50 protein-coding genes, 2 tRNA genes and 1 riboswitch (1 of these 53 running past the window's edge) are annotated in these 57,671 nt (G+C 61.0%); of the genes, 10 read left to right on the top strand and 42 right to left on the bottom strand.

From position 1 onward, the window contains the following. Positions 1-2,664 carry the 5' portion of a chromosome segregation protein SMC gene (gene smc, locus BMX62_RS08255; RefSeq protein WP_090207203.1) on the bottom strand. It extends 846 nt beyond the left edge of the window, so 2,664 of the gene's 3,510 nt are visible here — the first part of the coding sequence; the start codon lies at positions 2,662-2,664; its stop codon lies off the left edge, out of view. A gap of 107 nt (positions 2,665-2,771) precedes the next feature. Here smc and queF point away from each other — a divergent pair, with 107 nt between their 5' ends. Continuing rightward, positions 2,772-3,161, top strand: coding sequence for a preQ(1) synthase (gene queF / locus BMX62_RS08250; RefSeq protein ID WP_090207198.1), 390 nt, complete (start codon positions 2,772-2,774; stop codon positions 3,159-3,161). 9 nt (positions 3,162-3,170) lie between these two features. On the opposite strand, the gene BMX62_RS08245 is transcribed toward queF, so the two are convergent. Continuing rightward, entirely contained in the window at positions 3,171-4,958 is a 1,788-nt protein-coding gene (locus tag BMX62_RS08245) for an ABCB family ABC transporter ATP-binding protein/permease (protein WP_090207195.1), read from the bottom strand. A gap of 547 nt (positions 4,959-5,505) precedes the next feature. On the opposite strand from BMX62_RS08245, the gene pckA reads away from it, so the two are divergent. After that, complete coding sequence (gene pckA, locus BMX62_RS08240; RefSeq protein ID WP_090207192.1) at positions 5,506-7,089, top strand: phosphoenolpyruvate carboxykinase (ATP); 1,584 nt, start codon at positions 5,506-5,508, stop codon at positions 7,087-7,089. Between the two features lie 120 nt (positions 7,090-7,209). Here the strand turns inward: pckA and lysS are convergent, their stop codons facing one another. The 15 genes from lysS to BMX62_RS08165 form a co-directional block, all read right to left on the bottom strand. Beyond that, positions 7,210-8,706 carry a lysine--tRNA ligase gene (gene lysS / locus BMX62_RS08235; protein WP_090207188.1) on the bottom strand — a complete coding sequence of 499 codons (1,497 nt, stop codon included), beginning with the start codon at positions 8,704-8,706 and terminating at the stop codon, positions 7,210-7,212. A 46-nt stretch (positions 8,707-8,752) separates the two neighbouring features. Continuing rightward, positions 8,753-9,851 (bottom strand): peptide chain release factor 2 gene (gene prfB / locus BMX62_RS08230; protein ID WP_143339707.1). Its coding sequence is split into 2 segments (ribosomal slippage): positions 8,753-9,775 and positions 9,777-9,851, totalling 1,098 coding nucleotides; the frame shifts between segments, so codons are not numbered across the junction. Between the two features lie 155 nt (positions 9,852-10,006). Then, positions 10,007-11,275, bottom strand: a complete 1,269-nt coding sequence (gene flgL, locus BMX62_RS08225; protein WP_090207182.1) for a flagellar hook-associated protein FlgL — start codon at positions 11,273-11,275, stop codon at positions 10,007-10,009. Positions 11,276-11,277: 2 nt separating this feature from the next. Beyond that, positions 11,278-13,155 (bottom strand): flagellar hook-associated protein FlgK, encoded by a 1,878-nt coding sequence (flgK, locus tag BMX62_RS08220; RefSeq protein WP_090207179.1) that lies wholly within the window; start codon positions 13,153-13,155, stop codon positions 11,278-11,280. Between the two features lie 53 nt (positions 13,156-13,208). Beyond that, complete coding sequence (flgJ, locus tag BMX62_RS08215; protein WP_090207175.1) at positions 13,209-14,192, bottom strand: flagellar assembly peptidoglycan hydrolase FlgJ; 984 nt, start codon at positions 14,190-14,192, stop codon at positions 13,209-13,211. Positions 14,193-14,206: 14 nt separating this feature from the next. Further along, positions 14,207-15,331, bottom strand: a complete 1,125-nt coding sequence (locus BMX62_RS08210) for a flagellar basal body P-ring protein FlgI (RefSeq protein ID WP_090207172.1) — start codon at positions 15,329-15,331, stop codon at positions 14,207-14,209. An 11-nt stretch (positions 15,332-15,342) separates the two neighbouring features. After that, the gene (gene flgH, locus BMX62_RS08205) at positions 15,343-16,065 is read right to left on the bottom strand and encodes a flagellar basal body L-ring protein FlgH (RefSeq protein ID WP_274377164.1); all 723 of its coding nucleotides are present in this window, start codon (positions 16,063-16,065) and stop codon (positions 15,343-15,345) included. Positions 16,066-16,099: 34 nt separating this feature from the next. After that, positions 16,100-16,888 (bottom strand): flagellar basal-body rod protein FlgG, encoded by a 789-nt coding sequence (gene flgG / locus BMX62_RS08200; RefSeq protein WP_090207169.1) that lies wholly within the window; start codon positions 16,886-16,888, stop codon positions 16,100-16,102. Positions 16,889-16,915: 27 nt separating this feature from the next. Further along, entirely contained in the window at positions 16,916-17,656 is a 741-nt protein-coding gene (locus BMX62_RS08195; protein WP_090207167.1) for a flagellar basal body rod protein FlgF, read from the bottom strand. 15 nt (positions 17,657-17,671) lie between these two features. Further along, the gene (gene flgE / locus BMX62_RS08190) at positions 17,672-18,919 is read right to left on the bottom strand and encodes a flagellar hook protein FlgE (RefSeq protein ID WP_090207162.1); all 1,248 of its coding nucleotides are present in this window, start codon (positions 18,917-18,919) and stop codon (positions 17,672-17,674) included. Positions 18,920-18,971: 52 nt separating this feature from the next. Next, a complete protein-coding gene (locus tag BMX62_RS08185) occupies positions 18,972-19,649 on the bottom strand; it encodes a flagellar hook assembly protein FlgD (RefSeq protein ID WP_090207159.1) in 678 nt (225 codons plus the stop codon). A gap of 12 nt (positions 19,650-19,661) precedes the next feature. Next, the gene (flgC, locus tag BMX62_RS08180; RefSeq protein ID WP_090207156.1) at positions 19,662-20,081 is read right to left on the bottom strand and encodes a flagellar basal body rod protein FlgC; all 420 of its coding nucleotides are present in this window, start codon (positions 20,079-20,081) and stop codon (positions 19,662-19,664) included. A 17-nt stretch (positions 20,082-20,098) separates the two neighbouring features. Next, positions 20,099-20,494 carry a flagellar basal body rod protein FlgB gene (gene flgB / locus BMX62_RS08175; protein WP_090207154.1) on the bottom strand — a complete coding sequence of 132 codons (396 nt, stop codon included), beginning with the start codon at positions 20,492-20,494 and terminating at the stop codon, positions 20,099-20,101. A 183-nt stretch (positions 20,495-20,677) separates the two neighbouring features. Continuing rightward, the gene (locus tag BMX62_RS08170) at positions 20,678-21,508 is read right to left on the bottom strand and encodes a CheR family methyltransferase (protein WP_090207151.1); all 831 of its coding nucleotides are present in this window, start codon (positions 21,506-21,508) and stop codon (positions 20,678-20,680) included. 81 nt (positions 21,509-21,589) lie between these two features. Beyond that, positions 21,590-22,525 carry a chemotaxis protein gene (locus tag BMX62_RS08165; protein ID WP_090207270.1) on the bottom strand — a complete coding sequence of 312 codons (936 nt, stop codon included), beginning with the start codon at positions 22,523-22,525 and terminating at the stop codon, positions 21,590-21,592. 301 nt (positions 22,526-22,826) lie between these two features. Between BMX62_RS08165 and flgA the strand changes: the two genes are divergently transcribed. From flgA to BMX62_RS08145, 4 genes are all read left to right on the top strand, one after another. Then, positions 22,827-23,561, top strand: a complete 735-nt coding sequence (gene flgA / locus BMX62_RS08160; protein WP_238375915.1) for a flagellar basal body P-ring formation chaperone FlgA — start codon at positions 22,827-22,829, stop codon at positions 23,559-23,561. Next, on the top strand, positions 23,470-23,967 hold the full coding sequence (gene flgM, locus BMX62_RS13310) for a flagellar biosynthesis anti-sigma factor FlgM (protein ID WP_338011472.1): 498 nt from the start codon (positions 23,470-23,472) through the stop codon (positions 23,965-23,967). The genes flgA and flgM overlap by 92 nt, the downstream gene beginning before the upstream one ends. 2 nt (positions 23,968-23,969) lie before the next feature. After that, on the top strand, positions 23,970-24,455 hold the full coding sequence (locus tag BMX62_RS08150) for a flagella synthesis protein FlgN (protein WP_090207145.1): 486 nt from the start codon (positions 23,970-23,972) through the stop codon (positions 24,453-24,455). A 253-nt stretch (positions 24,456-24,708) separates the two neighbouring features. Next, a complete protein-coding gene (locus tag BMX62_RS08145; RefSeq protein WP_143339705.1) occupies positions 24,709-25,437 on the top strand; it encodes a flagellar brake protein in 729 nt (242 codons plus the stop codon). 266 nt (positions 25,438-25,703) lie between these two features. Here the strand turns inward: BMX62_RS08145 and pufB (BMX62_RS08140) are convergent, their stop codons facing one another. The 7 genes from pufB (BMX62_RS08140) to BMX62_RS08110 form a co-directional block, all read right to left on the bottom strand. Further along, positions 25,704-25,841 carry a light-harvesting antenna LH1, beta subunit gene (gene pufB, locus BMX62_RS08140; protein WP_008931729.1) on the bottom strand — a complete coding sequence of 46 codons (138 nt, stop codon included), beginning with the start codon at positions 25,839-25,841 and terminating at the stop codon, positions 25,704-25,706. A gap of 20 nt (positions 25,842-25,861) precedes the next feature. Next, a complete protein-coding gene (gene pufA / locus BMX62_RS08135) occupies positions 25,862-26,062 on the bottom strand; it encodes a light-harvesting antenna LH1, alpha subunit (RefSeq protein WP_090207133.1) in 201 nt (66 codons plus the stop codon). Positions 26,063-26,767: 705 nt separating this feature from the next. Beyond that, a complete protein-coding gene (gene pufA, locus BMX62_RS08130; protein WP_090207129.1) occupies positions 26,768-26,974 on the bottom strand; it encodes a light-harvesting antenna LH1, alpha subunit in 207 nt (68 codons plus the stop codon). 78 nt (positions 26,975-27,052) lie between these two features. Next, positions 27,053-27,202, bottom strand: a complete 150-nt coding sequence (gene pufB / locus BMX62_RS08125) for a light-harvesting antenna LH1, beta subunit (RefSeq protein ID WP_008931732.1) — start codon at positions 27,200-27,202, stop codon at positions 27,053-27,055. Positions 27,203-27,447: 245 nt separating this feature from the next. Next, on the bottom strand, positions 27,448-28,890 hold the full coding sequence (locus BMX62_RS08120; protein ID WP_090207126.1) for a BCD family MFS transporter: 1,443 nt from the start codon (positions 28,888-28,890) through the stop codon (positions 27,448-27,450). A gap of 46 nt (positions 28,891-28,936) precedes the next feature. After that, on the bottom strand, positions 28,937-29,767 hold the full coding sequence (bchL, locus tag BMX62_RS08115) for a ferredoxin:protochlorophyllide reductase (ATP-dependent) iron-sulfur ATP-binding protein (RefSeq protein WP_238375917.1): 831 nt from the start codon (positions 29,765-29,767) through the stop codon (positions 28,937-28,939). Positions 29,768-29,968: 201 nt separating this feature from the next. Continuing rightward, entirely contained in the window at positions 29,969-30,424 is a 456-nt protein-coding gene (locus BMX62_RS08110) for a zinc-ribbon domain-containing protein (protein ID WP_143339703.1), read from the bottom strand. A 203-nt stretch (positions 30,425-30,627) separates the two neighbouring features. On the opposite strand from BMX62_RS08110, the gene BMX62_RS08105 reads away from it, so the two are divergent. Beyond that, a complete protein-coding gene (locus tag BMX62_RS08105; RefSeq protein ID WP_090207116.1) occupies positions 30,628-33,219 on the top strand; it encodes a PEP/pyruvate-binding domain-containing protein in 2,592 nt (863 codons plus the stop codon). A gap of 31 nt (positions 33,220-33,250) precedes the next feature. On the opposite strand, the gene BMX62_RS13260 is transcribed toward BMX62_RS08105, so the two are convergent. From BMX62_RS13260 to BMX62_RS08020, 17 genes are all read right to left on the bottom strand, one after another. Further along, positions 33,251-35,479 carry a methyl-accepting chemotaxis protein gene (locus BMX62_RS13260; RefSeq protein ID WP_090207113.1) on the bottom strand — a complete coding sequence of 743 codons (2,229 nt, stop codon included), beginning with the start codon at positions 35,477-35,479 and terminating at the stop codon, positions 33,251-33,253. A gap of 173 nt (positions 35,480-35,652) precedes the next feature. Then, on the bottom strand, positions 35,653-37,002 hold the full coding sequence (gene gdhA / locus BMX62_RS08095) for an NADP-specific glutamate dehydrogenase (RefSeq protein ID WP_090207108.1): 1,350 nt from the start codon (positions 37,000-37,002) through the stop codon (positions 35,653-35,655). 120 nt (positions 37,003-37,122) lie between these two features. Next, entirely contained in the window at positions 37,123-37,536 is a 414-nt protein-coding gene (gene rnk / locus BMX62_RS08090; protein WP_090207104.1) for a nucleoside diphosphate kinase regulator, read from the bottom strand. Positions 37,537-37,631: 95 nt separating this feature from the next. Then, on the bottom strand, positions 37,632-38,834 hold the full coding sequence (locus tag BMX62_RS08085) for an RNA-guided endonuclease InsQ/TnpB family protein (RefSeq protein ID WP_090207099.1): 1,203 nt from the start codon (positions 38,832-38,834) through the stop codon (positions 37,632-37,634). After that, entirely contained in the window at positions 38,828-39,454 is a 627-nt protein-coding gene (locus BMX62_RS08080; RefSeq protein WP_090207096.1) for an IS607 family transposase, read from the bottom strand. Before BMX62_RS08080 ends, BMX62_RS08085 begins: the two co-directional genes overlap by 7 nt. Before the next feature lie 61 nt (positions 39,455-39,515). Then, positions 39,516-41,396 (bottom strand): diguanylate cyclase, encoded by a 1,881-nt coding sequence (locus BMX62_RS08075; RefSeq protein ID WP_162273521.1) that lies wholly within the window; start codon positions 41,394-41,396, stop codon positions 39,516-39,518. Positions 41,397-41,662: 266 nt separating this feature from the next. Next, positions 41,663-41,738: transfer RNA gene (locus BMX62_RS08070), tRNA-Glu, on the bottom strand. 19 nt (positions 41,739-41,757) lie between these two features. Then, positions 41,758-41,833 (bottom strand) — tRNA-Ala (locus BMX62_RS08065). Between the two features lie 95 nt (positions 41,834-41,928). Further along, positions 41,929-43,335, bottom strand: coding sequence for a glutamate--tRNA ligase (gltX, locus tag BMX62_RS08060; protein WP_090207091.1), 1,407 nt, complete (start codon positions 43,333-43,335; stop codon positions 41,929-41,931). An 89-nt stretch (positions 43,336-43,424) separates the two neighbouring features. Next, on the bottom strand, positions 43,425-44,156 hold the full coding sequence (locus BMX62_RS08055) for an adenosylcobinamide-GDP ribazoletransferase (RefSeq protein ID WP_090207088.1): 732 nt from the start codon (positions 44,154-44,156) through the stop codon (positions 43,425-43,427). Then, positions 44,153-44,752, bottom strand: coding sequence for a histidine phosphatase family protein (locus BMX62_RS08050; protein WP_238375916.1), 600 nt, complete (start codon positions 44,750-44,752; stop codon positions 44,153-44,155). The genes BMX62_RS08055 and BMX62_RS08050 overlap by 4 nt, the downstream gene beginning before the upstream one ends. A gap of 32 nt (positions 44,753-44,784) precedes the next feature. Beyond that, the gene (gene cobT / locus BMX62_RS08045; protein ID WP_090207086.1) at positions 44,785-45,846 is read right to left on the bottom strand and encodes a nicotinate-nucleotide--dimethylbenzimidazole phosphoribosyltransferase; all 1,062 of its coding nucleotides are present in this window, start codon (positions 45,844-45,846) and stop codon (positions 44,785-44,787) included. Beyond that, the gene (gene cobU / locus BMX62_RS08040; RefSeq protein WP_090207083.1) at positions 45,843-46,367 is read right to left on the bottom strand and encodes a bifunctional adenosylcobinamide kinase/adenosylcobinamide-phosphate guanylyltransferase; all 525 of its coding nucleotides are present in this window, start codon (positions 46,365-46,367) and stop codon (positions 45,843-45,845) included. The genes cobT and cobU overlap by 4 nt, the downstream gene beginning before the upstream one ends. Further along, complete coding sequence (cobD, locus tag BMX62_RS08035) at positions 46,364-47,404, bottom strand: threonine-phosphate decarboxylase CobD (protein ID WP_090207258.1); 1,041 nt, start codon at positions 47,402-47,404, stop codon at positions 46,364-46,366. The genes cobU and cobD overlap by 4 nt, the downstream gene beginning before the upstream one ends. 2 nt (positions 47,405-47,406) lie before the next feature. Next, positions 47,407-48,330: an adenosylcobinamide-phosphate synthase CbiB gene (gene cbiB / locus BMX62_RS08030; RefSeq protein WP_090207080.1), complete on the bottom strand. Its 924-nt coding sequence runs from the start codon at positions 48,328-48,330 to the stop codon at positions 47,407-47,409. After that, positions 48,324-49,625 (bottom strand): cobyrinic acid a,c-diamide synthase CobB, encoded by a 1,302-nt coding sequence (locus BMX62_RS08025; protein WP_090207077.1) that lies wholly within the window; start codon positions 49,623-49,625, stop codon positions 48,324-48,326. Before BMX62_RS08025 ends, cbiB begins: the two co-directional genes overlap by 7 nt. A gap of 25 nt (positions 49,626-49,650) precedes the next feature. Then, entirely contained in the window at positions 49,651-51,489 is a 1,839-nt protein-coding gene (locus tag BMX62_RS08020; RefSeq protein ID WP_090207074.1) for a TonB-dependent receptor domain-containing protein, read from the bottom strand. Between the two features lie 163 nt (positions 51,490-51,652). After that, positions 51,653-51,909, bottom strand: a riboswitch (cobalamin riboswitch). A gap of 157 nt (positions 51,910-52,066) precedes the next feature. Here BMX62_RS08020 and BMX62_RS08015 point away from each other — a divergent pair. Genes BMX62_RS08015 through BMX62_RS08005 form a run of 3 tightly spaced genes read left to right on the top strand, consistent with a single transcriptional unit; the run spans position 52,067 to position 54,752 of the window. Continuing rightward, the gene (locus BMX62_RS08015) at positions 52,067-52,963 is read left to right on the top strand and encodes a cobalamin-binding protein (RefSeq protein ID WP_090207255.1); all 897 of its coding nucleotides are present in this window, start codon (positions 52,067-52,069) and stop codon (positions 52,961-52,963) included. Continuing rightward, the gene (locus tag BMX62_RS08010; protein WP_090207070.1) at positions 52,960-53,928 is read left to right on the top strand and encodes a FecCD family ABC transporter permease; all 969 of its coding nucleotides are present in this window, start codon (positions 52,960-52,962) and stop codon (positions 53,926-53,928) included. The genes BMX62_RS08015 and BMX62_RS08010 overlap by 4 nt, the downstream gene beginning before the upstream one ends. Beyond that, the gene (locus BMX62_RS08005; protein ID WP_090207067.1) at positions 53,925-54,752 is read left to right on the top strand and encodes an ABC transporter ATP-binding protein; all 828 of its coding nucleotides are present in this window, start codon (positions 53,925-53,927) and stop codon (positions 54,750-54,752) included. The genes BMX62_RS08010 and BMX62_RS08005 overlap by 4 nt, the downstream gene beginning before the upstream one ends. A gap of 11 nt (positions 54,753-54,763) precedes the next feature. On the opposite strand, the gene BMX62_RS08000 is transcribed toward BMX62_RS08005, so the two are convergent. After that, a complete protein-coding gene (locus tag BMX62_RS08000) occupies positions 54,764-57,445 on the bottom strand; it encodes an AAA domain-containing protein (protein WP_143339701.1) in 2,682 nt (893 codons plus the stop codon). Positions 57,446-57,671 lie beyond the last annotated feature (226 nt).

Here is a 57,671-nt window from a genome sequence, read left to right as displayed (position 1 = left end):
CCGCAAGGTGATTTCCAGAGACTGAACCCGGCCACGGGCCTCGGCCAGAGTCTGTTCCATGGTCATATGCCCTTCCACCAGAGTGGCCAGGGTATCCTCCAGCTCGCCGATGGGGGCCTGGGTCTGATCCTGTGCTGCCTGCAGATCCTGCAGCCGATCCTGCCATTGGTCAAACTGACCTTGCAGACGCTCCAGGGCCTGCCGGGCAGCATCCCGTGCGGCCCGCAGGGTCTGCAGCTTCAGGGCCGTCCGGTGTACCGCTTCCCGACGGGCCTGGGCCTCGCTCCGAACCCGGTCCAGATCATGACGCAACCCGTCCCGTTCCTCTTCCAGGGCTTCCCGTTCCCGAGCCAGTGCCTCCATGGTGGTCACGGCATCATTGCGACGGTGGGTGGCCTGGGCCAGGGAGGCCTGCTCTTGCTGAATCTGGGTTTGCACCTCGATGATCTCTGCCTCCACCTGCTCCATGCGGTTTTGCACCTGTTCCAGGCGGGTGCGCCGGTTATCCAGCAAGGCATCCAGTTCGCTGGCGGTGCGATGGGCCTGATTCAGCGCCATCTGGCGCTGATCGCGCTCTGCCTCCAGATCATGCAGGGCTTGTTCACAGACTTCCAGGGACTGCTGCCGGGTGGTGAGTGTTTCCTGCAGCCCCCGCCTGTCTTCCTTGAGTTGACGCAATTCCCGATCCCGACTGATCAAGCCGGCATGTTCGTCCTGATCCCGGGCCACCCGTAGCCAGCACCGACCCAGCCAGAGGCCATCGGTGGTGATCACCGATTCATGGGGAGCCAGATGAGGCCGCAAGGCCAGGGCCGAGGCCAGATCCGTAACCCCATGTACCGATGCCAGCAGATCGCCCAGGGCATGAGCACCTCGCACTCTGGCGGCCAGCCGGGTGGAAGCCGGCGGAGTATGTGCAACGGATCCAGCGGTGGTTTCCCAGACCAGTAAATCCCCCTGATCGAGGGTATGGCACTGCTGGGCCAGAGTATCCAGGCTGGACACACAGACCGCCTCCAGATACTGGCCCAATACGGTTTCCACCGCTCGCTCCCAACCTGGCTCCACCTCCAGTCCCTCCCCCAACCGGGGTGCATCCGCCAGACCCTGTGCCTTGAGCCATGTCATCACTGAGGCTGTCTGCTTGCCCAGAGCGGCTTGCTGCAATGCCTCCAAAGAGGCCACACGGCCAGTGACCGCCTGCATACGGCTTTTTAATCCGTCAATCTCAGCGGCATGGCACTGAACCTGCTCCCGATGAGCATGGATATGGTCACGGGTTGTCTGCAGGGATTCGTCCAGAGTCTCCACCTGGGTATGGGCGGTCAGGGCCTGATCTTCCAAGGTCTGAATTTCAGTGCATAACGCCTCGGTGGAGAGGGTGCCCTGCTCCTGAACCAGACGGGAGAGGCGCTCGTTCAGGGCGTGGATCTGGCGTTCCAACTGCTCCATCCGGGTACGCTCCACCTGAGCCAACTGCCCAGGCTCGGCGGCTCGCTGATTCACATCTTCCCAGCGCCCTTGCCAGACCTGCATGGCCTGCTCTGCCTCGATCAACTGGTGATTGATGGTCTCCAGCGCCTCACTGCCCACATCATGTTCCGGTTCCAGGGTCTCCAGTTCCATCAGCACCGCTTGCAGGCGGGTTTCATCGGCCTGAATATGACCACGGGCCTGGGCCAGATTGTCCCGCACCTGATCCAGCTCCCTGGCATGACGGGACTGCAACTCCCGGTGATGTTCGATGGACTGTTCGGTACGGGAGATTTCACTGCCCAGGCGATAATAATGTCCCTGGACCTCATTAAAATTGCCATTGGCATTCACCAGAGCCTGCCGGTCCTGCTCCAAGGCGGTCTCCAGTTGACGTTGCCGGTCCAGTGCCGTCTCCAGACGGGTTTCCTGGGCCCGCAGTTCCTGCTCCCGTTGTGCAGATTCAGTCGCCATATCCTGGAGTCGCAAGGCCATCAGTTCGGCCTTGAGATGGCGCTCTTCATCCCGCCAGATCTGATAGCGTTCTGCCACATCGGCCTGGCGCTTCAGGTGACGCAATTGCTTGTCCACCTCGTCGCGCAGGTCCTGCAGGCGTTCCAGGTTTTCACGGGTATGGCGGATACGGGTTTCGGTTTCCCGGCGGCGTTCCTTGTACTTGGAAATGCCTGCAGCTTCTTCCAGATAGACCCGTAACTCCTCCGGCCTGGCCTCGATGATGCGGGAAATCATCCCCTGCTCGATGATGGCATAGCTGCGAGGCCCCAGGCCGGTGCCCAAAAAAATGTCGGTGATATCCCGCCGCCGGCAACGGGTGCCGTTGAGAAAATACTGGGACTGGCCATCCCTGGAAACCCGGCGCTTGATGGCAATTTCTGCATACTGGGCATACGGCCCTCCCAGTCCGCCCTGACTATTGTCGAACACCAGTTCGATGGAAGCCTGACCAACAGGCTGTCGGGTGGAAGAACCATTGAAAATGACATCGTCCATGGAATCGCCGCGCAGATAGCGGGCGGAGGACTCTCCCATCACCCAGCGGACGGCGTCGATGGTATTGGATTTACCACAGCCGTTTGGCCCTACGATACCCACCCGGTTACTGGGCAGCAGGATGGTGGTGGGATCGACGAAGGATTTGAAGCCGGCCAGTTTAATCTTGCTTAGTCGCATCGAGAGGCGATCATTCCCAGTACGGTGGACAGGTTTCGGACCATTGGTGCAAGGGGGTAGAATATCCGGCTGTACCCATCCACATTGACGACCGGATATTGCACAGCATGTCGAGCCAGCCCAGCAAGCACTTGGAAACCTTTGAAAATCCCCAAAAGGACCGGGATTATACCATCCGCATCCGGATACCGGAGTTCACTTGTCTTTGCCCCAAGACCGGCCAGCCGGACTTTGCTCAGCTGCAACTGGAATATGTGCCCGATGGGCAGTGTGTGGAGCTTAAGTCCCTGAAGATGTACGTTTGGTCATTTCGGGATGAGGGCGCCTTTCACGAGGCAGTGACCAACCGCATCCTTGGCGACCTGGTGGCGGCCACGGCGCCCCGCTTCATGCGTCTGACGGCAGAATTCAACGTGCGAGGGGGTGTATACACCACCGTGACCGCCGAACATCGTGCCCCTGATTGGCAGCCGCCACAGGAAGTGAAGCTGCCTTAAGATCCGGGCCTACTTCACAGCATGCCGCAATTGGCTCTCCCAGAGTCCGGCATAGATGCCCCGCCGGATCAGGAGATCATCATGGGTGCCCTGCTCCACCACCTGCCCCTGATCCAGCACGATGATGTGATCCGCATCCTGGATGGTGGAGAGCCGATGGGCGATGGCCAGGGTGGTGCGCGAATGGGCAATGGCCTTCAAGGCCCCCATGATGGCCTGCTCCGAATGGGAATCCAGGGATGAAGTGGCCTCGTCCAGGATCAGGATGGGCGGGTCCTTGAGGATCACCCGGGCAATGGCGATGCGCTGTTTCTCGCCACCGGAGAGCTTGAGCCCCCGCTCCCCCACCACGGTGTCATATCCTTGGGGCAGGCGGGCAATGAAGTCTTCCAGATGGGCCAGACGGGCGGCCCGCCGCACGGCGGCCTCCGTGGCGCCGGGGCAGCCGTAGGCGATGTTGTAGCGGATGCTGTCGTTGAACAGCACCGTATCCTGGGGCACCACGCCGATGGCCGCCCGCAGGCTGTCCTGGGTCACGTCCCGGATATCCTGGCCGTGGATGCAGATACTGCCCCGGTCCACATCGTAAAACCGGAACAGCAGCCGGGCCAGGGTGGACTTGCCGGCACCGCTGGCGCCGACGATGGCCACCTTGTGCCCGGCGGGCACCTGAAAACTCACCTGATGCAGGATCTGCCGGTCCGGGCCATAGCCAAAGCAGACGTCCGTGAACCGGATCGCTCCCCCATCGGCCACCAGGGCACCCGCCCCAGGACGATCCACCACCCTGGGCGGCTGATCCATGAGACCGAACAGGCGCTCGATGTTGATCAGGGCCTCCCGGATCTCCCGGTACACAAAGCCCAGGAAATTCAGCGGGATGAACAGCTGGATCATGTAGGCGTTGACCATCACCAGATCCCCCACCGTCATCTCTCCGGCGGCCACCCGGGAGGACGCCATGATCATCATGACCGTGATGCCGCCGGCAATGATCAGGGCCTGGCCGGAGTTGAGCGCCGCCAGGGACAGGCGGTTCTTCATCCGCGCCGACTCCCAGGCTTCCAGATCCGCGTCATAGCGACGGGCCTCGAAGGTCTCGTTGCCGAAGTACTTCACCGTTTCGTAGTTGAGCAGGCTGTCCACGGCGCGGGTATTGGATCGGTTGTCCATCTGGTTGGCCTCGCGCACGAAACGGTTGCGCCACTCGGTCACGAAGATGGAAAAGATCACGTAGATCCCCACCGCAAGCACCATGGTCACGGCAAAACCCGGGCTCAGGATGAGCATCAGGATCACCGCCACCAGGGCGATCTCCAGCAGGGTGGGAATGATATTGAAGACGGTGAAGCGCAGCAGGAAGCTGATGCCGGTGGTGCCCCGCTCGATGTCCCGGGTCAGGCCGCCGGTGCGCCGGGACAGGTGAAATCCCAGGTCCATCCGGTGCAGATGCTCGAACACCCGCAGGGAAATCCGCCGCATGGCCCGTTCCGCCACCCGGGCAAAGACCGCATCCCGCAATTCGCCAAAAAACACCGAGCCGAACCGCAACAGACCGTAGGCCAGCAACAGCCCCAGGGGAATGGCCACCAGGGCGGCTTCCGCCGAGGGATCGAAATGGTCCACGATGTACTTGAGGACCACCGGCACCGCCACCCCGGCCAGCTTGGCCAGGGTCAGAAAGACCACCGCCAGGGCCACCCGCCCCCTGAATTCCATCAGGTAGGGCAGCAGACTGCGCAGGATGCGCCAGTTGATGGGTTGATCGGAATAGGCGTAGTCGGAGCGATATCTCACTTGATTTCCGGCAAGGGGGCAAAGCTTCCTTTATACCCAATGAGATTGATCAAGGAAATATTCCAAAATGCCCGGTTTGCTGTTGTTTTGCGCAGTGCAACTGAATAATCTCTTATGGATCAGCCCTCTCCTCTCCACAGGAACACCCGCAACGTCAACTACCCCCGACTTCAGTCGGGGGCTTGTGAAAGCAAGCCGGGTTGACCAGCCTGAGCCCGCCTGAGCAGGACGCTGGAAAGGGGCTACGTTTGCAACAGGTCGTCAAGACCCACCGGCAGATGCTTCCTCAGTCTGCCGCTCTGGAAGTCTGGGATCATGCTGGCGAAAGGTAAAGCGCCGAAGGTTCCAGTCGCCGCCGCAAGGCGGGAGCCGGTTGCAGACATTGGCGAGGGGAGACAGGGCCAAAGCCCTGCGTCACTGGTGCCCTTTACGGGGCAGAGCCTTGCGGCCCTGTGGGTGGAAGGCCCACACCCTTTTTCGGCGACTGCAGTCCCGCAGCCGCAATTCCTCCCACGATTGAAATCGCGGGTTTCCTTGCGGAGAGATTATGACTTTCAGCCTTCAGCAACATGGCATCCGCGTGGCAAAGGTGCTGCGCAACCCCTCCCCGGCAGTCCTTTATGAAGAGGCCCTGGCCCACGAACACGGCTCCGCCATCTCCGCCACCGGCGCCCTCATCGCCAAGTCCGGCGCCAAGACCGGGCGCAGCCCCAAGGACAAGCGCGTGGTCCAGCATGACCACATCAATGACGATGTCTGGTGGGGGTCCGTCAACGTCGGTCTGGAAGCCGGCAGTTTCGACAGCCTACGCACCCAGGCGGTGGACCATCTCAATACCTGCGGCCGCCTGTATGTCATCGACGGCTTTGCCGGCTGGGATCCCCGCTATCGTATCCGCATCCGGGTGATCTGCGAGCGGGCCTACCACGCCCTGTTCATGCAGAACATGCTGATCCGCCCCACTGCGGAGGAACTGGACAGCTACGGCGAGCCGGACTACGTGATCTACAACGCCGGCCGTGCCGCCGCCGACACCGGCATCCCCGGCGTGAAGAACAGCACCAGCGTGAGCCTGTGCTTTGATCGGCGCGAGTTCGTGATCCTGGGTACCGAATACGCTGGCGAGATGAAGAAGGGCGTGTTCACCATCATGAACTACATCATGCCCAAGCAGAACGTGCTCTCCATGCACTGCTCCGCCAACGAGGGCAAGGACGGCGACGTCTCCATCTTCTTCGGCCTGTCCGGTACCGGCAAGACCACCCTCTCGGCCGATCCGGACCGTGCCCTGATCGGTGACGACGAGCACTGCTGGAGCGACGAGGGGGTCTTCAACATCGAAGGCGGCTGCTATGCCAAGGCCATCAACCTGGACCCGAAGGCAGAGCCGGAAATCTTCAATGCCATCCGTTTCGGTGCCGTGCTGGAAAACGTGGTCTATGACCGGGACACCCGGGAAGTGAACTACGAAGACGGCACCATCACCGAAAACACCCGCTGCTCCTACCCGGTGGAATTCATTCCCAATGCCAAGCTCCCCTGCATCGGCGGGCACCCGAGCCACGTGATCTTCCTCACCTGCGACGCCTTCAGCGTGCTGCCGCCGGTCAGCCGGCTGACCCCGGCCCAGGCCATGTACCACTTCATCAGCGGTTACACCGCCAAGGTGGCGGGCACCGAAATGGGCGTGACCGAACCGGAGGCCACCTTCTCCGCCTGCTTCGGCGCGCCCTTCCTGGTCTGGCACCCGACCCGCTACGCGGCATTGCTGGCGGAACGCATCCGCCAGCATGACGTGGGCGTGTGGATGGTGAACACCGGCTGGAGCGGCGGCCCCTACGGCGTCGGCAAGCGCATGAGCATCGCCCACACCCGGGCCATCATCGATGCCATCCATGACGGTTCCCTGGACCAGGTGGAGACGGTACCGGACCCCATCTTCGGGGTGCATATTCCGGTGTCCTGCCCCAACGTGCCGGACGAGGTGCTGGTGCCTTCCAACACCTGGCAGGACCCGCGGGCCTATCAGGAAACGGCCCGCAAGCTGGCCCGTCTGTTCCACGAGAATTTCAAGACCTACGCGGATCAGGCCAGCCCGGAACTGCTGGCGGCGGCACCGCGGGTGGAGTGAGTCTTCCCCAACCCCTCTCCCGCAAGGGGAGAGGGAATACCGCAGGGCGGGCAGGCCGGTGGGGTGTAATGGGTGTGTCCCGCCCGCCGGGCGATGGGGCGTGCGGGCGACATGGCGACGTCAGGACACCTCGGGCCGCATGAGGGGGAACAACAGCACGTCCCGGATGGAGGGTGAGTCGGTGAACAGCATCACCAGCCGGTCGATGCCGATCCCCTCCCCTGCCGTCGGCGGCAGGCCGTGTTCCAGGGCCCGCAGGTAATCGGCATCAAAGTGCATGGCCTCGTCGTCACCGGCCTCCTTCTCCGCCACCTGGCGCCGGAAGCGCTCCGCCTGGTCCTCGTAGTCGTTAAGCTCGGAGAAGCCGTTGGCGATCTCCCGGCCACCGACGAAGAATTCGAAACGGTCGGTGACGAAGGGGTCGTCGTCGTTGCGCCGCGCCAGGGGTGATACCTCGGTGGGATAGGCGGTGATGAAGGTGGGGTCCTTGAGCCGGGGTTCCACCGTTTTCTCGAAGATCTCGATCCACACCTTGCCCAGACCGTCACTGTCCTTGAGGGGGATGCCCAGTTGCCGGGCCACCTCGCGGGCACGGGCTTCGTCGTCCAGGTCGGCGGCCGAGAGCGCCGGATTGAAATGCAGGATGGCGTCCTTGACGGTCATGCGGGCAAAGGGTTGGCCGAAGTCATAGGTATCGCCCTGGTAGTTCACCAACGTGGTGCCCAGCACGTCCCGGGCCAGGGTGCGCAGCAGGTCTTCCGTCAGATCCATGAGCTCATGGTAGGTCACGTAGGCCTCGTAGAACTCCAGCATGGTGAATTCGGGGTTATGCCGGGTGGAGAGCCCCTCGTTGCGGAAGTTGCGGTTGATCTCGTAGACCTTTTCGAAACCGCCCACCACCAGGCGCTTGAGGTACAGCTCCGGGGCAATGCGCAGGAACAACTGCATGTCCAGAGCATTGTGATGGGTGGCAAAGGGCCGGGCGGTGGCACCGCCGGGGATGGCCTGCATCATGGGGGTTTCCACTTCCAGGAACCCACGACGGTTCAGGTAATCACGGATTCCCTGGATGATGCGGGTACGGACCCGGAAGGTCTCCCGCACCGGTTCGTTCATGATCAGATCCACGTAACGCTGGCGGTAACGGGTTTCCATGTCCGACAGGCCGTGGAACTTCTCCGGCAGGGGCCGCAGGGACTTGGTCAGCAGACGCAGGCTGTCCACCTGTACCGACAGCTCGCCGGTCTTGGTCTTGAAGAGGGTCCCTTCGGCACCCAGGATGTCCCCCAGGTCCCAGGACTTGAAGTCCTGGTACACCCCTTCCGGCAGGGCATCCCGCTGCACGAAGAGCTGGATACGCCCGGACATGTCCTGCACCTGGGCAAAGCTGGCCTTGCCCATGACCCGTTTGGCCATCATGCGACCGGCCACGGATACCCGCACCGGGGCTTGCTCGAAGAAGGCATCGTCCCGCGCATCGTATTCGGCGTGGAGTTCACCGGCCATGGCGTTGCGACGGAAGTCGTTGGGGAAGGCGATGCCACCTTCACGCAGACGGCCCAGCTTCTCCCGGCGCTGGGCAATCAGCTTGTTTTCGTCCTGGGTCTGGTCGTTCATTGGCTTGATCGGGTCCTGATGGGCATGCAGTGCGTGAAACGGCGGCTCAAAGCCCGCTCTTGAGGCTGGCTTCGATGAAGGGGTCCAGATCACCGTCCAGCACGGCCTGGGTGTTGCCCACTTCCACGCCGGTGCGCAGGTCCTTGATGCGGGACTGGTCCAGCACATAGGAACGGATCTGGCTACCCCAGCCGATGTCGGCCTTGTTGTCTTCCATGGCCTGCTTCTCGGCGTTGCGCTTTTGCAGCTCCAGCTCATAGAGCTTGGCCTTGAGCTGCTTCATGGCCGTGTCCTTGTTCTTGTGCTGGGAACGGTCGTTCTGGCAGGCCGCCACCACGCCGGTGGGCATGTGGGTAATACGCACGGCGGACTCGGTCCGGTTCACGTGCTGACCGCCGGCGCCGCTGGCACGGTAGACGTCGATACGCAGGTCCGCCGGATTGATCTCGATGTCGATGTCGTCATCCACTTCCGGGGACACGAACACCGAGGTAAAGGAGGTATGACGGCGGTTGCCGGAGTCAAAGGGGGACTTTCGCACCAGACGGTGGACGCCGGTTTCGGTGCGCAGCCAGCCGAAGGCATAGGGGCCGTCAAAGCGGATGGTGGCACTCTTGATGCCCGCCACGTCCCCTTCGGAGACTTCCATCAGTTCGGTCTTGAAGCCGCGACGCTCACCCCAGCGCAGGTACATGCGCAGCAGCATCTCCGCCCAGTCCTGGGCCTCGGTGCCGCCGGAGCCGGCCTGGATATCGAGGAAAGCGGCGCAGCCGTCCATCTCGCCGGCGAACATGCGCTGGAACTCCAGTTCGCCCACCTGCTGTTCGAACCGTTCCAGATCGGCCTCGACGGCCTGGACAGTGTCCTCGTCGTTCTCTTCCTGGGCCAGTTCCAGCAGCTCGCGGGTCTCGGTCAGGCTATCGGTGAGGGTGGCCAGGTTGCCGACCACATGGTCCAGCTGGGCACGCTCGCGCCCCAGGGACTGGGCCTTCTCGGGGTCGTTCCAGATGTTGGGGTCTTCCAGTTCCCGACCGACTTCTTCCAGGCGCTCGCGCTTGGTATCGAAGTCAAAGATACCCCCTCAGGGCTTCCACACGCCCTTGCAGATCCTTGATTTGGGAAAACAGCGGGTTGAGTTCCAGCATCGCTTGGCCTTTCAACGGGGATGTCAATGGGGAAAAGCCGGGTATTGTAGCAGAGCTGCTGGGAACGGGTGGAGATGCAGTCGCCCTCATCCCCGCCCCTCACCCCTCTCCCTTGGGGAGAGGGGATTTTGACGTCTCTTTCATCATCTTGGGCATTAACGCAGGTAGTCGAACAGGGACAGACGCTGGACCTGCACATAGGTCTGCTGGGCCGCCTGCAGGCCCACCTGCTGGAGACTGAAACGGCTGATGGCATCGGCATAGTCCAGGTCGCGGATTTCCGAGAGGGTGGATTCCAGTTGCAGGGTTTGTTCTGCATGCAGGCTATTTTGAGACTCCACCGCGTTGAGCCGGGTGCCGACAGTGGCCCGGACACTGAGCAGGTGCTCCATCATGTTGTCCATTTCCGTCAGGGCCTGATTGATGGCGTTATTGACCGGTGTCGTGCCGCCACCGCTGGTCCCACCTTCAAGGGCGTCCACCAGCTTGTACAGGCCATCAAAGACGGAATGGGGCTGGGCCGGTTCGATCAGAAACTCATCTTCATCTGCCGGAGTACCGGTCACCTGGACCTGGATGCCGTGGAATGAAATGGCAGTGCCGTCCACATAGGGTACCGGGCCAGGGGTTGGATTGCCGTCGGCACCGATGACATCCACTGGATTATCGGCATCATCCAGTACCTGATATTGCAGATTGCCATCGACGTCCTCGCTGAAGGCCAGCCGATAGGGGGCATTGGCGGTATTGGCCTCCCATGCGGCTATATCGGTGACAGTCCCGCTACTGATGATACCGGAACCGGTATTGTCCCCATCCGGCGACACGGTGAACACCCCATTACCATTGAGCAGGGCCTGACTGCCTGAGTCACCAAAAACCGTACTGCCCGCATCCCCCAGACGCACCTTGCGCACCGGGCTGATGCTCACCTCTCGCTGCTCCCCGTCCCCCTGGTAGATCACCTTGCCATCGCTGCCCACAGTAAAGGGCTGGATGTGGGACTGATTGCCGGCAAAGATATACTCGCCGTTGGCATCCTTGGTGTTACCTAATTCCATCATTTCCTGAATGATCTGGCGGATTTCCAGGGCGATATAGCCTCGGGTTTCATCGGTCTGGGTGGCGTTGTTGGCCTGTACCGTCAGGGTGCGCACCCGCTGCATGCCATCACCGATGGCGGCAATGGTCACCTCCGCCAGTCGCAGACGCTGCTCGGCTAGAGCGCCGTTGCGCTGGAACTGCTTGGTCTGCTGGATACGGCTTTCAAACTGCAGGGTCTGGACACTGCCGCTGGGATCATCGGAAGGTGACAGGATGCGGCGGCCCGTGCTCAACTGGTTCTGGGTTCGAGACATCTCAGCCTGCTTGCGCTGCATGGTCTCGATGCCGTTTTGAAACATCTGGGTGGTGGAAATTCGCATGACTAGCGCCTCACAATACCGATCAGGGTGTCAAACAGGGCGTTGGAAGCCGAGATGACCTGGGCCGATGCCTGATAGGCCTGCTGATAACGGATCAGGTTGGCGGCTTCCTCGTCCAGATTGACCCCCGATATGGTTTCCCGTTGATTGATGGCATCCGCCAGCAACCGTTGCTGGGCCTCGGAAGCCACTTCCAGCTTGCGTGTCTGGGTGCCGATATCAGCGATCAGCATGTTGTACGACCCCTCAATGTCGGTCATGCCGTTGTCCAGAATGCGGGCACCCTGGATGCCGGTCATGGCCAGCGCATTGCGGTTATCACCGATAGTGGGATTGGCATTGGGGTTGAGTACAAAGCTGTCACCTTCCTGGGGGGTGCCGTGGATGGTGATCTGCATGCCGTCCTGAAGCACCCGCCAGACATCATCGGCAAGCTTTTCAAAACCGGCGGCAGCAGGATCGGCGGAATCAAAAGTCACCGTGATCTCGCTACCGTCCCAGTTACCGAACGCTGTCGGGTCCACCACGCTCACCGACTGCACCTGAGCGTGGCCGGTATTGGTGGCAGCGGGGTTGGCGATCACTGCCGGTGCGGCGGCCAGGGTGTTGGGGTCATCCATCAAAAACCGAATGTCCCGGGCTGCATTGCGGGTGGGCTGCAGCATGAAGCGATCCCCGGCTTCGGCACCCGCAGGCAGATTGATGATCAGCCCGTTGACCCGGATATCACCGTTGGCATCGGCGTCCGGTAGTGGGACTGCTGTGCCCTGAGGGTGGGTGCGCAAGGTCCAGTCGGTCCCGTCATAGCTCAGCCGGTAATCGCTGGTTTTGAGTTTGGACAGTTCCGCCGGATCAAACCGGACTTCGGGCAACTCACTGCCGGGCCGACTGGGAATCACCCCCGGCCTGGGCACCTGAAATAGATCTCCACCGGGATCACCATTCAGGTCCACCCCGGCCCGATGCTGGTTGTTGAAGGCCAGGGCAATGCTCACCGCTGTTCTGCCCAGATCGTTCTGGGTCTGTTCCAGGGTGGAGCGCACCGTCAGCAACCCCCCCAGATGGCCGGTATTGGACAATTTACGGCTGATGTCCCCGGTGCCGGCAAAACCGATTTCCAGGGGCATACCGGGACTGGGGGCACGGGCCTGCAGGGTGTGGGATTCATGCCCCATCACCAGGGTCTGACCCGAACCAATAAAGACATTCAGTCCCCCCTGCCCCGCCTCCACCGTGCTCACATCCACGAATTTGGACAGGTCCAGCAGCAACTGCTCCCGCTTGTCCAGCAGATCATTGGGGGGCATCCCCCGGCTCCAGGCACTGCTGATCTGCTGATTTAACTGGGCAATGGACTGGGCAATGCCATTGATCTCGTCAACAGCGGTTTCAATCTGGCCATTGACGATGGTCTGCTGATCCTTGAGCCGCTGATCCAGAAAATGAAACCGGTCCACCAGGGATTCGGATTCGGCCAACACCACGGTACGTTGCGCCGTGGAAGTGGGATCATTGGCCAGTTCCTGAAACGAAGAAAAGAACTTCTGCAAGCCCGGCGACAGCCCGGCGGCGGCGTCCGCCAACAGGTTGTCGATGCGCTTGGTAAAACCGTATTGGGTGCCAAAGTATTCACTGGTGGTGGTGGTGGCCCGCAACTGGGTCTGAACAAAGTCGTCGTACATGCGCTTGATGGCGCTGATGTTGACGCCCTGGCCCACATAACCCACGGGGGAGCGCAGGGGATTTCGGGTCTCCTGTTCCACCGTCTGGCGGCTATAGCCTTTGGTGTTGACGTTGGCGATGTTATGACCGGTGGTGTCCAGGGCACGCTGTGCAGTGCTCAGACCAGAGGTACCGATACCAAGTAATCCGAAACTCATGATGCCTCCCAGGCAAAATGCCGTAATTCAGGAATGAAGGGTGTGTCCATGGCTTATCCGCCCCTGCGGGAAGTGGGGGATGCCCTCTGCCCGTCGAGGGTGGCCAGGTGATTGCCCAAGGCGCCTCGCTGCAGAATGCTGAGTATCTTGTTGGCATACTCCGGGTCGGTGGCATAACCAGCCGCCTGCAGTTCCCTCAGGTAGGCTTCGCTGTCCTCCGCCACGCTCAGGGCTTGCCGGTAACGGGGGTTGGTCTGGAGAAAATTCACATAGTCGTCAAAGCTCTGGGCCGGACTGTCATAGGCCCGGAACGCGGCCCGTTGCATTTCCGGCACGCCCCCCACATATTCCAGGGTCCGGACATGTACCCGTTCCCCTTCCCAGCGCCGGTCGGCCTTGATGTTGAACAGGTTGTAACTGCTGCGGCCATCACCGTGGTTGATCACATGCCGACCCCAGCCGGTCTCCAGGGCAGACTGGGCAATGAGCACTTCAGGGGCCACCCCCAAGGCTTGCCCTGCCCGCTGGGCATGGGGCCACAGGGTCTGAATGAAGGCCTGGGGCGAATCGGGTGCCCAATCCTCAAACGGCGCCCCCCGACTTTCAGCCCGGTGGGGGGCCGTGGCTCCAGACCGGGCAGAGGCGGCCTGGGCAGCCTCCAGCGCCGCCCGCATCACCGGCACCCGATGGGTAGGCAGGTTCAACGCCCCACCGGTTTGGGTGCCTTCTCCGGCACCGATGCCCGTCAACTCCCGCATCACCTGCTCCCGCAGGCCAATGCCCTGACCCTGGGCCATATCCAGGGCAATTTGCTGGTCAAACATGCCTTCAAAGAAACGGGTATGTTCGCCGGTAAGTCCTCCATCGGTGGGCATCGCGGCCCGCATGCTCTTGAGCATCTGCTGGATGAACAGGGCCTCGAACTGACGCGCCACCTCGTCCGCCGCTTCCACGGAACCGGACTGGGTCCGGGCGCGCAGTTCCGCCAGGCCGTGCATGTCGGTGTAGTGGTAACTGCTGGCGATATGGCTGGTCATCTCCCCATCCTCCCTCAGATCACGATCAGCTCGGCCCGCAGGGCGCCGGCCTCTCGCAGAGCTTCGAGAATCGACACCAGATCACCCGGCGCGGCCCCCACCTGATTCACGGCACGAACAATTTCGTCCAGGGTCACGCCGGGATTGAACAAGAACATGCGGCTGCCCTCTTCCGTCACTTCGATGTCCGTCTGCGGCGTCACCACCGTCTCCCCCTGACCAAAGGGAGCGGGCTGGGAGACCTGGGCACGCTCGGTGATGGTGACCGTCATGCTGCCGTGGGATACCGCCGCCGGCATCACCCGCACATTGCTGCCGATCACCACGGTGCCGGTGCGGGAATTGACGATCACCTTGGCCGGCGGCTCGCCGGGCTGGACCCGCAGGTTCTCCAGCATGGAAATGAAGGACACCCGCTGGCCCGGATCACGGGGTGCACTCACCCGTACCGAGGAACCATCCAGGGGACGGGCGGTGCCCGGACCCATGACATCGTTGATGGCATCACTCAGGCGATTGGCGGTGGTGAAATCATGGCGATGCAGGTTCAAGGTGACGTAATCCCCTTGGGCGAAGGATGACGGCACTTCCCGCTCCACCGTGGCGCCGTTGGGAATTCGTCCCACGCTGGGTACATTGACGCTGACCCGGGAGCCATCGGCGCCGGCCACGCCCAGTCCACCCACCACCAGACTACCCTGGGCCACGGCATAGATCTGGCCGTCGGCCCCCTTGAGCGGGCTCATGAGCAGGGTACCTCCCCGCAGACTGCCCGCATTGCCGATGGAAGACACGGTGACGTCGATGGTCTGCCCCTGCTTGGCAAAGGGCGGCAGGTCGGCATGGATCATCACCGCCGCCACATTGCGCAACTGGGGATTGACGTTGGGGGGAATGGTGACCCCCAACTGACCCAGCATGTTCTTGAGGCTCTGTACCGTAAACGGGGCCTGGGTGGTCTGGTCGCCGGTGCCGTCAAGGCCCACCACCAGGCCGTAGCCCACCAGTTGGTTGCTGCGGACCCCGGCCACCGAGGCCATGTCCTTGACCCGCTCGCCGGCCACTGCCCCCAGGGGCAGGATCAGCACCGGCAGCAGCAGGATCAGAACCAGGGAAAGGGTGCGTATGGGCTGTTGCATGATGGCGACTCCTAGAAAGGCCAGACCGGGCTGTTGAAGAATCGGCTCAGCCAGCCCTGACGGTTACTGTCGGCCAACGCCCCCCGTCCGCCATAGGCCACCTGGGCGGCGGCCACCTGAGTGGACAGGATGGTGTTGTCGGCGCGGATATCCACCGGGCGGACAATGCCCCGCAGCCGGATGTATTCCTCGCCCTGATTGATCTTGAGCCACTTTTCTCCCTGTACCACCAGATTGCCGTTAGGCAGTACCTCCGACACCATCACCGTGATGGAGCCGTCAAGCTGGTTACTCTGGGAAGAATCCCCCTGGCCATCGAAGGCGCGGTTGCCGCTGATGTCGGTGCCCAACAGGGGCCGGCCATTATGGGTGACCGGTCGCCCCAGGATGGTGGGGTTGGCCATGCCCACGCTGGCTTCCTTGCTGGTGGAAGTGCTGGCGGACTTGCGGGCCTGGGTGCGTTCCGCCAGCAGCACCGTCAGCACGTCGCCCACCTGGCGAGCCTTGTAATCGGCAAAGAGTCCCTGCACCCCGGTGGGCTGAAAAATGGCGCCATTATTGTGTTCCGGAGGTACGGGCATGGGCGGCATGACGGTGGCAAAGTTTGGGTTGTCACCCCGCTCCACCGGCTTCACCGTGGCGCACCCGCTCATGATCACCAGCAGGCATACCAAGGGCAGGCCCGCGAGGGCGAGCGGCGGTCGTATTGCTGTGTTCGGATGTGAGGTGTTCATGATGGGCTACCTTGGGTCATGAATCAGACGGCCATTACAAATTGTTGTTGACGTACTGCATCATCTGGTCGGCGGTGGAAATGGCCTTGGAATTGATCTCGTAGGCCCGCTGGGTTTCGATCATGTTCACCAGTTCCTCGGCGATGTTCACGTTGGAGCTTTCCAAAGACCCCTGCATCAGCCGGCCCAGGCCATCCTGACCGGGATCACCCTGCTGGGGAGCACCGCTGGCGGCGGTTTCGATGAACAGGTTCTGGCCAATGGGCTGCAGGCCGGCGGGATTGACGAAGTCGGCCAACTGGATGTTGCCCACTTCCACAGGGGCATTTTCCTGGCCGGCCAGGGTGACGCTGACAATGCCGTCCTGGCTGATACTGATGCTGGTGGCCCCTTCGGGTATGAAAATCCCCGGCTGCAGTTCAAAGCCGTTGGACATGACCATCTGGCCATCGGCGTTGAGCTGGAAACTGCCGTCCCGGGTGTAGGCCATGTTGCCTTCGGGGGTCATGATCTCGAAGAACCCCCGCCCCTGAATGGAAATGTCCAGGGCGTTGTCGGTCTGGATGTGATTGCCCTGGGTGAAGGTTTTGTCGGTGGCCACGGTGCGTACCCCCACCCCGGTCATCAGGCCGGTGGGCAGCTGGTTATTCTGCGCGGCCTGGGCGCCCGGTTGGCGAATGGTCTGGTAAATCAGATCCTCGAAGGAGGCACGCCCCTTCTTGAAGCCGGTGGTGTTGACGTTGGCCAGGTTATTGGAGACCACGGACATGCGGGTCTGCTGCGCGTCCAGGCCGGTCTTGGCGATCCAGAGTGCTTGATTCATGGGTATGTCCTCCTATTGGGCAGCCGATCAGGACATGCGCAACAATTGCGCACTGCTGCGGTCCAGGTCTTCGGCGGTCTTCATGAGCTTGATGTGGGTCTCGAAATTCCGCGCCAGCTCGATCATGTTGACCATCGCTTCCACGGTGTTGACGTTGCTGCCCTCCAGAAACCCGGAGACCAGGGAGACCGCCGCATCGGCGGGCTCCACCAAACCATCGTCCCGGCGGAACAGTCCGTCCTCGCCCCTGGCCAGGGTTTCCAGGGGGGGATTGACCAGCTTCACCCGACCCACCTCGGCCAGCACATTGGCTTCCTGGCCGAGGGGGCGGATGCTGATGGTGCCGTCGCCGCCGATGAGAAGGGTCTCAAAGGGCGGGATGGCGATGGGGCCGTCCTCCCCCAGAACCGGCAGGTCGTTGCCAGTGGTGAGCAGGCCCACGTTATTGATCCTGAAATTGCCCGCCCGGGTGTAGGCCTCGGTGCCGTCCATGGCCTGAACCGCGATCCAGCCGTCACCCTGCACCGCCACATCCAGATCCCGACCGGTGGCGATATGGGGACCGGGGGTAAAATCCGCCTTGACCGACTCCAGTTGCACGTAATCGCGGCTGTCGAACACCGGCCCACGCATAGGATGGTTGATGAATGTTTCCAGACTCTTGCGAAAGCCAGTGGTATTGGCATTGGCCAGATTATGGGTGTTGACCTGCTGGGAATGTGCCGCCTCCCGAGCGCCGGTCATGGCGATGTAGAGCATGCGGTCCATCAGTCGTTACCTCCGTTAGCGGATGTTGATGATGGTCTGCGTGAGGGTATCGGCGGTGCTGATCACCTGGGCGTTGGCCTGGAAGTTGCGCTGGGCACTGATCAATTTGACCAGCTGTTCGGCAATGTCCACGTTGGAGCCTTCAAAGGCGCCCGCCTGCAGCAGGCCGAAACCGTTATCACCCGGTGCGCCCATCAAGGGCTGGCCGGATTCGAAGGTTTCCACCCAATTGGTGCCACCCACGTTCTTGAGGCCCTGGGGATTGGTGAAGTTGGCCAGGGCCACCTGACCCAGTGCCACCGTGGCACCGCTGGTGAAGCGGGCAAACACCACGCCGTCATCTCCCACGTCCACGCCGATCAACTGGCCGGAAGTAAAGCCATCCTGCTCCAGGGCGATCACGGAGAATTTGTCGCCGTACTGGGTGGTGTCCGACAGGTTCAGTTCGATTTCAATGGGGTCGGCGGGGGCATTGGGGCCGCCGGCCGTGGGAATGGTCAGGTTCAGGGGCGGAAACGGCTCACCGTCCTCCCCCTGCAGGGTGCCATCCTCGGCAAAGGTGAACCCGGCCGGGTCCAGGTCGATTTCCTGACCATCGGAGGAAGCAAAGACCTGCCATTCATTACTCTCTTCCTCGCCCACCTTCCTGAAATACAGGGTCAGGGTCCGCGGCAGGCCCTGGGAGTCATATACAGTCACCGCCGTGGAATGGTTATAGCCATCGGGATCGGCAACCCCGGTGTCTTCATCAAATGCAAACTCCGCTTCCGGTTCCACGGCACTGGCGGGCAGATTCATCAGGGCATTGATGACGGAGGTCTGCTGGGGCGCCGCCAGACCAGTGGTCAAACGCAGATCCTGCATGGCGCCCACCTGACCGGGATTGGGAAACCCCTGCAGACGCTGGCCGGCGGAGTTCACCACAAAGCCCTCCCGGTCCACCTGGAATTGCCCGGCGCGGGTGTACTGGATACCATCGCCGGACTTGAGCACGAAAAAGCCATCCCCGTTGATGGCCATGTCCAGACTTCTGCCGGTGAACTCCAGATTGCCCTGGGAAAAGTTCTGGGACACGGCAGCCAGCTTTACACCGTTGCCGATGGCAGTCTTGGAGACGCCTGAGCGGGAGGTGGCGAAAATGTCCGCAAACTCGGCCCGCGAGCCCTTGAAACCCGCGGTGGAGGCATTGGCAATATTATTGCCGGTCACATTCAGGTCTGATGATGCCGCGTTCAGACCGGTCAATCCGATATTGAAAGGCATGGTGAACTCCTTAACTGTCTGATATTTAAAATCCAGGCTCGGGCCCGCGGCCTCAGCCGATGCGCCGGACCTTGGCCAACTCGATCTCTCCAAAACCGTCAATGGACAACATGACGGGGCTGTTGGGCCCCTGGCCCAGCCGGACACTGTCCACCCGGGCATTGAGCAACACTTGGGGTGGCGCACTGGCGCCATCCAACTGGGCCTGGGCGCGGAACTCGTAAATCCCCGGCACCGCCGGTTCCCCATCGTCCTTGATGCCATCCCAATGGAAGGTTTTCAGTCCCGATGACTGGGCGCCCATATTGATCTGCCTGACCAGTTGCCCGGCCTCGTTGTAAACACCAACAGTCAAGTTGTTGACGGATTTCGGCAAATCCACACCACCGCGAATCTCGCTCTCCTCCTGCAGTACCGCCATGTCCACCGGCACCAGCACCTCCCGATCCACCAGACTGGCGGCCTGGAGGGTCTGGCTGGATTGCATGGCACTGGCAATACCGTCAAAGGATTTTTTCAGTTCATTGATGCCGTTGACGGTGCCGAACTGGGCGATCTGCCCCAGGAATGCCCCGCTTTCCATCGGCTCAAAAGGATCCTGGTTATTCAACTGGGCAATCATGAGTTCAAAAAACTCCGCCTGCCCCAACTCGTCCCGTTTCCGGTCCTTATCTGATTCGGCGCCAGTCAGGCCCAGGCTCTGCAACGTACTAAAATCAATCGCACTCATCGTCTGTCCCTCTTATGATTGGCCCATTTGCAGGGTTCGCAGCAGCAGTTGCTTGGTGGTATTCATCACTTCCACGTTGTTTTCATAACTGCGAGAGGCGGAAATCATGTTGGCCATCTCGTCCACCAGATTGACGTTGGGCATGAAGACATAGCCGTCCTCGTTGGCCAACGGATGATGGGGTTCGTATCTGGCCTTTGGCTCGGCGGCACTTTCCACAATGCCGGCCACCCGCACCGGCGAGGTGGATGCGCTGCCGCCAAACTGATCCATCACGGTCTGAAAGACCGGCTGCTTGGACCGATAGGCCTGTTCCGGGGTGGTGCTGGCCACCTGGGCATTGGCCATGTTGCTGGCGATGGTGTTCAGGCGTACCGACTGGGCACTGAGTGCCGACCCGGAAACATCGAAAATCTTGAACATGTTGCTCATGGGGTATCCCTCCTCAATTACTCACCCTTGAGGGCGGTGCGTAGACTGGTGAATTTCCTGCCGAGAAAGTCCAGACTGGCCTGGTACTGCACGGTGTTTTCGGCAAAAGCGGCCTGCTCCAGCTGGGGGTCCACCGTATTGCCGTCCAGAGCCGGCTGGGTGGGCACCCGATACAAAGGCTCCATACCCAGTCCCTCGGCTCCATCCCTCATGTGGGCAGCATGGGTCAGACGCAGATTCAATGCGCCGTCCCGTTGGGTCCGGCTGAGAATCTGACGAAAGTCCAGATCACGGGCTTTGTAGTTGGGGGTGTCGGCATTGGCGATGTTGGAGGCGAGCAACTCCAGGCGCTTCGACCGCACCTGGAGCGCGTCACCATGGATGCCAATGGCTCTGTCGATGGAAAGTGGCATGGGACTCGACCTCAAAGATATGCTTGGAGGTCAATTTGCAATCTACATGCCAGTCCTAAAAAACGCTTTTATTTTCAGGGTGTTGGAAATATTCTGCCAGAACGGCAATGGGGTATGACGACAAGATATCGCCATCTTCGGAAGGTCCGACCGGTGAAATCGGTCGGGTTATTGACGCCCGGCTCAGCGCAGACGATAGACCACGCCAGGATTACAACGCACCATTTCAAAGGCGTCGGAGTAATTGGCCATGGATTCGGAGGCCCCCAGAAAAAGGTACCCCCCCGGATTGAGGGTCTGGGCAATGCGCTTGAGGATCAACTTCTTGGAGTCAACGGAAAAATAGATCAACACATTGCGGCAAAACACCACATCAAACCGACCCAGCAGGGCGTAGCTGTCCATGAGGTTGAATTCCCGAAAGCTGGCTCGGGCCTTGATTTCAGGCCGTAGCGCCCACCGCTCACCCTTTTGGACAAAAAACCGGTTGCGTCGCTCCAGGGAAAGGCCACGGGCTACAGCCAGGGAATCATAACTGGCTTCCCTGGCTTCCTTGAGCACGGCCCCGGAAATATCCGTACCGATAATCTGCACATCCCGCAAATTGCCGGGCCGGGACTGCTGGTATTCGCTAAACCCCATGCTGATGGAATAGGCTTCCTGCCCGGAGGAGCAGGCGGCAGACCAGATACGCGGCGCATATCCTGGCCCCTTTTCCTTGGCCAATTCCGGGTAGATGCGCTGCTTGAGAATTTCAAAGGGAAATACGTCCCGAAACCAATAGGTCTCGTTGGTGGTCATGGCCTCGATGACCCGCTCCCGCAGTCCGGGATTGCGTCCCAGCTTGAGCTGCCTGAGCAGTTCGCTGACCGAAGACACAGCAAACTCGTTCATGAGCCGGGACAGACGACTGTTCACCAGATAGTGCTTGTTTTCTCCCAGAACCAGTCCGCAGGACTTTTCCAGGAAAAGCCGGAAATCCTCATAATCCTGAGATTCAATAGGGCCAGACAAGGTGAATTCCTGTGGTCGATCAATCTTGCGTAGTGGCTGCCAAAATGCCACAACGAGGCATTTTGGCAGGCAGTATACCCTTCACCCTACCTTGGCACCATCCGACTGCAGGTGGGTAAGGACTGCTTCGGCCAACTCATCGGGACTGAATTTGGGCAAGAACCGGTCGGCACCGGCCCGACGGACCAGAGTCTCGTTGAACGTTCCGCTCAGGGAAGAATGCAGCATGACATATAATCCGGCCAGGGCCGGTTCCTTGCGAATGGCGGCTGACAGGGTGTAGCCGTCCATTTCCGGCATCTCGATATCGGAGATCACCAGTCCAATCTGCTCGTGAATGGGGCCCTGGGCGGCCATCTCCAGCAGGGCATCCAGGGCTTGGCGACCATCATTGAACACCACAGCCTCGACGCCGATCTGGGTCAATGCCCGCACCACCTGCTTGCGGGCCACCGCAGAATCGTCGGCAACTAGGGCGCGGCGTACATGCCCCCCCTCATGGACGCCAGCGGTCACCATGTCGCTGACATCCCTGGCCGGGCCGGTAATCATCTCCAGAACCTTTTCCACGTCGATGATTTCCACCAGTCGATCATCGATCTGGGTCACGGCCGTCAGAAAACTGTCCTTGTGGGTGCCTCGCGGCGGTGGCCGAATCTGGTCCCAGTTGAGGTTGACAATGCGATCCACCGAGGCCACCAGCAGCCCCTGAATCGACCGATTGAATTCGGTCAGAATGACAAATGCCTCACTGCGCCCTGGATCGATAGGGGGCAAACTCAGGGCCAGGGCCAGATCCACCACGGATACGGTCTTGCCCCGGAGGGTGGCCACCCCGCGGATAATGGAATGAGCGCTGGGCAAGCGATTGAGATTAGGGCAGGCGATGACTTCCCGGACCTTGAATACATTGATGGCGAACAGCTGCCGGGTGCCCAAGGTAAACAGGAGCAATTCCAGACGATTCTGCCCCACCATCTGAGTTCGACGATCAACGTCATCCAGCAAGCTGCTCATCAATTTTGCGCGAAAGACCCCATGAAACATGGAGCGGGACGGCGCACCGTGCACAGCACGATCACGTCACCCTGGTCGCGTCCTCCTGTATCGGTTTGGGTTAAAGGATGATTCCAGAAAAAACCATGCCGTTACATTAGCTGCCCACCCAACACTATAATCGGCTCGAATCGAGATTTCTTGATAAATTTTCTGGCCCTTAAATTGCATGCTTTCCTGCAGTGGGGCCGAAAAGTCGGTTCCCCGTCATGGGTCGCCTCATCAGGAGGCAGCCCCAGTCACTATGGGAGGTAATACCGACATGACCCCGGAACACCGGACATTGCAGGGCGTCGCACGCCGGTTACTGCTGGGATGCATGATCCTCTGCGGTACCGGCCCGGCGATGGCCACAGCCATTCAGTCCCATGACAGTATTCTGACGGTGGCCAGTGACTTTCTTGACGCTCAGGCCCGGGCCCATCATGGTGATGATCTGGTGGTTCAGGTCCGCCCCGGTAACCTGGACCCCCGTTTACGACTTCAGGCCTGTGGAGCCGAACTGGAAGCCTTTTTGACCCCGGGTACCCGCATGATCGGTAACACCACCGTCGGTATACGTTGCCCGGCACCGGCCCCCTGGAGCCTGTTTGTCCCCATGCAGGTCAACGTGCGCGGGGAGGTGGTGGTTCTGGAACGCCCCTTGCCCAGGGGTGCCCTCATTGCCTCCGGGGATATCAGGGTCGAACTGAGGGATCTGGGTAACCTGCATGGAGGATACCTGACCAATCCTGCCGAGGTGAGCAATATGGTACTGCGCCGGGGTTTGCCTGCAGGCACCGTGTTGTCACCGCAGATGGTGGAGCCTCAACGATTGGTCCACAGGGGTGATACGGTGATCCTGCTGGCCCAGGGGGGGGGTCTCTCGGTGCGCATGGAAGGACTGGCCCTGGCCCACGGGGCCTATGGAGACCGGGTCACGGTACGCAATCTGTCCTCCCGGCGCGTTGTGGAAGGCCGGGTGCTGTCAGCGGGCGTGGTGGGTGTTAATATGTGAAATAAATGCGCTGAAATGCCCTAAAGAAATTTTTCAGGTCGCCGATATCGTAGGTAAGAAATGGCCGTTCAGTGCATGCGAGGAACGCGTTATGTCAATAGACATCAAAAGTTTGACCCAAACACAGCCCCGCGGTGTCGGTGACAATCGCAGTGTATCCGACACATCCAGGAGTTCCCGTACCACCATCGGTACAGGGCTTCCTGCTGCCATGGGCGACCGAATCACTCTGACAGAAACAGCCCGCCGCCTGAGTACGCTGGAGCAAAATGCCAAGGGGCAACCTTCGGTAGACCAGGACAAGGTCGCGGCCATTCGTCAGGCCATACAGGAGGGGCGCTATGAGGTCGATGCCCGATCGGTGGCGGCCAATCTCATGAAAACTGAAAACTGGTATCCGTCCTGACCATGGAAACACGCCCATTCCCCGAGCACCTGGAGCAGATTCTGACCCGTTCCATTGGTGAGGCTTCTGCCCTGGAACATGCCCTGCAACGCGAAGCTCAGGCGCTGGGGACGCGGGATGTGGACGCGCTCAACGCAGCGGTGAGCGAAAAGCAGCAACGGGTCAAAAACCTGGAGTCCCTGACCCAGGAGCAAGGCGCTCTGCTCAAACGGGAGGGCTATGAAAACAATGCCCACGGCATGGCCTGCTGCCTGAGGGACTGGGATCAGGAACAACTTATCCAGCCGGTCTGGGACCGACTGGTGGATGTCATATCCCGTTGCCGGGAACTGAACCTGGCCAACGGCGGCGTGGTGGAAGGCAAGCGACGAACCGTAGATCAGGCCCTGCACATTTTGCGTGGCGAGGATCATCGCACCGAGCTTTACAGCGCCAGTGGCCGCACCACCTTTTCCTCCGGTGCATCAAGGCCCATCACCAAGGCCTGAACAATCCCCCCTGTCGGTGTCATTTACTGTGGTTTGATGACACACTTTCCGTGATTATTTCCTGGACTGTGCTAGCCTCAGTGAGAGACAGCATAAAAAATCCTGCAGGGCAAGCGGCCCCCAGGGCATAACACCCCTGTCTCAACATGATCTATTGGCAGCCGGTGCTCAGGCACCACGCTGATTTTGGCGGCTACACCACCTGCCGCCACCTCACCCCCCACCAGGGCGGGTGTTTTTTGCGGAGGAACTGATGAATCAGACACTGCGCTCTTCCCCTGCCTCGACCATGCATGTCGCTGACCAGAATCGGGTTCATGGTCTTTTCAGACAGCTGGAGGCACAACAGGCACTGATCAACGTCCGCTTTGACGGCGATCACGAATTCTTCCACGGGACGCTCAGCCGCATGGACCCATCCCGAGGGTGGCTCTTTTTGAGCGAGTTGTCACCCTACCAGGGCAATCTGCGCATGGCACCGGGCCAACCTGTCCATCTCTATGGCATTTTGGAAAATCAGTGTCTGCATTGCCAGACCGATACCCTTCACAGCGGGGAACATGACGGTGAGGCGTTCCACGTACTCGCCATGCCCACGACCCTGGACTCAGAGCAAAAACGGGCCCATATCCGGGCGCGGGTAGGGGGCGGGCAAGGGCCGTCAATCACCCTGATCAATGAAGCAGGACGGCGGTTTCGCGGCCAACTGGTTGATATTTCCCTGGGCGGCCTGAGTGCGGCTTTTTCCCCGGACACCCCGATACACGACCGGGAACTGCTCACCGTGGTGGATCTCGCCCTGCCGGGCATTCTTCCCATTGAATGCGGAATGCAGGTTCGCTTTGCCAGCGATCACCAACAGGCCGGAGAGCGTATGATCGGAGGACGTTTTTTTGATCTTGCCCCAGAAGATGAACAGGCCCTGCTACGCAGTATCCTGATCATGGAACGGGAAAAGCGGCGCCAGGCTGAACCGGCCTGAGAACGAATATAATCCCACATCCCCCGGCTCAGGCTGCGGGGATGGACGGGATTACGAGGAATAGCTGGACTCAGGACGGCGTGTGCTTAAAGGACAATCGGAGAGGGGGAACAAGAAAAGCAACACGTGGAAGGTAAGGAAGTAGAGGGGCCTGAAAGATCCCCGGCTGCCGGCCTCTGCAAAAGTCACGGCAACCGGTAATATTGATCAATCAGGTCCACCTCTACTGCACTGCAGGTCATGCAACTGCTATATGCAGCCCCTTCTTAGTAGAAGGGTCTCCACAGGAACACCAGGAAGTGAGCAGCAGCAGCAATCACCATGAACACGGTGAAGGTGGTCTTGAACTGCTCGTGGAATTCCTTGGCTTGTTCTTCGCTCAGGCCGGAGATGCTGTCATTCATGATCTATATCCTCTCTCTTGTTACTCAGAAGCTTCAACAGCGCTGGCGTCGAAGGTCAGCGGGTTGTAGTTGTCATTGGAGTACACAAAAGCGTGTACAGCCAGAGCAACGACGAGAACGGCCATCAGAATGGGCATCAGCCAGGTGCCGGGGTTAACCACCAGCCACAGCTTCCAATCGTCTCTGGGGTTGCTCGGCTTGCTCGGTCTGTATTCACTCATTGATATTGCCCTCTTGGTTTATGACCTTGGCCATCACAAGGTGGCCAGGATGTTTGCAACCACCGCATGACAAAACGGCTCAGTTGCTTTCAAATGCCTTTGAACCATCCTGTTCCAGATCCTGATCATCAATCACTATGCTGACTGCAGGTTCGGGACAGGTCTTCCTGATCGAGTTCCTGTGCTCCGTGGCGATGTTCGATGGTGAGTCCTGATCATGGAACATCACTGCGGCATGGGTGTAAGTCTACGTTGACAGCACTGAATGTCAAGGCAACACAACAGAATTTCAAAACGGGCTGAAAAACAGCCTAAAATCCTATTTAAACATTTAAAAACAATAAGTTAAAAGCATCGCATCCAGCCAGAAAGCAGTGGTATCCCGTTTAGAGCGAAACTTATTAGTGACCCAGATCAGTTTGAGTCAGCTTACATCCCCCACGGATAAATCCGGGAATTTTACTCAGGGTTTCGCCAAAATCCCGGGCCTGACCCCGCACGGGTACAGCCACCTCCAAAAGCCACTCAGGACAGCTCAGGCGCCGTATCGGCACACCAACAGGGGGAACCCCCAAATACCGCCCTTGCAGATTTTCTGGCCCTCTGGCTGCTGAACAGGTTTTGATACAGGCATTACCGACAAAAAAATGGCCGACGATTACTCGTCGGCCATTTTGACAATCTCAGAACTGAAGTGTCAGCGGATCAAGCGACGTCTTCAGCCTGCACAGTGGTCACATCGCTGCGCAGCGGATTGTAGTTGTCATTGGAGTACACGAAAGCGTGCACAGCCAGAGCCACCACAAGAACTACCATCAGAATCGGGATCAGCCAAGTGCCGGGGTTGACCACCAGCCACAGCTTCCAGTCGTCGCCAGGGTTGCTGGGCCGCTTTGCTCTGTATTCGCTCATTGAAATCACCCTATCAATTAATTCCGAACTCACATTCAGTCTGACGTGACGCGGGACTACCGCGCACCGGTACCATTCTTAGTAGAACGGTCTCCACACGTAGACGAGGAAGTGAGCAGCAGCGGCCAGAGCCATGAACACGGTGAAGGTGGTCTTGAACTGCTCGTGGAATTCCTTGGCTTGCTCTTCGGTAAGACCGGAAATGCTCTGCACGTATTCGTCGGACATTCAAAGACCCTCCATAGGGTTTGCTATGACTACTCGAATTCATCGACTCCAGCAGCGGTACTCGCTTTGTAGCCCTGAATTCGGGCTTCAATCCCCTGCCTTGAGTCTGGGTGTAAGTCTACGCTGACGCCCATCCATGTCAACGGGGAGGAACAGGGTTTTGAGGTGAATGAAGCAAGACCGTTGACCGGGATCAAGTTTTCATGTGGTGCCCGCCCAGCCATCAAAGCAGGGCGGGCAGTCCCTCAGGTGGTGGGGAAATCACTCATGCCAAATTTGTCCGATGGCCCCATGTTGGGCGGCTCCTCTTTGGATCGCAGCAACGGGAAGAGGGCCACCAGGGCAGCCAGCAACAGCACGATTTCCAGATAGTACACCGCCAGATATCCGGTGGCGGGCGCAGCCAGGGTTTCCCCCAGCCAGCCGTTACCGGTGATCCAGCCCACCAGATCACGAATGGCTCCCCCCAGGAAAATCGCGCCCCCGGCGGCAGTGGCCTGTACCGCGCCCCAGGCCCCCACGGCCATGCCACTTTGCTCATTGCGGGCAAAACCCATCATGGCCAGCAGGGTGGACACTGCAAACAGGCCCCCACCAAAACCGATCAGGAATGCACCAAAACGAAAAATAATGGTGGAATCCATGGGCACTGCAATCACCACCACAATGAAGGCCACCACACCCACCACAGCACCGATGGAGGCAATCCGGTAACAGTTGGCCCCCTGGGTCAGCAGTCGGGCGGCCAGGGCAAAGGCAATCAACATCCCGGTGGCCCAGGTGGCAGTGAGCGTGGTGGTGGCTGCCACCGACATACCCAGAATTTCCCCGCCATAGGGTTCCAGTAGAATATCCTGCATGTTGAAGCCCGCCGTACCCAGGGCAATCACCACCAGCAACCGCCGGATATGCCCGATGCCGCTAAAGGCTCGCCAGGCCTCCATGAATGGCACTCCCGGCTCGTGCCGGGCTTTGGCCCGCTGGTTGTTGATAGCCTCCTGCTTCCACAGGGCGGCCAGATTCAGCAGGATGGTCAGCACCGCCACCCCCTGCAGGACTTCGATCAAACGACCGGGGGTATAGTCGGTGAGCAAGAAGCCAAACACCGAAGAGGCCAGCACCATACCCAGCAACAGCACCACATATAACAGCGCCACCACCCGTGGCCGCTGCTCCGGGGTTGCCAGATCCGTGGCCAGGGCCAGACCGGCGGTCTGGGTCATGTGCATCCCCGCCCCCACCAGCAAAAAGGCGATGGCGGCAGATAACGGACCCAGGAAGGCCGGTCCACTGCCGTCCGCCAGCACCAGCAGAGCGAAAGGCATGATGGCCAGACCGCTGAACTGCAGCAGCGTCCCCATCCACAGATAGGGCACCCGTCGCCAGCCAAAGGCAGAACGGTGATGGTCTGATCGATGCCCCATCAGCGCCCGCAGAGGCGCAAACAACAGGGGCAGGGACACCATCAGGGCCACGATCCAGGCTGAAACCCCCTGCTCCACCACCATGACCCGGTTGAGGGTTCCGGTGAGCAGCACCATGGACATGGCCACTGCCACCTGAAATAGTGCCAGACGCAACAGTCTCGGCAATGGCAGATCCCGGGTGGCCGCATCGGCAAACGGCAGGATCTTGGTGCCAAAGCGGCTGAGCAGTCCCATGAAAGCACCGGATGTACCCTTGCTCATCAGCCCGACTCCTTGTCACTGGATTGAACGAATCGTTTGGTGGTCATCAGTCAAATCCCAGAAAGTCGAAAATTTCACGATCCTTCATTGGCTTGGCCCGCTGAGACTCCACACCATCCAACAGACATTGAGCCAGGCGCATGTATTCATCCTGGGCAATCTTGAGTTCGTCCTCGGGGGGCATCTCAAATACGGTGGATTTTTTCAGACGACTGCGCCGGATCACATCCAGCAACGGGAAATGGGCCAGACGCCTGAGTCCCACTGCGGTATTGAAACGGTCAATTTCATCGGTATTGACACTGCGATTGGCAATGACACCGCCGATACGCACCTGATAATTCCTGGCTTTGGCTTCAATGGCAGCGGCAATCCGGTTCAGGGCAAAGATGGAATCAAAATCGTTGGCGGTGACAATCAGGGCCTGATGGGCATGTTGCAAGGGTGCGGCAAATCCGCCACAGACCACATCTCCCAGCACATCGAACACCACCACATCGGTGTCTTCCAGCAGATGATGCTGCTTGAGCAACTTGACCGTCTGGCCCACCACATAGCCGCCGCAACCCGTACCCGCCGGCGGACCTCCCGCCTCCACGCACATGACGCCGTTGTAGCCCTCGAACACGAAATCCTCGGGGCGCAACTCCTCCTCGTGGAAATTGACCGACTCCAGTACGTCAATGACCGTGGGCACCATACGCTTGGTCAGGGTGAAGGTGGAATCATGTTTGGGATCGCAACCGATCTGGAGCACCCGCTTGCCCAAGCGGGAAAAGGCAGCCGACAGATTGGAAGAGGTGGTGCTTTTGCCGATACCGCCCTTGCCGTAGATGGCAAATACACGGGCGGAACCAATATCCAGGTGGGGGTCCATGGCAACCTGGACACTGCCCTCCCCATCCGGGGGTGCGGCGCAGTCTTTATGGCAGGTGGAATTCACGCATTGGCCTCCTCGGGAATGCTTGCAACAGAACGCTCATAGGGTTCTAAACAGTGAAAAACGGGATGACGGCGCCCGGCCCGGCCATCCCTGGACCGGGGCGCTGGGAACAGGCCGTCTGTGCAAGGCAGCGATTCAGCTGCCCAGATTGCGGTGATACCAGAGGTTTCTGGCTTCGTTGTAGAACAGCCAGATGATGCCAGAATAGACCATGATATCCGCGATGTAGAACACCAGGGCGCGCCCTTCCTCGTCGCTGACGCCCATAAAGCTCCTCATGCCCATTCCCAGACTCAGACCGCCAAAGAACAGCAGCACCGACATGATGCGATGGCGCTGCACCCGATCAGTAAAGGCCAGGTATTCCTGCTCCCCCCGCAACCATTCCTCATCGACTTCCGGTTCCGGATCCGGTTCCGGCGCCGATGCGGGCGCCGATGTGGGTTGCTGAATCCGGGACGGCTCCGGGGCATCGGCCTGCCAGGCCTGAGACCCGGAAGACTCCAGAGCGATGGGTGCACCGCACCCTGGGCAGGTGGGCGCCTTGTCCGAAACCTGACGGCCACACTCAGGACAGTCTATCAATGCCATTTCTGATCCCCTGTAGAATTTGATTGCCATACATTCAGGCCGACGGGTCGATCCAGCCGCGTATCATGACCCTGGCCGGCAGGTGGCACGGCCAGCCATGATACTAGGCGATTTGCAACGGGTGAATAGGCACGGCACTGCAACCGGCCCTGCCGGGTGACCCAGGTCATTGGCAGGGCAGTCTGCGACACGGAGAAAGCATAATGGCGCTACATCAGAATAATCGGGTTTCCACCGGCCTTGAAGGCCTGGATGAGGTGATCGACGGTCTGCGCATCGGGGATAATGTGGTCTGGCGCGTGGATCATATGGAGGACTATCGACGTGTCATTGATCCTTTCGTGACCGCCGCCCGGCAACGACAACGGGCCATCATCTACCTGCGATTTGGTCACGATGCGCCACTGGTGGCACCGGCGCCGGATGTGCATGTGGTTCAGCTGGACGCCCTATGGGGGTTTGAGGCCTTTACCTGCCATGTCTACCAGTTGATCACCGACCACGGACGGGGCGCCTTTTACGTCTTTGACTGCCTCTCGGATCTGCTGTCCGCCTGGGCCACCGATCTGATGGTGGGTAATTTTTTCCAGGTGGTCTGCCCCTATCTGTATGAACTGGATACGGTGGCCTACTTTGGTCTGCTGCGCCAGCGTCACTCCCATCACACCGTGGCCCGCATCCAGCAGACCACCCAGGTGCTCATCGACGTGCGTCGCACCCAGCAGGAATGTCATGTTCAGCCGGTCAAGGTCTGGAAGCGCCATTCTCCCACCCTGTGCCTGCCCCACCGTTGGCAGGGTGACCATTTTACCCCGGTGATCGACAGCAGTGATGCCACCCGGGTACAAACTGCCCTGGCCCAGGATCATGCCCAGGAACCCCAGCGGCATCTGGATTATTGGGATGCCTTGTTCCTGAATGCCGCCGAATCCTTGAACCGAACCGACGATCCGACCCGTCAGGCGGCCCAGGTGGAACGCCTGTGCCGGGTCATGCTGGGCCGGGATGAGCGTATCCTGAACATGGCTCGCCGTTACTTTACCCTGACAGATCTGCTGGCCATCCGTGCCCGCATGATCGGCAGCGGCCATATTGGCGGCAAGGCGGTGGGCATGCTCCTGGCCCGGCAGATTCTGCTCAAGGAGGCGCCAAAGACCTGGACCCGGCATCTGGAACCCCATGACTCCTTTTTTCTGGGTACGGATGTCTACTATTCCTTCCTGGTCCACAACGGCTGGTGGCCCAGAATCATGCGCCAGCGCACGGCAGAGGGGTATTACAGCGAAGGCCAGGCCCTGCACGAGCGGATGTGTCATGGCCGTCTGCCCGACGAAATCCGTGCTGAACTGGCCCGGATGCTGGATTATTTTGGCCAGTACCCCATCCTGGTACGCTCCAGCAGCCTGCTGGAGGACGGTTTTGGCAATGCGTTTGCGGGCAAGTACGACAGCGTCTTTTGTGTCAATCAGGGGACGCCTGAAGCCCGTCTGGAGCAACTGGAACAGGCGGTCTGTCAGGTGTTTGCCAGCGCCATGAGTGAAGATGCCCTGGTGTACCGGGAGCAACGGGGGCTGGCGCAGCTGGAAGAACCCATGGCCCTGCTGCTGCAGCGGGTCAATGGCCGTTATCATGGTCGCCATTATCTGCCGGATGCCGCCGGGGTGGGGGTCTCCCGAAATATTTTCGTCTGGGACAAGGAGATGGACCCGGCAGCGGGCATGGTCCGGCTGGTCATGGGCCTGGGCACCCGGGCCGTAGACCGCAACGACGGCGATCATGCCTGTATCATTGCCCTGGATCACCCGTTGAAACGGCCCTTTGCCCATGCAGATGATGGCCGTTTCCTGCAACATCAGGTGGACACCCTGGATGTACTGGACAATGCCCTGCTCAGCCGCCCCCTGCGGGAGCTGATCCGGGAAGACATGACACCAATCCTGCGCTGGTGCGGCCAACAGGACCACAGCGTGGGAGAGACGCCGGTATGGCGGCTGAATTTTGTACCGCTGCTGGACCGTACCCCGTTCGTACCGATGATCCAGCAACTGCTGCAGACCCTGGAATCCGTGTATGACTATCCGGTGGATGTGGAATTTACCGTGCATCTGGGTCAGGACGGCACCCCCTCTTTCAATCTGGTGCAATGCCGCCCCTTGCAAACCCGGGGTGCCAGCCGTCAGGTACAGCTCCCAGAGGCACCCGATGCAGAACGGATTGTGTTTCGCACCCAGGGACATTTCATGGGGGGCAGTCTGGACCAGCCTATTGCCCGGGTGATCCGGGTGGAGGGGCTTCGGTACAGCGCCCTGACCCTCCAGCAAAAATACACCGTGGCTCGACTGGTGGGTCAGCTCAACCGACGCATGCCGGATCGGGATATCCAGCCCACCGTACTGATCGGCCCTGGCCGCTGGGGCACCAGCACACCAGAACTGGGGGTGCCCATCCGGTTTGCGGACATCAGTCGCATGGCGGTGCTGGTGGAAGTGGCGGAGCTGGGAGGCGGCATTATTCCCGACCTGTCCTATGGCTCCCATTTTTTTCAGGATCTGGTGGAATCGGGCATTGCCTATGTGGCCCTGTTACCCCAGAACAAGCACACCGACTACGCCCCTCACCGGCTCAACACCCTGGCCGCAGAGCATATCCCGCCAGACCTGGTGGAAGGACTGGATGAGGCTGTACTGGAGGCAGTGACGGTCCATGATGTACGCGCCCTGGACCTGAGACTGCTGGCGGATGTGGTCAGCCAGCAGGTGCTATGTTACATGGGCAGACCCGCCACCGGCCCATGACAGGGCCGGTGGGGCAGCACAGGGAAGGCGTTCAGAACTCTTCCCACTCTCCATCGTCAGCTGGTGCCGACAGGGCGGGCCGGGCCTGGGGCTTGCCCTGAGCCGCCGGTTGCGGCCGGGGCAGGGCCACCTTCTGTCTTGACGGCGCCGGAACAGCCCCTGCGGTCTGGTCCACCTTGAACACCTGGACAACCCGGGCCAGGGACTGGGCCTGCTCCTCCAGGGATTCAGCAGCGGCAGCCGCTTCCTCCACCAGGGCCGCGTTCTGCTGGGTAACATCGTCCATCTGGGTCACCGCCTGATTGATCTGCTCAATACCGGCGGACTGTTCCTCGGATGCGGCGGAAATCTCCGCCATGATATCCGTCACCCGCTTGATGGAATTGACGATCTCGGTCATGCGTTCCCCAGCTTCGTTGACCTGGGCGGTCCCTGAATCCACCTTCTGTACGCTGTCGGTGATCAGCGCCTTGATCTCCTTGGCTGCATTGGCCGAACGCTGGGCCAGATTGCGAACCTCTGTGGCCACCACAGCAAAGCCTCGTCCCTGCTCACCGGCCCGGGCGGCTTCCACCGCCGCATTGAGGGCCAGAATGTTGGTCTGGAAGGCAATGCCATCGATGACGCCAATGATGTCGGAAATCTTCTTGCTGGATTCGGAGATTTCCGCCATGGTCAGCACCGAAGCATTGACCACCACGCCGCCCTGGGTCGCCACATCAGAAGCAGTCACCGCCAGCTGATTGGCCTGTCGGGCGTTATCCGCGTTCTGCTTGACGGTACTGGTGAGTTCTTCCATGGAACTGGCGGTTTCCTCCAGGGAACTGGCCTGTTCTTCGGTACGCTGGCTCAGATCCTGGTTGCCCTTGGCAATCTCCCTGGAAGCACTATTGATGGTGCCCACGGCATCACGAATCTGCCCCACAATTCCCCGCAGATTGGTCACCGTGGTGTTCATTCCCGCCTTGGTCTCACCAAACAGCCCCGGATAATCCCTGTCGATGGTTTTGGTCAGATCCCCCTTGGCCATGGCCTGGGCCACCCGCATGACATCATTGAGTCCCTGCTCGGTGGTATCTGACAGCTGGTTAAGTAATTGTGCGATATCCTTGGCAAAACCCTGCTTGCTGGCCGCGTCCAGCCTGACACTGAAATCCCCCTGATTGGCGCCGTCAACAATTCGACGAATCTCCCCCACCACCTTGGTCAGGGCTGTGACCGTCGTATTGACTCCATCTTTGGTCTGGCCAAACACACCAGGGTAATCCCGGGTGATGGACTGGGACAGATCCCCCTGGGCCAAAGCCTTGGCCACCCGGGTCACGTCGTTGAGGCCCACGTCCGTGGTCTCCACCAACTGGTTAAGCCCTTCACCAATATCCCGCCCGAACCCCTGCTTGTCCGTCAGATCGATACGCCGACTGAAATGGCCCTGGGTGGCTTCACGCACCATGACTGCAATTTCATCCACCAACCGCTGCAGGGCATCCTGCATCTGATTGAGGCTAGCCAGCAGGCTGGTGGTATCTCCTTCACGAATCTGAATGGTTTTGGACAAATCGCCCGCGGCAATGGCCTGCACCATGGCGGCGGCATAGTCCGGTTCTCCCCCCAGGCGGCGGGTCAGGTCGCGCACAATCCAGAAAGCCATTCCGATCCCCAGGATCAGGGCCACCAGGGAGAGTATCAACATCTGCAGACGAGCGGTATCCGCATAGGCCTGCGCCCGTTCCCCCGCCTCGTCCATTAATCGGGTCTGATACTGGATCAGGTTTTCCGCCGCCGTCAGGTATTGGGCCTGATCACGTCGGAACTGGCCGAGCATCAGGTTCCGGGCCGCTTCCAGACTGCCCTCATCGATCAGACCCATGATGCGATTTTGATTGGTCACGAAGGCATTACGGGCGGCGGTGACCTCCGCCATCAGACGTCGTCCCTCAGATGTGACAACGGTGGGTTCCAGGGCCTGAAGGATGGCAGCGACGTCACGCTGACTCTGGCGCACCCGGGCAATTTCCTCGGCGATCACCTGCCGGTCATCCACCAACTGGGCATTGCGCAAGGCCCGGGCGCCAATATTGATGTTGTCGATAATCAGGTTGGCCTGCACCGTTTTAGGAAACAGGTCGGTGGAAATCAGACGAATATTGTCATTGAGCACCCCGATTCTGAGGGTACCGATAAGGGCAATCAGGCCCAACAGCATCAGCACCGCACCAAAACCCAGTCCCAGACGCATTGCAACAGTCATCTTGCCCATACCGATTTCTCCCGCCGATACCTGCCGCGGCTCTATTGAGGTGTTATCACTCGTCGCTACCTCTAGGTATCGGCCACAATGACCTAAAACTTAGTGACCACCTGCGCGCTCCTGGACACAAAAAACCCGACCCCTGGCGGGATCGGGCAATCCGGCGTGTCCGGGGTGGAGAATCAGATCACCCCCATGGCCACCATGGCACCGGCCACTTTCACAAACCCGGCAATATTGGCACCCACCACATAGTTACCAGGGGCACCAAATTCCTCGGAGGTCTGGTGGCAGTTGCGATGGATATCCACCATGATTTCACGCAGACGCTCTTCGGTATGCTCAAAGGTCCAGGAATCGCGGCTGGCGTTCTGCTGCATTTCCAGGGCGCTGGTGGCCACACCACCGGCATTGGCGGCCTTGCCGGGACCAAACGCAATACCCGCTTCGGTGAAGAACCGGATGGCTTCCGGCGTAGAAGGCATGTTGGCACCTTCCGCCACGGCAATGACACCGTTTTTGATCAAGGTCTTGGCATCGGTGCCGTTGAGCTCGTTCTGGGTAGCGCAGGGCAAGGCCACCTGACAGGGCACAGTCCAGATGTTGCCGTCTTCGAGATACCTGGCCGTCTTTTTCTCTTCTGCATAGGCGCTGATACGGCGTCGCTCCACTTCCTTGATCTGCTTGACCAGTTCCAGGTCGATACCATCCTTGTCCACAATCACGCCATTGGAATCGGAGCAGGCAATCACCTTGGCACCCAGGGACATGGCTTTTTCCATGGCATAGATGGCCACATTACCCGAGCCGGAGACCACGCAGGTCTTGCCGTCGAGGGCATCGGCACGGGCCTTGAACATTTCTTCAGTGAAAAACACGGTGCCGTAGCCGGTGGCTTCCTTACGGGCACGACTGCCGCCCCAGCTGAGTCCCTTACCGGTAAATACGCCGGATTCATAGCGGTTGGTGATGCGCTTGTACTGGCCGAACAGGTAGCCGATCTCCCGCTGTCCCACGCCGATATCGCCGGCGGGCACGTCGGTGTACTCGCCCAGATGACGGTACAGTTCGGTCATCATGCTCTGGCAAAAACGCATGATTTCACCGTCGGAACGGCCCTTGGGATCGAAATCGCTGCCACCCTTGCCACCGCCGATGGGCATGCCGGTGAGGGCATTTTTGAAGATCTGCTCAAAACCCAGGAACTTGATGATGCCCAGGTAGACAGACGGATGAAAGCGAATGCCCCCCTTATAAGGCCCCAGGGCGCTATTGAACTGCACCCGGAAGGCCCGGTTGATCTGGGTGACACCCTTGTCATCCTGCCAGGGCACCCGGAAGATGATCTGCCGCTCGGGTTCACAGATCAATTGAATGATCTTGCGGTCGGCAAATTCGGGGTATTTCACCAATACCGGACCCAGGGATTCCAGCACTTCACGCACCGCCTGATGGAACTCCGTTTCCCCAGGATTTCTGCGCAAGACTTCCTGATAAATGGGTTCAAGCTTTTCGTCGAGACCTGCCACCATGTTTTCATTTCTCCGGCACGGCCACAGCCCGGCCAGGGGCCGGGACGTGGCGCACGGTTGATTTTTGAATGGGGCCGTAGCCAGCCCCCCTAGGGGCTGCCGGCATACGGTATGGGAAAATCAGCGATGAAAATCCCCGGCGCTTTCGGGTTGATAGAGGATGTCATCGATGCAGACCCGGATGACACCGCCGCCGGGACGGGGCCATTCGATTCGATCCCCCACAGACAGCCCCAGCAGGGCGCTGCCTACCGGTGCCAGTACCGACACCCGATCCGGTTGTCCCGTGCTGTCCTTGGGATAGACCAGGGTCATGCAGAAACTTTCACCGGTACCATCCATGACAAAACGCACGGTGGAATTCATGGTCACCACCGAAGGGGGCATCTGCTCTGGCGCCACCACCTCGGCACGATCCAGCTCGGCCTGCAAGGCGGTCTTGCCCGGAAAGGCTGTTGCTGAAATCGACGCCAGAAGGTCGTCGAGCCGATCGAAATCCCGTGAGGACAGGATGATGTTGGGTTTGCTATTCACGCTGATGAACTCTGAACATCCTTGGATTGAAGGACAGGGTATTTTAGCCGGAAACCATGTATTTTTCCCGTTCTGCAATACCTACGCAAAAATAGTCAAGTCTGACTCAATCTACCGATTGCTTCCTGCTTCACTGAGGCCGGTTTCACCGCGCGCTTGCGAGCGCGGCCAGCGCCTTCCTCTCCACAGGCTGACACGGTGGAACTCACCGCCATGCTCTTCAAATTGATCGCCGCGTTCAGGTCGCGGTCGTGGACTGCACCGCACGACGGACACGCCCACTCGCGCACGGCCAGCGGCAGCTCGGCGAGTTTATGCCCGCACGCCGAGCACGTCTTGCTGCTGGCATAGAAGCGATCGGCCACCTTGATCTGCCCGCCACGCATCGCCGCCTTGTACTCCAGTTGTCGCCGAAACTCGAAGAAGCCCATGTCGGCAATGGAGCGGGCCAGATTCCGGTTCTTCATCATGCCGCGCACGTTCAAGTCTTCGATGCCGATGGTGTGGAACCGTCGGGTGAGACTGGTCGTGAGTTTGTGCAAGGCATCCGAACGGATATTGGCAATGCGAGCATGCAACCGCGCCAGCTTTGCCTTGGCCTTCTTGCGGTTGGCCGAACCTTTCTGCTTGCGGCTCAGGCTGCGCGAGAGCCGTTGCAGGCGGGACAGCAGCGCCTTGTGAGGCTTCGGCCCGTTGATGACCTCTCCCGTCGAGAGCGTTGCCAGCGCCGAGACACCCAAATCCACGCCCACCGCACCTTGGTTTTCAGCTTTTGGCAGGTGTGAATCGTCTTGGGTATCCACGGCGATGCTGACAAACCAGCGGTCAGCCATACGGGAGATGGTGGCTGACATGATCTTGCCACGAAAGCGCAACGACTCCCGCATCCGCACCCAGCCCAGATTGGGGATGCGGATGCGGCAGCCATCGATGCTGAACTGGTCGTTGGTGAGGGTGAAGCGGTCATGCACGCCTTTCTTGCGGAACTTCGGGTACTTGGCACGACCGGCAAAGAAGTTCTTGAACGCTTCGCCCAACTGAATGATCGCCATTTGCGGGGCGCACTTAGTGACCTCCAGCATCCACGGGAACTGCTCGCGCTTGATGGTGTTCAACTGGCGGCGCAGCGCGGCTTGCGAGGGCTTCGGTCGGCTGTTGTCGGCCTTCCATGCCTCGTATTGCCGTTGCCACTCGGCCAGCGCCCAGTTGTAGGCGAATCGCGCCACGCCGCACGCACGGGCAAAGTAACTCGCCTGCGCGTTGTTCGGATCGAGCGCGATGCGGTGGGCAATCAGCATTGCGCCGCCTCCACGGCTTGGCGCACGCCATCGAGCAGCTTCTGGTTCTTGCGACTGCGCGAGCCGTACAACCGAGCGGAAAACACAGTGATGATCTCCAGCACGTCCCTGGCCAGGTCTTCCTCAAACGTGGTGTCCTCACCTTGGTTAAGGATCACGACCTCGACGTTTTTCGCTTCGCAGATGGCAAACACCAGTTCCGCGCCAAAGCGCAACAGCCGATCTTTGTGTGTGATGACCAGCCGACCGACTTGCCCGTCGATGATGGCATCGAGCAGCTTCTTCAAGCCCTTCTTGTGATAGTTCATACCAGAACCCAGGTCGGCGATGACCTCGAACGTCCAGCCCTGACGGGCGCAGTACAGTTCCAGTACCTGCTTTTGCCGCTCCAGATCGTCCTTCTGGTCATGGCTGCAGACGCGGGCATAGGCCACGGTGCGGCGCTGCGCGTCCGCTTCGGCGCGGAACAGTTCGGGCTTGAGCTTGGCGAGGTCGTAGCGGCGGTGGCCCCCCGCCGTGTATTCGGGGATTAGCCTGCCCGATGCCTCCCAGCGGCGCAGGGTCGTGATCGACACGCCCAGCGCCGAAGCGGCTTCGCCTATGCTTACCAATCTTTTCATTTTGGAGATTCTAGCATAGTTATGTATAGGTTCAAGGCAAACTGTTCAAACCCCCCTGCCTTCAGGAATCGGCAGTGGCCGGATCGGTGATGATCACTTCCACCCGGTTACGGCCCCCGGTCTTGGCCTGGTACAGTGCCTCATCTGCCCGTTGCAGAGCATGATCCGGCAGCAGGTCCAATGCCGACAGCAGGGTGATGCCAATACTGACCGTCACCGGAATTTGCACCCCTTCCCAGCGGGCAGGAATCCGGGCCACCCGGACCCTGAGTCGTTCCGCCAAAGCCTGGGCCGACGGCAGGTCCGTATCCGGCAGCAATACGGCAAATTCTTCGCCCCCCATGCGACCGGCGGCATCATTTTTGCGCAGGCAATGGCGCACCAGGGCTGCAAAATGTCTCAGCACAGCGTCACCGGCGGAATGGCCGTGGGTATCGTTCACCCGCTTGAAATGGTCCAGGTCCAGCATCATCACCGCGGCCTGATAATCGGCATTTCGATCCATGCGCAGGACTTCTTCCTGCATCCGGCCCATGAAATGGCGTCGATTGGCAAGGCCGGTGAGATGATCGGTGGTGGCCATGGCCCTGAGTTCCTGCTCCATATGCTTGCGGGCGGTGATGTCAGAAACCGTCCCAACCATGCGCAGCGGCACACCGGCGGTATCCCGGCGCACCACCAGGCCGCGAACATGAAGCCAGCACCATTCCCCGGCCTTGCCGCGCACCCGTTGCTCACAGGTGTACTGGGGTATATGTCCTGCCAGATGGGCAGCCAGATGTTCCCGCACCCTGTCCAGATCATCTGGATGTATTCGGGCAAACCAGTCCTGTGAACGCAGACAATGGGGCTGATGCCCGTTATAACCGAGCATTTCACTGCAACGACGGGAATTGGTGAGAATATCGGTCTGCACATCCCAGTCAAAGACACCATCCCCGGCTGCCTCCAGGGCAAAGCGCCAACGCTCGGCATTTTCCCTGAGGGTCTGGACATGCCGGGTACGCTCGATAGCGATGGCGGCCAGATTGGCAAATTCCCGCATGGCCCGGATACGGGCCGGCGAGGGACGGCGATGCCGGCGATGAAACAGGGTAAACATCCCCAGCACGGTGCCTTCCGATGACAGAACCGGTGCCGACCAGCAGGCCACCATGCCCTGATTTCGCGCCGCCTGTCTTAAACCGGCCCAGCGATGATCCACCTGAATATCCGGCGACAACATGATCTGTCGCCCAGTGGCCCTGGGACCGGCGCTGGGTAAAGAGTCATTCCAATGCTGCACAAATCCCTGTTGAAAATCCGGGTCCAGGCTCGGTGCAGCCCCGACCACCAGGCGATGTCGTTCCCGTTCCACCAAAGTGATACAGCACAGCAGTTCGGGGTCTTCCAGTTCCACATTTCTGGCCAGGGCATCCAGTATCACCGGGAGATCTGCTCCCCCTGCCAACAGGGAAAGCACCCGATTTCTGCCCTTTTCCCGTTGCTCCTGGCCCTTGCGGGCGGTGATATCATTCAAGACACCCTCAAACCGCACCACCCGATCCTGGGCATCATATTCAACGCCGCTGTGTTCCTCGATCCACAGCACCTCCCCGGTGGCGGTAAGGATGCGATACTGGCATCGGAACTGCTGGTGTTGCTGCCGGACGTGGCGAGCCACTTCCTCGATCACATGTTTCCGATCGGCGGGATGCACCAGTTCAATGAACAGACGACCATTGGCCATCATTTCCGGGGCCGAGTATCCCCACAGGGCGACATTGGTGGAAATATATTCCACCGGCCAGCCGGGGGATGCCAACCAGCGGCACAGGATCATTCCACTGGATTCCACCACCCGACTGGCCACCTGAAATAGTCCCATGGCCAGCAATCGCTCCAGGGCTTTGGCGGATGAGGCCAACCATAATGGCGTGGATCGATCCGCTTGTGGAGACATAAGAAGCACCATCCTCGGCTCCAGGGCCATGACCAACCGGCAGCCCAAGGATTGAACAAACCAGGGGCATCTGGTGCAAGACTGGCGAAAAAATCCACAGCCTGCATCCAGATTCTAGCAGGGCCAAAACCGGGGGCAGGTCAACAGGGCAGGAAACAAGACGAAAGCAGATTTTTTTCAGACACAAGGAAAAGGGCACCATCATGAGATGGTGCCCTTGACTTTTTCGAGCATGGAATCCGTAAAGGATTCAAACTCTGCCTGATTGGCGTCCCCACGGGGATTCGAACCCCGGTCGCCGCCGTGAAAGGGCGGTGTCCTAGGCCTCTAGACGATGGGGACTAGGAAAACTGCATTTTATTGGTGGAGCCAGGCGGGATCGAACCGCCGACCTCTTGCATGCCATGCAAGCGCTCTCCCAGCTGAGCTATGGCCCCGAAAGCTTCATGACCGTTTCGGTGTTGCCGTGTGGGTCATGTCCTTCAGAAGCTGCGTACTATACGGACCCTTCAGGACGCTGTCAACAGTTTTTTCAAACTTTTTTTGCGGCGATCCAGTCAACGGCTTTTTGCAACCGGGACAGGGTCCGCTCCCGACCGATCAGCATCAGGGTCTGATCAATGGAAGGCGACACCGAGCCGCCGGTTACCGCCACGCGAAGGGGCTGGGCAACCTTGCCCAATTTTACTTCCAGCCGCTCCGAAACACCAGTCACGGATTCGTGGATCTGCTCCGCGTTCCACTCCCCCAGGGCATCCAGTGCAGCATGCAGGGCCTGGAGCACCGGCAGGGCATCCGGGGTCAGGTTCTTCTGGGCTGCCTTTGCATCGTACTCATCAAACTCCTTGAAGAAATACACACTCTGATCGGCCATCTCCACCAGGGTCTTGGCCCGCTCCCGCAGCACCTCCACCACGTCACGCAGCGGCGGTGGCCGGGACGGGTCCACTTCCCGCTGGCCCATGTGCCAGGACAGTTGCCGGGCCACGTACTCGGGGGTCTGGGTCTTGATGTAATGCTGGTTCAGCCACAGGAGCTTTTCCGGATTGATGGCCGAGGCGGAATGGTTCACATCAGAGATATCGAACAACTCGATCAATTCGTCCAGGCTGAAGATTTCCTGATCCCCATGGGACCAACCCAGTCGCACCAGATAGTTGAGCAGCGCCTGGGGCAGATAGCCGTCATCCCGGTACTGCATCACGCTCACCGCCCCATGGCGCTTGGACAGCTTGGTGCCGTCGGGACCGAGGATCATGGGCAGATGGGCATAGCGGGGCGGTTCCACCCCCAGGGCCTTGAGAATGTTGATCTGGCGAGGGGTGTTGTTCAGATGATCATCGCCACGGATCACGTGGGTGATCTGCATGTCCCAATCGTCCACCACCACGGTGAGATTGTAGGTGGGGGTGCCATCGGAACGGGCGATGATCAGATCATCCAGTTCGGTATTCTGGAAGGTGACGCGGCCACGCACCATGTCGTCCACCACGGTGACACCCTCGGCGGGGTTACGGAAGCGGATGACGGGGCTGACCCCTTCCCGAGGTTCGTTCCGCAGGCGGCAGCGGCCATCATAGCGGGGCTTGGCCTTCATCGCCATCTGCTGATCCCGCATGGCGTCCAGTTCTTCCTTGGTGCAGTAGCAGTGATAGGCGTGGCCGGTATCCAGCAATTGCTGGATCACCTCTTTATAGCGGTCAAAACGCTGGGTCTGGTAGAACGGGCCTTCGTCGTATTCCAGACCCAGCCAGTTCATGCCTTCCAGGATTGCATTCACCGATTCCGCATTGGAACGGGCCAGATCCGTATCCTCGATGCGCAGGACGAAATCGCCACCATGCTTGCGGGCATAGAGCCAGGAGAACAACGCCGTGCGGGCGCCGCCGATGTGGAGATAGCCGGTGGGACTGGGAGCGAATCGGGTGCGAACTTTCATGGATCACTCTGGCTTGGATGTATGGGAAGCAGCATAGGGTAGCAGACGACTTGCGGGGCTTCACCCGCTGCCTGCGATCAGGGCACCTCTCACTGCAAGGCCAGCACCACGGCGAGCAGTACCCCGGCCTCCACCAGCTCAATCAGTCCCCCGGCCGTATCCCCGGTGGTACCGCCGAGGCGATGCACCATCCAGGCCCGACCCAGCAGGAAGACCAGTGCCGCCCCCGCCAGGGCCCAGACGCCGGCCATGCCCCCCAGGATGATGACGGCCAGCGCCACTCCCGCAGTGACCAGCCACGCCCCCCGCCGAGGCAGATGCCGGGCCAGCAGGGTGGCCATGCCGGCGGAACGGACATACCCGGTCAGCAGGAATAGGGGCAGGACGACGGCCCGCCCCAGCAGGGGCGCCAGGATCAGGGCGATCCAGCCCCCCGGCAGGGCCAGCAGCTCGAACACGGCGGCAAACTTCACCAGCACCAGCAGGATCAGGGCCGTGACACCGGCGGGACCGCAGCGGGGGTCCTTCATGATCTCCAGGGTCCGCTCCCGGTCCCCCAGACCACCGATCCAGGCATCGGCGGTATCCGCCAGACCATCCATGTGCAGGAGCCCGGTCAACAGCACCCAGGCGGTGACAATCAGCGCCGCCGCCAGCACACCCTCCCCCAGCGCCCAGGCCATCGCGGCCAGGGGCAGCCCCATGAGCAGGCCCACCAGGGGGTAGTACAGCATGGAGCGACCCACCTCCTCATCGGTGGGCGAGTTCCAGCTCACGGGAAAGCGGGTCAGAAAACGCAGGGCCACCAGAAAGGGTTTCATGCCACCCCCTCCCGGATGGGGCCATGGTCGTTACCCAGGGCCATGACCTGGAGGCCCTGCCCTGCCCCGCCGGGGGCGGTGATGCGATAGAGACAGGCGTGGGGCACCTCCAGACCCAGCAGATCCGACAGGGGGCGCTGCTGTACATGCAGCAGGATCAGACGGATCACGCCGCCGTGGGTCACCAGCAACACCCGCTCCCCCATCGCGCTTTCACACACCCGTCGCCAGGCCGCCAGTACCCGATCCCGGAAATCCACCAGGGGTTCGGCACCGGGAGGGATGTGGTTGAGCGGGTCTTCCCAGAATCGGCCCAGGGCATCCGGTTCCGTTTCCATCAGTTCCGCCGCCGTGCGCCCCTCCCAGGCACCGAAATGCATCTCCCGCAGATCCGGCTCCAGGGCCAGGGGCAGGGCATCGGCCCCGGCCCAGTCCCGGGCCGGGGCCGCACAGCGGCGCAGGGGCGAAGTGATGATCCGATCCCAGGGACCATGGCGCTCGTACCCCGCCTGCATGTGGGCGCGCCCCTGGTGGGTGAGTGCATCATCCAGGCTGCCCCGGAAGGCAAAGCCCCCCGTGGTCTGGCCGTGGCGCATCAGATCAATCTGCAGGGATGGCACGGGCACCGTCAGTGGGCCTCCGCCACCTGGGCCTCGGCGAAGGTGGCCATGTGACAATGAATGTCGCAGGCCAGACGCAGCAGGGGCACCGCCGTGGCGGCACCGCTGGCCTCGCCCAGGCGCATGCCCAGATCCAGGACGGGATCCGCCGCCAGCGCCTCCACCAGCAGACGATGACCCGGCTCGGCGGAAGCATGGGCAAACAGCATCCAGTCCCGGGCACCGGGACAGATGCGCACCGTGGCCAGGGCCGCGGCGGAACTGATGAAACCGTCCACCAGGATGGGCATGCCCATCTGGGCGCAGGCCAGATACGCGCCACTCATGGCGGCAATCTCGAACCCCCCCACCCGACGCAGGCATTCCACCGGGTCCGACAGGTTTTCCGAACCATGCAGGGTCAAGGCACGACGTAGCACCTGGGCCTTGTGCTGGACACCCGCCGGGTCCAGGCCAGTCCCCGGCCCCGCCAGCACCTCCGGGTCACGCCCCAAAAGCCCGCAGGATATGGCCGCCGCCGCCGTGGTGTTGCCGATGCCCATTTCTCCGGCCAGATAGAGCTGGGCACCGGCCAGGCGTGCCCGTTCAGCACTGTGACGGCCAGCATTCATGGCTTTGGCCAACTGATGGGCATCCATGGCGGGGCCTTTGACAAAATTGGCGGTCCCCGGCCCCAGACGCACATCCAGCACCCCGGACATGGGCTCCAGTTCCATCACGGTGCCCAGATTGATCACTTCCAGTGTCGCACCGATGGCGCGGGCCAGGACACTGATCCCGGCCCCGCCGCGGGCAAAATTCCTGACCATCTCGGCGGTGACGGACTGGGGAAAGCGGGAAATCCCTTCCGCCGCCACGCCGTGATCACCGGCGAAGATGCTGATCTGCACCTGATCCACCCGCGGCTTGTCGGTACCCTGCATCCCCGCCAGTCGGGTGGCCAGGGTTTCCAGGCGACCCAGGGAACCCAGGGGTTTGGTGAGCTGAGTCTGTCGATCTTCCGCGGCGCGGCGGGCGGCGTCATCAATCGGTGCGGCGGGGACCTGCAACCAGGGGGTTTCGTGATTCAAAGGGGTTCTCCTTTCAGGGTATGTGGCAAGCCGGCCACGGTCAGGACGACGCGATCCGCACGGGCGGCCACCGCCTGATGCAGGCGTCCGGCATCATCGCAGAAACGTCGGGTCAGTTCTCCCAGGGGCACGATGCCCATGCTGGTCTCATTGCTGACCATGATCACACGGCCGGGCAGACGGGGCAGCACCCCCAGAAAGTCCTCCTGTTCACGGGCGCAGGTCTGTGGGTCCTCATCCCATAACAGATGGGTCAGCCAGAGGGTGAGGCAGTCCACCAGCAGGCAATGCCCGGGACGGGCATGGCGGACCAGTGTCGCCGCCAGATCGGCCCCGCTCTCCACCAGCGTCCAGTCCGACGGACGGCGCTCACGGTGGTGGCGGATGCGCGCATGCATTTCCTCGTCGTCACCGGGTCGAGCGGTGGCCACATAGGTCACCGGCAGACCGCTCTCCAGGGCCAGACGCTCGGCCAGGGCGCTTTTGCCGGAACGGACACCGCCCAGGATCAGTTCTTTCATGGCTCATTACCTCCCTCATGCCCGTCATCCAGCCTGCCCACCACCCAGGCCAGCGCAACCTCCAGACGCTGCCATTGGGCCTCATCGGCCGGCAGACCAAAGCGTAGACTCAAGGGATCGGTGAACAACCGGGTAAGAATGGCTTCCCGGCGCAGCCCCTGATGGATCTGCCTGGCGTGGGGGGTACGCACCCACTGGAACAGATCGGTCCCGCCGTCAGGCACCAGCCCGTGCGCGCTCAGGCAAGCTTGCAGACGCAGCCCGGAGGCGGCCAGTAAGGCCCGGGTCCGGATCTGCCAGTCCCGGTCTTCCAGCGCCCGGGTGGCCACCCAGCGGGAAGGACCGCTCAGGCACCAGGGCCCCAGGCGGGCGGACAGGCGGGCCAGCAGGGGCGCCTCCGCCAGGACGAACCCCACCCGCGCCCCGGCCAGACCAAAGAACTTGCCCAGGGAGCGCAGCACCACCAGGCCGGGCCGGGGACAGAGGGGGGCCAGACTCAGGTCCGGGGTGGCGTCCATGAAGGCTTCATCCACCACCAGCCAGCCACCCCGGACCGCCAGATCAGCCAGCCAGGCCTGCAGCCGGGACGGTGCGAAGGTGTCGCCGGTGGGGTTATTGGGATGGACCAGCAGCAGCACATCCAGTCCGTCCAGACGGGATTCGATCGCCTCCACGGCCAGCGGGATCACCTGATGTCCCGCCAGTTGCCAGGCATGGGCATGCTCGGCATAGCTGGGATGCAGCATCCCCACCCGTCGCCCCGGCGGCAGCAGGCCCGGCAGGGCCTGGATCGCCGCCTGGGAACCGGCCACCGGCAACAGGGCATCCGTACCGTAATAGGCGGCCGCAGCCTGTTCCAGCCCATCGGCCTCCTCCGGCAGACGGGACCAGACCGACGCCGGCATCCCATCGGGCACCGGCCAGCCCACCGGATTGATGCCGGTGGACAGATCCAGCCAGCGGCTCAGGGGGATACCCTCTTCCCGCGCCGCCTGACGCAGGCGGCCGCCGTGGGGCAAGGTCACCGGGGTGGTCATATTCATTCAGAAACGCCCGTGATGGGGAGAAGATGGCCGATCAGTATCAATAACATGAAGCACGCCAGCCAGATCCCCATCCCCCGCCGGATGAGATCCAGTGCCCGCCGGATGTCCTCGGGCCGGGCCGCCTGCCCCGCCCCCAGGTCCGGACGGGCCTCCAGCCGGCCGTGGTAGACCGCCGCCCCGCCCAGACGGATGCCCAGCGCCCCGGCGCCGGCAGCCATCACCGGGCCGGCATTGGGGCTTTTCCAGACCCGTCCCTGCCGTCGCCAGCAGTCAAGGGCGACCCGCGTATGGCCCGCCAGGGCATAGGCCAGAGCGGTCAGGCGCGCCGGGATCCAATTCATCACATCGTCCAGCCGGGCCGCCGCCCAGCCAAAGCGACCATAGCGATCGGTGCGATACCCCCACATGGCATCCAGGGTGTTCACCAGCCGGTAGGCCACCACCCCGGGCGCTCCGGCCACCAGAAACCAGAACACCGGCGCAAACAGGGCATCGTTCCCGTTTTCCAGCACGGACTCCACGGTGGCCTTGCTGATGTCCTGGGCATCCAGGGTTTGAGTATCCCGGCTGACCAGAAAGGCCACCCGTTCCCGGGCCTGATCCAGGTGCCCCTGGGTCAGGGCATCGGCGATTCCCTTGCCGTGTTCGCCCAGGCTGCGCCAGCCGATGGCCAGATAGAGCAGGACCAGTTCGGCCACCCACCCCCAGGGCGGCAGGGACACCAGCAGGGCCAGCAATACGAACGGGATCACCAGCATCGCCACCAGCCAGGCACCCCGGCGCCGGTCATCCCGATGGAAACGGCGTTCGGCGGCATCCACCAGGGCACCGAAACCCACCAGGGGGTGCCAGCGGGGAGGCTCGCCCAGGAGCCGGTCCAGCAGCAGCGCGGACAGCAGCAGGACCAGGGTCAGCATGGCCGGTGTCCGCCCAGCAGGTGGCCGATCGCCTCCGGGTTGGAGGGGAAATACAGATGGACATAGCTGGCCGTGAGGGAACCGAGGCGATACACCGGCTCCGCCGTGGCCCGCCCGTTGGGGCTGCGGGCATGGGTCAGGGGCTCGATCCTCGCCGTCATGGCGGAATGATGAAAGGTATGTCCCCGCAACGTGCCTTCCGGCAACAGGACTTCCTGGGGTCCCAGTCCGGCCAGCCGACCCTGCATCCGTGCCTCCCCTGGCAGCAGACCGGCCATGTCCGCCCCCTGCCCCGCCACATCCGACAATCGCTCCAGCAGATACAGCATGCCGCCGCACTCGGCCAGTATCGGGCGCCCGGCGCTGACGTGGGAAAGCAGGTCCTGTTTCAGCCGCTCATTGGCCGCCAGTGCGGGCAGATGCAATTCCGGATACCCTCCGGGCAGATAAACCCCGTCGGCCTCGGGCAACCTTTCCCCCGCCACCGGCGAGAAAAAGCACAGCGCCGCGCCCAGTTCGGCAAGCACCTCCAGATTGGCCGGATAAATGAAGGCAAAGGCCGCATCCCGGGCCACCGCGATACGCCGTCCCGCCAGCAGCCTGGGCGGCGGGCTACGGTCCACCGGTGCAAAGGCCACCGGGGGTGGTAATCCGCCCGCCGTCCACACCAGACGGCCGGCGGCAGCCTCCAGACGCTGATCCAGATCCTGGATTTCCTCGGCCTGGACCAGCCCCAGATGCCGGCTGGGCAGGGCCGCGTCCGGCGCCTTGGGCAGATAGCCCAGGGCCACCAGCCCCGGCGGCAGGTCTTCCAGCAACATCCGATAGTGGCCCTCGCCGCTCACCCGATTGGCAAAGACCCCGGCAAACGGCACGTCGGGCCGGAAGGTGGACAACCCGTGGGCGATGGCCCCGAAGGTCTGGGCCATGGCGGCACCGCTGATGGAGGCCAGCACGGGAATGCCCAGGGTTCGGGCAATATCCGCCGTGGAAGGGCGACCATCGAACAGGCCCATCACCCCTTCCACCAGGATCAGATCCGCGTCCCCCGCCGCCTCAAAAAGACGGCGGCGGGCGTCGGCCTCGCCGGTCATCCACATGTCGATGGAATGGACCTGGTGACCGCAGGCATGCTGGTGGATCATGGGGTCGAGAAAATCCGGGCCGCCCTTGAACACCCGCACCCGCCGCCCCTGATTGCGGTGATACCGGGCCAGGGCGGCGGTGACCGTGGTCTTGCCCTGCCCGGACGACGGGGCCGTGATCAACAGAGCTGGGCAGTGGCGGGTATTCATGGTCGTTGCGGGGCGGGCAGGCCCCTCATTGCTGGAAGTTGAGGGTCAGATAAAATGCCCGACCCGGCTGTTCATAATCAATGGCGGGCTGCCCACCAAACCCGGCCTGGCGGGCCGTGACATAGTCACGGTCAAACACGTTATTCAACGTCGCCCGCACCGTCCACGCCGGATTCACCTGATAGGCGGCCCGCAGATGCACCAGCTCATGACCGGCGATGCGGTCGGTGTTGGCGGCATCATTGTAGCGCCGTCCCTCGGCAATGAGGGTGGTCCCGACAGACCAGTCCTGCCAGCGCCGGTCCAGATCCAGACGGGCGATCTCGTTGGGGCGACGCCGTAGCTCATGACCGGTATGGCGGTTCTCGTGATCCAGCAAGGTCAGGGACAAGGTGGCCGCCCAGTGGGCATGGGTCATTCCCGTCTCCAGTTCCAGACCCCGGATACGGGCCTTTTCCACGTTCTGCGGCTGCCAGAACATACTGCCGGGCACCGGCGCCCACTCGATCAGATCGTCGATGTCAGACTGGAACACCGCCAGATCCGCATGAAAACCACCGGATTGATGACGCAGCCCCAGTTCATAGGTTTCGGAGGATTCCGGTGCCAGGTCCGGATTGCCACTCCCGGGCCAGTACAGGTCGTTGAAAGTGGGCGCCTTGAAGGCCGTGCCGCCGCTGGCACGGACCCGCCAGGCATCGGTGATCCGGTAGCCCCAGGCCAGTTGCCCGGTGGTTTCCTTGCCAAAAGCCTCGTTGTCATCCTGCCGCAGGCTGCCGGTCAGGGCATGATGCCCCAGGTCCAGCTGGAGTTGGGCGTACACACCCCAGTTGTCCCGCCGGGTCTCGTCATAGTCCGTGGAACCACTCACCCTGTCATCCTGATAGTCCACCCCCGCCGTGAACAGGTGATCCCCCAGCAGGAGGTCGTTCTGCCAGGCCAGTAGATATCGCGTCGTATCGATCCGTGACGAAGCCACCCCGTTCTGGAAGGTTTCGTTCTCATCCCGGCTGTGGCCCAGGCTCAATTCACTGAACCAGACCTCATGGAGCTGCCCCCGGACGCCGATCCGGGAGGCATGATGGACGAAATCAATCCAGTCCCGAGCCGGGTCACCGACGTCAAAATCCGTCTCCCCAAGGGCGTGATGGAAGGAACCGAACAGCTCCAGACCCTCGGTGGCCTGGTGGGACAGACGTCCGGAGACACTGCTGTTCTGGAATCCGTCCCGACCGGAATCCCCCACCCCCCGCTGAACATCGATGCCATCGGTGCCGAAGTGACTGCCGGAGAGGCTGTAGCGGGTCCGGTCCTGGCTGCCGGAAACCCCAAGTCCGTATTCCCGGGTGTTGAAGGAACCGGCCCCCATGTGCGCCCGCACCCGGGCCGGGCCGTCACCTTCCCGGGTAAAGATCTGGATCACGCCGCCGATGGCATCGGAACCGTAGAGACTGGTTCTGGGTCCGCGAACGATCTCCACCCGCTCGATCTCCGCCGGGGGCAGGAACTGCCAGGAGGCACTGCCCAGGGTGGCGGAGCCCATGCGCACGCCGTCGATCAACAACAGGGTGTGATCCGAAGCGGCGCCGCGCAGGAACAGGCCGGTGGTCTTGCCGAAGGGACCATTTTGAGACAGGGCAATGCCGGCCCGGGCCGCCAGCAAATCCGCGAACGCCCTGGGTTGCAACCGCTCGATCTCTTCACGCTCGATCACGGTCACCGACGCCAGGGTCTGATCCACGGTCTGGGCCGTGCGGGTGGGGGTCACCAGGATGGGATCGAGCCGGGCGATCATGTCCTGGGCAGACAGGGCATGGGGAAGGGCCAGCAGGATCGCGGCCGACAGCAGGGATTTCTTGGGCATGGGGATACTCTCCGGCGCGCCGCCCGCGCGCCATACGCTCGTCAATCAGGACGGTATTGCTGGAGAGCCAGGGGTATGGAACATCCGCCCCAGCCCACGGCCACGGACGGCAACCCCCACCGGGGAACCCGAAGATATCGAGCCGCGCAAAGCCCTCCGCAATGCCGCGTAAGCGCATCAGGCCGGTCTCCGGGCTTGCGGGTGGGTCATGTACGACCTGATCAGGGCACCTTCCCACGCTGGCGCGCAGTGGTTGTATCGCCCTGCCGGGGATCCTGGAAACACCATGGACCCCCCACCTCGCCTACCGTTGCGGGGGCAGCGCCGGCATTGTCCATGGCCTTGGGGTCATGGTCGCACCGGCTTCCCGTTTCACCGGATGTGTGTCACGCATCCGGCACCTGAAGCGAGGCAGGATAATACGCAACAGGATCATGATTGGCTACCGCCAATGGGGTTTTTTCCGGCAGGATTGACCGCCGGCAACTGCTATGATGCCTGCCTTTCAGACTCGATCATCCACCATCGAAAATCAGCAAAAAAGGCGATGATGCGCGCAAAAAAAACCATTTTTACCATGATATCCGGCATTTTGTGCCTTATTGTCTGGCTGGCCACGGCCAACGCCGCCGAGACGACGCCGGTCCAGGTCATGGATGACCGACAGCAGACGGTCACCCTGGCCGCGCCGGCCCAGCGCATCATCAGCCTGGCCCCCCACATCACCGAGCTTTTGTTTGCCGTGGGTGCCGGCGACCGGGTCGTGGGCACGGTGAGTTTCAGCGACTACCCGGCGGCGGCGGCGGACATCCCCAGGATCGGCAGCTACAAGCAACTGGACATGGAATCCATCCTGGCCCTGAAACCGGATCTGGTGGTGGCCTGGAGCAGCGGCAACGTCCAGGCCCAGGTGGAGCGCCTGGCCCGGCTGGGGATTCCCATCTACTACAACGACCCCCAGGATTTCGAACAATTGGCCCTGGCCCTGGAACGCCTGGGCACCCTGGCCGGGCGGGCCGCCCAGGGACGGGAAGCGGCCGAGGACTTTCGCCGGGATCTGCGGGCATTGGCGGCACAATACAGCCACCGGCCCAGGGTGACGGTGTTCTACCAGATCTGGGACCGGCCCCTCATGACCCTCAACGACCGGCACCTGATCTCCCGCGCCATCGAAATCTGCGGCGGCCACAATCTGTTCGGTGATCTGGAAGCCCTGGTTCCGCGACTGGATCGGGAAGTGGTGCTGGCCGCCGATCCGGAAGCGATCCTGGGGGGCGGCATGGGCGAGGACAGCCCCCACTGGATCGAGGAGTGGCGCCGCTGGCCGACCCTGACCGCCACCGCCCGGGACAATCTGTTCTTCATCCCCCCGTCCCTGCTGCAACGGGCCACGCCACGCATTCTGGAAGGCACCCGACTATTCTGTGAAGCCCTGGAGATCGCCCGCGACCGGCGCCCGGAGACCTCCGAGTGAGCCGACCGGCCCTGGTGCTGCCGATCCTGCTGGGGGCCGCCGGCCTGTCCCTGGGCATCGCCGTGGCCCTGGGCAGCGTGCCGCTGACCCCCACCGAGACCCTGGCCGTGCTCACCGGCGGCGGCGAGCCGCTGCACCGGACCCTGATCCTGGAACTGCGCCTGCCCCGCGCCCTGGCGGCCTTTGCCACCGGCGGCCTGCTGGCGGTGGCCGGGGCGCTGATGCAGGTACTGCTGCGCAACCCTCTGGCGGACCCCTATGTGCTGGGGCTGTCCGGCGGCGCGGCGGTGGGGGCGTTGCTGTCCATGCTGGCGGGCCTGGGCATGGCCATGGTATCGGGGGCGGCCTTTGCCGGCGCCCTGCTGTCCACCCTCATCGTCTTCGGCCTGGCCCACGGCACCGGGAGCTGGACACCCACCCGTCTGCTACTGACCGGGGTGGTGGTGGCGGCGGGCTGGGGTGCCTTCATCAGCTTCCTGCTGGCGGTCAGCCCCACCACCGAACTACCGGGGATGCTCTACTGGCTGATGGGGGATCTGTCCCATGCCCACAGCCCCTGGCCGGCCTGGATCGTGCTGGTGGTCGTCGTGCTGGTGGCCATGCCCCTGGGGCGCAGTCTCAACGTACTGGCCCGGGGACCGCTGCAGGCGGCAGCCCTGGGTGTTGCCGTGCGCCCCCTGGAATGGACCCTCTACGGGGTGGCGGCCCTGGTCACGGCGACGGCCGTCACCATGGCGGGCAGTGTGGGTTTCGTGGGTCTGATCGTGCCGCACATGCTGCGTCTGGTGCTGGGCAATGACCAGCGCCTGATCCTGCCGGCCTCGGCCCTGGCCGGCGGCATCCTGCTCACCCTGGCGGACACCCTGGCGCGGACCCTGATCGCCCCCCAGCAGTTGCCGGTGGGCGTGATCACCGCCATGCTGGGCGTCCCGGTGTTCCTGTACCTGCTCTACCGCAGCCGATGACCGATTCCCGACTTCTTCAGTCAGCCCCAGCGCCCCTGCTGACCCTCATGGACCTGGTGGTGGACATCCCCGGCCGGGGCGACGGCGCCCCCCTGAACCTGGACATCCGGGCCGGTCAGTGCTGGGGCATCCTGGGCCCCAACGGGGCCGGCAAGAGCACCCTGTTGCATACCCTGGCCGGTCTGCGACCGCCCCGCCGGGGCACCATCCGGCTCCAGGGCCAGCCCCTGGGGCAACTGCCCCGCCGCCGCATCGCCCGTCTGCTGGGCATGGTCTTCCAGGATCATCAGGACGGTTTTCCGGCCACGGTGCTGGAAACGGCCCTGATCGGCCGCCACCCCTACCTGCGCCCCTGGGAGATGGAGTCGGCCGAAGACCATCAGGCGGCCCTCAAGGCCCTGCGGCAGGTGGATCTGGCCGGCATGGAAACCCGCCTCATCGCCACCCTCTCCGGCGGCGAGCGCCAGCGCCTGGCCATTGCCACCGCCCTCACCCAGGACCCGCGCATCTTCCTGCTGGATGAGCCCACCAACCATCTGGACCTGCACCATCAGGTGGCGGTACTGGACATCGTCCGCCGGGCCGTGACCGAGGGACGCAGCGCCGTCCTCACCCTGCACGACGTCAACCTGGCCGCCCGCTACTGCGATCACCTGCTGCTCATGTACCCCGGCGGCGAGGCCTGCTGGGGAACCACCCGGGAGATGCTGGTGCCCAACGCCCTGGAACGCCTCTACGGACAGGCCCTGGTTACCGGCGAGGTGGAAGGGGTGCCGGTGTTCTTTCCCCGAACTGACCTGACAGAGTTGTCCAAAGCTGATTAGGGTTTTGACGCTCAAGCGTTTTCCACCGAAGCATTGATGATGTCGAATATCTGTTCCAGATACCGTCCTTCAGCTGCTTCCGTCGCTTGTCGGATATAGGGGGGAATTACTTCCAGAAATTCCACTTTGCTGGTCGGAGTAAACTCCAACAAAGCTTCCAGCATTGCGGGACGCAGCAGACGCTTATTATCAGGCGTATCCGGAACCTCAAGGCGTATCACTTCGCGATCAAATCTCAGCAGCCTTTCCTTAAGACCACCTTCATCAAATGCAAACGTATCAATCTGCGCTTCTTTGAATTCAGCCTCTTCGATGATTTCCTCTATCTTTTCAACTGCGGACTCATGATCACGCTCGCCGGGAACACCAGGTGATTTCAATTCATGTAGCTCGCGAATTATCGGAGCCAGCTCTCCTTGAGGATTCTTGAACCAGTCCGTCGACCATATTCGACGGATACGCCACCCAAGGCGCTCCAGAATCATCTGTCTCAGACGGTCTCTATCCCGTGCAGATTTCGCAGAGTGATAGGTCGCTCCATCACACTCGATACCCATCAGATAGCGACCTGGATTGCCAGGATCAATTACAGCAACATCAATAAAGAATCCGGCGACACCCACTTGAGGGATGCATTCAAAACCTCTGTCACGCAAGGCGGCCATGACTGATATTTCGAAGTCACTATCGGGACCTCTGCCCGTATAGCGCTCGGTCCTGTGAAGAATGCCGGTTTCACAGTAACTAAGAAATTCACGCAAAGCCTGAACGCCACGCTTGCTTGTCGGGGTGACGACTACGTCATCCGAACCCATCGAACTAAAGATATGCATCCTCTTCTTGGAACGGGTAAACAGCACGTTGAGGCGGCGCCAACCCACATCGGAATTGATGGGGCCAAATCTCTGATACACCTTGGCACCAGGCTCGGGTGGCCCATACGTCATGGAAATAAAGATCACATCGCGCTCGTCACCTTGCACATTTTCCAGATTTTTGACGAACAGGGATTCACGTCGCATCGCGTCCTTATCAAGCCATTCCTGAAATACCGGATCGTCTTTCGACAGAGTTTCAATCGCACGTTCAATATGCTGGCGTTGTTCCGCGCTCATTGCGACCACGCCGATGGTTTCATGCGGACGATGACGAAAATGTTCTCTAACAGCTTCTGAAATTATTTTCGCCTCTTCGAGATTTTTTCTGTTCACAAAACATCCGCGCGGTATGCGGGAGTAGTGAATACCATAATCATCCGTTTGTTTATGTGGAGAAGGGAACAATACCAAATCGCTCTCGTAGAAAGAATGATTTGAAAAAGCGATCAAACTCTCATGCTGGGAACGATAGTGCCAACGCAATCGACGTGCTGGAAACATTGGCAGTGTAGCATCCAGAATACTCTCCGACTCTTCGATGCCCGTCGGGTCTTCCTCCCCATCATCGATAATGCGGTCAAAGAAACTGGTTGGCGGTAACTGCTTGGGATCACCGACCACCACCAGCTGTGCACCACGCGCTACCGCGCCGAGAGCATCTTGCGGTTTTATCTGCGAGGCCTCGTCCATCACCACCAGATCAAAAGCGATTGTCCCAGGCGGCAAATACTGGGCAACAGACATCGGCCCCATCATGAAACAGGGCTTCAATGCGACCAGTGCATTGCCAGCCCTTTGCAACAACTGCCGAATAGGTATGTGCCGTGTTTTTTTTCCACACTCATGTTCCAGCAACACGCGTTCAGTTCTTTCGCTCACCCGTGCCGCCATATTTCCAAAAGGAATGGTATTTTGATCTATCTTCCACGCGATCTGCTCGCATTGCAGCTGCTTCAGCTTGTTATCGTATTCTTTGAATTTATCCTGAATGGCTTCCTGGGAATGACCTGAGAATCGTCCAAGCTCAGGATCTTCGCGCAGAATCTCTCGCGCCAAAACATCGAACATTCCGGCCTGATAGGCGCCCTCTACCTGCTCGATATCGATTTTAGAATTTTCCACGGCATCGGCAAGGCGCGATATACCAAGCGCTTCAACCTGTTCACGCAGGCGCACATAATCAAGCCAGCTCTGCAGGGTTTCACCGTTGTCCAGTGCTTGCTGATTCCGCGTAACCAGCTCATCCAGGTGATCACCGGATCGGTTCATCCATGCCTCACGATCCAGTTGAACCAATGTGGAATATGCCTCGTATCCGGACTTCTCCGATTCCAGCACTTCCCGCAATACTCGGGCATGATGATCCAGCGCAGCAAAAGATGTCCTGGTTGGCGTCTTGTAGATATGCTGAATCAGTGCCTCATTGCTCAACCTGCCATCCAGACATGTGGCAATCTCCAGGGTGTTACGCAACTTGGACAGACCCATGGAATTGTCCGTATTGATTCCCGGATTAAGGCCAAGCCGACCTTGGAACAACTTGGTGTCAAAATCCGCCGCCCGCCACTTTTCCACCTTATGCTTCAGCATCGCGATCTGTTCGATCCGGTCAGTAAGATCAACCACTGAAAGCACGGCATCGTCTGTCAAGGAACCACACGCCCGGACAACCTCATTCACTTCACGGATCAAACGCGGAATAATGCCACGCTCTCCAATCAGCAACGTGTATCCGGCCCGAAGCTCCACCACCGGAGCAAACACTTCCTTCAGGCTACCCAAATCATCCAGAAGCTCTTCCAGCTGTGTTTTCATACCCCGATCGGCCAGTGACCGCACGGCCTTAGCATGGCTCGGCGGCAATTCGAGGATGGCGTCTCCGATCGGCACCTTCTGCCCCTGGAGTATCCCCAGGTTTTCGCAGGCAAATTTCCTGTTAAAACAGCGGGATAATGGAAGGTGGGGTGGACATGCACCGGCAAGATCGTGATTCTTAAGGTGACTAAGCCGAAAAAGAGCCACGAAAAAACCGATGCACGCC

The sequence above is a fragment of the Ectothiorhodospira magna genome, from assembly GCF_900110965.1.
Lineage (GTDB): Bacteria > Pseudomonadota > Gammaproteobacteria > Ectothiorhodospirales > Ectothiorhodospiraceae > Ectothiorhodospira > Ectothiorhodospira magna.
This window is presented reverse-complemented; position numbering and strand designations above follow the sequence as displayed.

Excerpts from the sequence above, each read along its gene's own strand:
- queF (WP_090207198.1), top strand. The coding sequence starts at position 2,772 with ATGTCGAGCCAGCCCAGCAAGCACTTGGAAACCTTTGAAAATCCCCAA.
- pckA (WP_090207192.1), top strand. The coding sequence starts at position 5,506 with ATGACTTTCAGCCTTCAGCAACATGGCATCCGCGTGGCAAAGGTGCTG.
- lysS (WP_090207188.1), bottom strand. The coding sequence starts at position 8,706 with ATGAACGACCAGACCCAGGACGAAAACAAGCTGATTGCCCAGCGCCGG.
- flgL (WP_090207182.1), bottom strand. The coding sequence starts at position 11,275 with ATGCGAATTTCCACCACCCAGATGTTTCAAAACGGCATCGAGACCATG.
- flgK (WP_090207179.1), bottom strand. The coding sequence starts at position 13,155 with ATGAGTTTCGGATTACTTGGTATCGGTACCTCTGGTCTGAGCACTGCA.
- flgJ (WP_090207175.1), bottom strand. The coding sequence starts at position 14,192 with ATGACCAGCCATATCGCCAGCAGTTACCACTACACCGACATGCACGGC.
- BMX62_RS08210 (WP_090207172.1), bottom strand. The coding sequence starts at position 15,331 with ATGCAACAGCCCATACGCACCCTTTCCCTGGTTCTGATCCTGCTGCTG.
- flgH (WP_274377164.1), bottom strand. The coding sequence starts at position 16,065 with ATGAACACCTCACATCCGAACACAGCAATACGACCGCCGCTCGCCCTC.
- flgG (WP_090207169.1), bottom strand. The coding sequence starts at position 16,888 with ATGAATCAAGCACTCTGGATCGCCAAGACCGGCCTGGACGCGCAGCAG.
- BMX62_RS08195 (WP_090207167.1), bottom strand. The coding sequence starts at position 17,656 with ATGGACCGCATGCTCTACATCGCCATGACCGGCGCTCGGGAGGCGGCA.
- flgE (WP_090207162.1), bottom strand. The coding sequence starts at position 18,919 with ATGCCTTTCAATATCGGATTGACCGGTCTGAACGCGGCATCATCAGAC.
- BMX62_RS08185 (WP_090207159.1), bottom strand. The coding sequence starts at position 19,649 with ATGAGTGCGATTGATTTTAGTACGTTGCAGAGCCTGGGCCTGACTGGC.
- flgC (WP_090207156.1), bottom strand. The coding sequence starts at position 20,081 with ATGAGCAACATGTTCAAGATTTTCGATGTTTCCGGGTCGGCACTCAGT.
- flgB (WP_090207154.1), bottom strand. The coding sequence starts at position 20,494 with ATGCCACTTTCCATCGACAGAGCCATTGGCATCCATGGTGACGCGCTC.
- BMX62_RS08165 (WP_090207270.1), bottom strand. The coding sequence starts at position 22,525 with ATGAGCAGCTTGCTGGATGACGTTGATCGTCGAACTCAGATGGTGGGG.
- flgA (WP_238375915.1), top strand. The coding sequence starts at position 22,827 with ATGACCCCGGAACACCGGACATTGCAGGGCGTCGCACGCCGGTTACTG.
- flgM (WP_338011472.1), top strand. The coding sequence starts at position 23,470 with ATGGAGACCGGGTCACGGTACGCAATCTGTCCTCCCGGCGCGTTGTGG.
- BMX62_RS08150 (WP_090207145.1), top strand. The coding sequence starts at position 23,970 with ATGGAAACACGCCCATTCCCCGAGCACCTGGAGCAGATTCTGACCCGT.
- BMX62_RS08145 (WP_143339705.1), top strand. The coding sequence starts at position 24,709 with ATGAATCAGACACTGCGCTCTTCCCCTGCCTCGACCATGCATGTCGCT.
- pufB (WP_008931729.1), bottom strand. The coding sequence starts at position 25,841 with ATGAATGACAGCATCTCCGGCCTGAGCGAAGAACAAGCCAAGGAATTC.
- pufA (WP_090207133.1), bottom strand. The coding sequence starts at position 26,062 with ATGAGTGAATACAGACCGAGCAAGCCGAGCAACCCCAGAGACGATTGG.
- pufA (WP_090207129.1), bottom strand. The coding sequence starts at position 26,974 with ATGAGCGAATACAGAGCAAAGCGGCCCAGCAACCCTGGCGACGACTGG.
- pufB (WP_008931732.1), bottom strand. The coding sequence starts at position 27,202 with ATGTCCGACGAATACGTGCAGAGCATTTCCGGTCTTACCGAAGAGCAA.
- BMX62_RS08120 (WP_090207126.1), bottom strand. The coding sequence starts at position 28,890 with ATGAGCAAGGGTACATCCGGTGCTTTCATGGGACTGCTCAGCCGCTTT.
- bchL (WP_238375917.1), bottom strand. The coding sequence starts at position 29,767 with ATGGACCCCCACCTGGATATTGGTTCCGCCCGTGTATTTGCCATCTAC.
- BMX62_RS08110 (WP_143339703.1), bottom strand. The coding sequence starts at position 30,424 with ATGGCATTGATAGACTGTCCTGAGTGTGGCCGTCAGGTTTCGGACAAG.
- BMX62_RS08105 (WP_090207116.1), top strand. The coding sequence starts at position 30,628 with ATGGCGCTACATCAGAATAATCGGGTTTCCACCGGCCTTGAAGGCCTG.
- BMX62_RS13260 (WP_090207113.1), bottom strand. The coding sequence starts at position 35,479 with ATGGGCAAGATGACTGTTGCAATGCGTCTGGGACTGGGTTTTGGTGCG.
- gdhA (WP_090207108.1), bottom strand. The coding sequence starts at position 37,002 with ATGGTGGCAGGTCTCGACGAAAAGCTTGAACCCATTTATCAGGAAGTC.
- BMX62_RS08085 (WP_090207099.1), bottom strand. The coding sequence starts at position 38,834 with ATGCTGATTGCCCACCGCATCGCGCTCGATCCGAACAACGCGCAGGCG.
- BMX62_RS08080 (WP_090207096.1), bottom strand. The coding sequence starts at position 39,454 with ATGAAAAGATTGGTAAGCATAGGCGAAGCCGCTTCGGCGCTGGGCGTG.
- BMX62_RS08075 (WP_162273521.1), bottom strand. The coding sequence starts at position 41,396 with ATGTCTCCACAAGCGGATCGATCCACGCCATTATGGTTGGCCTCATCC.
- gltX (WP_090207091.1), bottom strand. The coding sequence starts at position 43,335 with ATGAAAGTTCGCACCCGATTCGCTCCCAGTCCCACCGGCTATCTCCAC.
- BMX62_RS08055 (WP_090207088.1), bottom strand. The coding sequence starts at position 44,156 with ATGAAACCCTTTCTGGTGGCCCTGCGTTTTCTGACCCGCTTTCCCGTG.
- BMX62_RS08050 (WP_238375916.1), bottom strand. The coding sequence starts at position 44,752 with ATGCGCCACGGCCAGACCACGGGGGGCTTTGCCTTCCGGGGCAGCCTG.
- cobU (WP_090207083.1), bottom strand. The coding sequence starts at position 46,367 with ATGAAAGAACTGATCCTGGGCGGTGTCCGTTCCGGCAAAAGCGCCCTG.
- cobD (WP_090207258.1), bottom strand. The coding sequence starts at position 47,404 with ATGACCACCCCGGTGACCTTGCCCCACGGCGGCCGCCTGCGTCAGGCG.
- cbiB (WP_090207080.1), bottom strand. The coding sequence starts at position 48,330 with ATGCTGACCCTGGTCCTGCTGCTGTCCGCGCTGCTGCTGGACCGGCTC.
- BMX62_RS08025 (WP_090207077.1), bottom strand. The coding sequence starts at position 49,625 with ATGAATACCCGCCACTGCCCAGCTCTGTTGATCACGGCCCCGTCGTCC.
- BMX62_RS08020 (WP_090207074.1), bottom strand. The coding sequence starts at position 51,489 with ATGCCCAAGAAATCCCTGCTGTCGGCCGCGATCCTGCTGGCCCTTCCC.
- BMX62_RS08015 (WP_090207255.1), top strand. The coding sequence starts at position 52,067 with ATGATATCCGGCATTTTGTGCCTTATTGTCTGGCTGGCCACGGCCAAC.
- BMX62_RS08005 (WP_090207067.1), top strand. The coding sequence starts at position 53,925 with ATGACCGATTCCCGACTTCTTCAGTCAGCCCCAGCGCCCCTGCTGACC.
- BMX62_RS08000 (WP_143339701.1), bottom strand. The coding sequence starts at position 57,445 with ATGAAAACACAGCTGGAAGAGCTTCTGGATGATTTGGGTAGCCTGAAG.